Below are 57,519 nucleotides of genomic sequence, written 5' to 3'. Positions count from 1 at the left end.
GTCGGCTCTCCGTCCACACCGCTCTCGGCGGGCAGATCCGGCTCACGGAGAAGGACGAGCGGGGAGCCACCGCACTGTCGTCGGTCGCCGACCGGGAGCCGACGCAGGAGGAGGACCTGACGGCCGCCTGCCTCGCGGGTTCCTTCGGGGCGGTGCCGAGGATGTCGACCGCTCGGAGCCGCCCTCATGTGAGTTCCTGATCCATGAGGCCGCGTTGAGGATGAGGTTCGGCGACCGGAAGGTTCTGCGCAGGCAGATCGACTACCTGCTGGAGCAGTCCGAGCGACCCGACATCAGCACGCGCGTCGTACCGTTCAGCGCCGGGGGGTTCGCGAGCGCTCACGCCGGGAGGCGCTGGCCCTCGCGCTCGACGGGATCGACGTCGGGCCCCGGGTGATCCACGGGCACCGGATCGGCCGGCCGGTCACGGCGAGCCCGATGGGAGTGGCGGCATGACGAACGCACCCCGGATGGACGTCAGCCGCGTACCCAGCAAGCCCGTACGGCGGGACGAGAGCGGCGCGCTCGTCGTCGACCTCTGGCTGAGCAGGGACGCCGAGTTCGCGTCGGACCTCTCGCTCGGCCTCACCCCCGCCGAGGCCGAGGTCCTCCACGCCCAGCTCTGCTATGTGCTGGACGACGAGACGGCCCACGTGATCACGCCCCCGTCGAAACTCCCCGGAGCTGGACGAGCTGGGGCGGAGGGTCTGGATGGGCGACCTCGTCGTCTGACCGCTGTGTTCCGCATCCGGAATACGGCGATCACCGTTCGAGACCGGACACCGTTCGAGACCGGGCACCTTCCCCGGGTGATCGGCGGGGCGCGGCTTCGGATCGCCGCCCCGGGGAGCCGGTCCCGGGGAGGGACCGGCTCGCGACGAGGCCGTGGACGGGCGCACGACGCCACGTGGAGCTAGCTGAAGACGATCATCGAGCCCTGTGCCAGGCTCCGGGTCGCCGCCGCGTGCAGGCCCAGCCAGACGTGCCGTTCGCGGGCGAACGGGCTGGCGTCGAAGGGGGCGGGGGCCGCCGGCTCCTCCAGCTCCGTCGGCGCCCTCGGGGGAGTGGGCGGGAGCGGCGGATTGGCGGGGTCGATGCCGATCGACGGGGCGACGAACTCCAGTTCCCGCAGCAGGGCGTGGGAGGAGCCGAGGGGGCCGCCCCCCGCGAGGAGTTCGTCGTTCGCCAGCGGATGCGGGAAGTCGACCGGGACGTACGCGCCCGCGTGGTCGTAGTGCCAGACCAGGTGGGACTGCTGGGCGGTCGTGTCGAACATCTCCAGCAGCTGCTCGTAGTCGCCGCCCAGTTCGCCGACCGGTGTCACCGGCAGCTGGCACACCTGCAGGAGGTACGCGCGGCGCAGGAAGTGCAGCGCGTCGTAGTCGAAGCCGGCGACCGGCGCCACGTCGCCGGAGAGGCCCGGCATGTACGCGTACACCGGTACCGGCGGGAGTCCGGCCTCGCCGAGGGCCTTGTCGTACAGCGCGAGTTCCTCGGCGAAGGGGTTGTCGGGGGTGTGGCACAACACGTCGACGAGCGGGACCAGCCACAGGTCACAGGCCAACTGAGAGCTCCTCGTTCAGCACGGTGGTCAAGGCAGCGTAATGGGTGGGGGCGCGGTCGGTCGTCCCCCTCGTGCGGACCGGATCCCCGGCCGGCCGGGCACCCGACCGGCCCCGGTCCTCGGGGGTCCGGCCGGGCCCGGCCGCGCTCAGTCCTTCGACAGCAGCTCGATCAGTGCCAGCGAGTGGGTGTTGTACGCGGCGACGATCCCGCGCGCCGCCGGGGCGTCGCGGCGCGCCAGCGCGTCCACGAGTTCCGTGTGCCCGGCCCACAGATGGCCCCGCAGGTCCTCGACCCGGCGCAGGTGCTGGACCGCGCACACCCAGGACTGGACGCGCAGCCGGTGCAGGAAGTCGGCGAGGTAGGGATTGCCGAACAGGATGCTGAGCTCGCGCCAGAAGCGCAGGTCGTAGCCGATGAGGATGTTCAGGTCGCCCGCCGCGGCGGCCCGCTGCGCCTCCTCGCCGCGGCGGCGCACCCCGGCGAGTGCGGCGGCGGTGCGCGGGTCGTCGGGGCGGGTGGCGTACGCGGCACGGGCGCCCCGGGTGGTGGCGGCCTCCGCGTCCAGGAGCCCGTGGAAGATGCTCTCCGTGACCAGGCTGCGGGCCTCGATCATGCCCCGGTAGTCGTTCAGCGAGTACTCGCGGACGCGGAACCCGCGGTGCTGGTCCGCGTCCAGGAGGCCCTGCGCCGACAGGTCGACCAGGGCCTCGCGGACGGGGGTCGCGGAGACGCCGTACTGCTCGGCGATCTCCTTGACCGTGAACTCCTTGCCCGGCTGGAGGCGCCCGGCCAGCACTTCGTCGCGCAGCGCGTCCGCGATCTGCTGCCGCAGGGTGCTGCGGGTCACGGCGGCACTGCCGCTACCGGTGCCGGTGCCGGGCATGGTCAGGTTCCTTCCCCCATCGAATGATTACTCGCTCATGTCTACGAGCCAGTCACCTTACGCGTTCGATGCGGGGCCGACCGGATTGTGTGGTTCCCCGATCACGCCGTGTGTTCGTCGGCCACGGAGAGGGCTTCGTCGAGCGCGGCCAGACCCTCCTTGGCCTCCGCCTCCGTGATGGTGCACGGCGGCGCGACGTGGGTGCGGTTCATGTTGATGAAGGGCCACAGGCCGCGCGCCTTCGCCGCGGCGCCGAACGCCGCCATGGGGGCGTTCGCCTCGCCCACCGGGTTGTAGGGGACGAGGGGCTCACGGGTCCCCCGGTCCCGTACGAGCTCCAGGGCCCAGAAGACGCCGGTGCCGCGCACCTCGCCGACGCTCGGGTGGCGCTGCGCCAGCTCGCGCAGCCCGGGGCCGAGGACGGTCTCGCCGATCCGGGCGGCCTGCCCGACGATCCCCTCCTCCTCCATCACGTTCAGGGTCGCGACGGCGGCGGCGCAGGCGAGCGGGTGCCCGGAGTAGGTGAGCCCGCCGGGATACGGACGCCGGGCGAACGTCTCCGCGATCGCCCCGGAGATGGCGACGCCGCCGAGCGGCACGTACCCCGAGGTGACGCCCTTCGCGAAGGTCAGCAGGTCCGGTACGACACCGGAGTGGTCGGCGGCGAACCAGCGGCCCGTCCGCCCGAAGCCGACCATGACCTCGTCCAGGACGAGGACGATGCCGTACTGGTCGCAGAGCGCGCGCACGCCCTCCAGGTAGCCCGGCGGCGGGATCAGGACCCCCGCCGTGCCCGGGACGGTCTCCAGGATGATCGCGGCGATGGTGGCGGGGCCCTCGAACGCGATGGTGTCGGCCAGGTGCTGGAGCGCGCGCTCGCACTCCTGCTGCTCGGTCTCGGCGTGGAAGGGGGAGCGGTAGAGGAAGGGTGCCCAGAACCGCACGACCCCGGCGGTCCCGGTGTCGCTCGCCCAGCGGCGCGGCTCACCGGTGAGGTTGATCGCGGCGGCGGTGGCCCCGTGGTACGAGCGGTAGGCGCTCAGCACCTTCGGGCGGCCGGTGTGCAGCTTGGCCATCCGGGTGGCGTTCTCGACGGCCTCGGCCCCGCCGTTGGTGAAGAAGATCTTGTCCAGGTCGCCCGGCGTCCGCCGGGCGATCAGCCGTGCCGCCTCCGACCGCGCCTCGATCGCGAAGGCGGGGGCGAAGGTGGTCAGCTTCCCGGCCTGCTCCTGGATCGCGGCGACGACCTTCGGGTGCTGGTAGCCGATGTTCGCGAAGACGAGCCCGCTGGTGAAGTCCAGGTACCGCTTGCCTTCGTAGTCCCAGAAGTAGGACCCCTCCGCACCGGCGACGGCGAGCGGGTCGATGAGTTCCTGGGCTGACCAGGAGTGGAAGACGTGCGCGCGGTCCGCGGCCTTCACGGCGGCGCCGGCCTGGGGATTGGGCTGAGGGGTCATGTGGCCAGAGCGTATGGGCCCGGGGTGCGGGACGCCATCGGCCCTCTGCCCACGGTGCGGCGGGGAACGCGGCCGCTTGTCGCGCACGGGTTACGTGTAGGGGGCAACTGTCGGCATACCGGGAGGTCTTTCCGCATGTGGAGCCCGCACGGCCCGCGAGGCCCCGGGCGACCCCTATTCTCCTCCCGGCAGCGTGCTGTCGGGAGAACGGCCCGGCGCAGACGGCACGGGTGCTGGAGCGGTTGACCCAAGCGACGGAGCGGACCACGGGAGTGGCTCCGGAACAGGCCCCGGAGCCTGCTCCGGAACCGGCCCCGGAGCGTGCTCCGAAACCGGCCCCGAAACCGGTCACCGGGAGGGCACCGGCTGTTACGGAACCGTGGACACCGCTCCCGCCACCCCTCCGTTCCGCTGCACTATCCTCCGGCTGTCGCACATGTACGGGGGAGGGCGGCGTTTCGATGGAGAAGCTCGGACCCGGGGATCCGCACCGGATCGGCGCGTACCGGCTGCTGGCACGGCTGGGCGCGGGCGGGATGGGCCGGGTGTACCTGGCGCGGTCCGACCGCGGCAGGACGGTCGCGGTCAAGCTGGTCCGCCGGGAACTCGCCGAGCGGGAGGAGTTCCGCGCACGCTTCCGCCAGGAGGTGCGGGCGGCCCGGTGCGTGGGCGGGCACTGGACGGCGCCGGTGCTCGACGCGGACACGGAGGCGGCGGTCCCGTGGGTCGCCACGGGCTATGTGGCCGGACCCTCGCTCCAGGAGGTCGTCGGCCGCGACCACGGCGCGCTCCCGGAGCGTTCCGTACGGATCCTCGCGGCCGGCCTCGCGCACGCGCTGAAGGACATCCACGCGGCCGGACTGATCCACCGCGACCTCAAGCCGTCGAACGTCCTCGTCACGATCGACGGCCCACGCGTCATCGACTTCGGTGTCGCCCGCGCGCTGGAGACGGTCACCGACGGCGGTCTCACCCGCACCGGCGCGCTCGTCGGCTCTCCCGGCTTCATGGCCCCGGAGCAGGTGCGCGGCGACCGGGTCACCCCCGCGTGCGACGTCTTCTGCCTGGGCTCGGTCCTGTCGTACGCGGCCACGGGCAGCCTGCCGTTCGGTTCGGCCGACAGCGGGGCGCACGCCCTGATGTTCCGTATCGCCCAGGAGGAGCCGGACCTGACAGGGGTTCCGGAGGGCACCGCCGACCTGGTCCGCCAGTGCCTGCGCAAGGACCCGGCCGCCCGTCCGACGCCGGACGACATCCTGCGGCGCACGGGGGCGGAGGACACGGTCGCGGACGGCCGCAGCCGCGACCCCTGGCTGCCGGGCACGCTGGTGGCACAACTGGGCCGCCACGCGGTGCACCTGCTGAACACGGAGGCTCCGGAGGAGCGGGGCGGGGAGCGGCGGGTCCCGGGGGAGAGGGCTCCGCAAGCGGGGTCCCTGCAGCCGGGACCTCCGCAGGCGGGGCCTTCACGGACGGGGCCCTCCGAGGCGAGGCCCCCGGAAGAGGCGGACGGCACGGCCGACGGGCCGGAGGCGTCCCGCCCCCACCACTCCTACCCCTCCTTTCCCCCCGGGGCTCCGCCCCCGTCCCCGCTCTCGCCCCCGCCCCCGGACGGGACCGTCCACCCCGATCCGCGGGGGACCGGGGGCGCGGAAACCCCGGCCCCTCTCCCCCCGGCAGGAACCGCAGGGACCCCCTTCGGCAACCTCCCCACCATGACCACGGGCATGCCCGGCCCCCTCTCCCCGGCCGGCCCACCTCCCGCCCACCCGGCCTACGGACACCCCGGCCACCGGCAGCCCCCCGCCTGGCCCACACCCCCGTACGGCCCGGGCACGGGCCCGGGCACGGTCCCCGACCCCGAGCCGCCCCGCAGGGGCACCCGCTCCACCGCCCTGCTGGTCGCCGTCGCGCTGATCGTCGCCCTAGGGGCGGGCGCCTCCGTGTACGCCCTGGTGAAGGACGACGACACCCGCGCCGGCACCGGACCCACCGAGAACCCGGCGACGGGCGCGCCCGTCACCCCCGGCCCCTCCACCCGGGGCCCTTCGACCCGCCCGCCCGGCACACCGCAGGGGACGCCGGCGGAGGGCGCGGTCCCCGCCGAGTACCTCGGCACCTGGACGGCGACCATCGACAACGACACGGGCCGCAACACCCGCCGGCTCACCGTCCGGCAGGGCGGGGTGGGCGACACGGTGCTCTCCCTCACGGCGGACGGCCCCGCGGGCGGCGGCACGTACCACTGCGTGTTCCGGGCGGCCCTCGCCGAGGACCCGGGCACCGGCGACCCCCTCCGGATCGGTCCGTCCGAGGTCACCGCCGGCGAACCGGCCACGTCCTGCTCGCCGGGCGCGGCGACGGAGCTGACCGTCCTGCCGGACGGCCGCCTGCGCCGCGTGAACACCGCCAGCGGCGAGGAGTTGACGTACACGAAGCAATGACGGCCACGAAGCGGTGACGGCCACGAAGCGGTAACCGTACGACCGCCCCTGAACAGCTGCTGAACTTCAGCCGTCGGCACCGCGATCCCACCCGTCCCGCTCGTACAGTGACCGCACCGTCGGACTCCGGGAGTGGTGGGGGCACCCAGTGGAGTGGCTCAGCGCAGAGAACGTGGTGGCCGTGGGCACGGCGGCCGTCGGCATCGTGGCCTCGGGGGTCATGGTCTGGTACGAGCGCCGGGTGCCGCGGCGCAAGCGCATCGGCTATCGCGTACAGATGGACAACCCGATAGGCGACGACGTCAGGCTCGGCCGTGCCAGCGTCCGGCTCGGGCTGTTCGACGAGGCGCCCGGCATGGCCGACGCGACGCTCGTCCTCCTGCGCATCGAGAACGACGGCTCGCAGAGCATCGCCGACATGGACTACACGGGACGCGAACCACACGGCCTGACGGCGGTGTTCACGGACCGCACGATCCGCGGGGTGTCGGTCACGCAGCCGGCCGAGACCGACCACCTGATGGACCACTTCACCCCGTCGAACGGGCTCGGCTACGAGCACAGCACTCTGCGCATCCCGCGCGTCCCGCTCAACCGCGGCGAGCACTTCAAGCTGCTCGTGCTGCTGTCGGGCGGCGACGTGGGCAGCGGCATACGGCTCATCGGCGGCATCCGCGACGGCGAGGTGCATCCCAACCGCAGCGCCACGCCGGACGAGAAACCGCCGCTGTTCAGCCGGGCCTCACGGCTGATCACCGGACTGCTCACCCTCTGCGTCCTCGCGCTCGCCGTCATCGTGGTGGCCCGCGACGACACCCCGCCGCCGATCGGCTGCGAGCAGGGCGGGCTGACGGTGACGGGCTCGACGGCGTTCGGGCCGGTGATGCGGGAACTGGCCGACAAGTACGAGGACGACTGCGAGGGCGCGTCGATCGACGTGGACCCGCACGGTTCCACCGCCGGGGTCCAGGAACTCGCGGCGCTGGGCGCGGAGTCGAAGGACGGGTCCCCGGCGGTGATCGCCCTCTCCGACGGCCCCAGGCCGAGCGGCCTGCGGGAGCTGCGCGAGACCCGGGTCGCCGTCTCGGTCTTCGTGCTCGTCGCCCACGAGGACCTCCCGGTGGGGGACCTCTCCACGAAGGACGTACGCCGCCTCTACAGCGACCAGGTCAGCAACTGGAAGCAGCTCGGCGGCCCCGACCTGCCCGTCCGTCTGATCAGCCGCGACGCCAACTCCGGTACGCGCAAGGTGTTCCAGCGCCGGGTCCTGGGCCGCAACGAGGGCGCCAACTACTCCTCCGACTGCCGGGACAAGGACTACCCCGCGGCCCCGGTCGTCCGCTGCGAGCTCTTCTCCACCGACCAGGTGCTCAGCACGGTCGCGCGCGTCCCCGGCTCCATCGGCTACAGCGAACTCAACCTCGCCACCGGCTACGAGGGGGTGCACCGCGTCACCCTCGACGGCCACGACCCGTCGGTCGAGGAGATCGAGCGCGGGGAGAGCGTGTACCCGTACCGGGAGATCGAGTACGCGTACACGTACGGCTCGCCGCCCGCCGACTCGCTGGTCTCCAGCTTCCTCACGTACCTCAGCCGGGGCAGCGGCCAGGACGTGGTCCGCACCCACGGCCACCTGCCGTGCGCGACCCCGGTGGGCCAGCGGCTCTGCGGGGCGGGCTGACGCCGCCCCGTCCGCTCCCTTGTCTGCGATTGACGCGTACACAACCATCAATCCATGCGACCCATGAGCCCGGACAGAAGCCCGGACAGAAGGACCGTGCTGGCCGCGACGGCGGCCGTCGGAGCCGCCTCGGTGGGTGCGGCCACGACCACGGCCACGACCGCGACCGCCGCCGGGGCGGACGCCGGGGCGGCCGGACCGGGCACGCGCCCGCCGGCCACCGCCCAGCCCCCCTCCCGCGAACTGCGCGCCCTCCTGGGGGAGATCGACCCCGCCCGCATCGAGGCCACCGTCCGCAAGCTCGTCTCCTTCGGGACCCGGCACACCCTCTCCACCCAGGACGACCCCGCCCGCGGCATCGGCGCGGCCCGTGACTGGATCCTCGCGCAGCTGCGCGCGTACGCCGCCGCGTCCGGGGGCCGGATGACGGCCGAACTCCAGTCGTACGTCCAGGAGCCCGCGCCCCGCGTCCCCACCGCCACCCGCATCACGAACGTGCTGGCGACCCTGCGCGGCTCGGTCACCCCGGAGCGGGTGTACGTCGTCTCCGGGCACTACGACTCCCGCGTCACCGACGTCATGGACGCCACCTCGGACTCGCCGGGCGCGGACGACGACGCGTCGGGCGTGGCCGTGGCGATGGAGCTGGCCCGGGTCATGGCGACCCGCCGCCCCGCCTCGACGATCGTCTTCGCGGCGGTGGCGGGGGAGGAGCAGGGCCTGTACGGGGCCGCGCACATGGCGTCGCGCTTCAAGGCGGCCGGTACGGACGTGCAGGGCATGTTCACCAACGACATCGTCGGCGCCTCGCGGGCGGACGACGGAACGAAGGACCCGTACACGATCCGTCTCTTCGCGGAGGGCGTGCCGACGTCGGAGACCCCGGAGCAGGCGGCCACCCGCCGCTCGGTGGGCGGCGAGAACGACTCCCCGTCGCGCCAGCTGGCCCGTTTCGTACGGGACACGGCGGACAACCCCGCGACGGGTATGCGCGTACGGGTGGTCTACCGCCGTGACCGCTACCGGCGGGGCGGTGACCACATCCCCTTCCTCGAACAGGGGTACGCGGCGGCCCGCTTCACCGAACCCGCCGAGGACTTCGCCCACCAGCACCAGGACGTGCGGGTCGAGGACGGCAAGCAGTACGGGGACCTGCCGGAGTTCTGCGACTTCCCCTTCATCGCCCGGGTCGCGCGGGTCAACGCGGCCGCGCTCTGGACCCTGGCCCAGGCACCGGCCGCACCGCGCGGCGCGAGGATCCTCACGGCGGCGCTGACGAACGCCACCGAGCTGGTGTGGACGCGGGGGACCGAGCCGGATCTCGCCGGGTACGAGGTGGTGTGGCGCGAGACCACCGCCCCCGAGTGGACGCACGTGATCCCGGTGGGCGACGTGACGTCCCACGAGGTGGACCTGTCCAAGGACAACGTCTTCTTCGGCGTCCGGGCGGTGAACGGGGCGGGCCTGCGGAGCCCGGTGTCGTTCCCCGCCCCGCAGACGTGAACGGTCTCCCGCCCCGCAGACGTGAACGGTCCCCCGCCCCGGACGGGCCGCATCCCCGCCCTGCCGGGCCCAGCCGACCTGCCGGGGTCCGGGCGGCCGCTGCCGCCTACCGGGGTTCGGGCGGTCGCTGCCGCGGCATGTTCGGCCGTGCCCCCGGCGGAAGCGGTGGCCGGGGCGGGACCGCCTCCCCCCGCGCGCCTCCGCCCGCACCCGCCTGGAAGACGACCGGCACGACCCCCGCCCGGAACTCCACCATCCAGTCCACGGTCTCCACCCGTACCAGCTCCGTCACGTCCTCGGAGAACCTCCGCAGCACCCCGAGACACCGCTCGGCGGCCTCCCCCGCCGTCCCCTCGGTGGGGCCGAGCACCTCCCGCACGCACTCGGCCGCCCAGTCGAACTGGAGTACCTGCAACCGGCGCTGCACGGCCTGGGCCGTCGCCACGTCCCTCATCCACCCGGAGGTCACCCCGAAGAAGCGGTCCCCCGCCACGCAGGCGACCGCGCCGAGCAGGGCCAGGTACCCCCAGGCGGTGCCCCCGCCGAGCACCCCGGCGAGGTCCAGCAGGGGCAGCGCGACCCCCGCAAGGGCCCCGACGACGGCCCCCGCCCGCAGCACCCGCGCGGCCCGCCGCTTCCACGCCCGGTCGGTGAGGTACCAGGACGCCGTGGCGAGCGCCCCCGCCTCCACCCACCGGTACAGCTCGTGGAGCCGCTCGGCCGGCTCGCCCCAGTCGCCCAGCGGGAAGGCCCGCCCTATCAGGTCGCCGGGCTCAGCCCCCCGGGGCGCGAGACCTGCCGGTCCGTTCTCACCCGACCCCTCGGGCTGCATGTCCGGCTTGCTCACCCGGCACTCCCTAATCGTGACGTTGCGTGACGGTAGCGCGGCATGCGGAGTCGGTGCGCCGCGTCTTTCCTACCCCCCGGCGGACGGCTGCGGCCGCCGTTTCCGGGCACTTCCGCCCGGACGTGGGTGTTGATCAGGTATAGGCCAACCCGCCCTCTCACCCGAAAGAGTGCTGAAGCGACGGCCCGGTAGACCACGTAGGCTCATCCCAAGGCGGAAAACCCGCCGGAGAGCCGTACAGGTCCGTGCCCGCACACAACGGGCACGACAGGCACGGCAGTCCCGTAGTCCCGCAGTCCCGCAGTCGTCCCGCAGTCGTACGGAACCAGGAGCTGATCGTGATTCCCGGTGGTGGCCAGCCCAACATGCAGCAGCTGCTCCAGCAGGCCCAGAAGATGCAGCAGGACCTCGCGAACGCCCAGGAGGAGCTGGCACGGACCGAGGTCGACGGTCAGGCGGGCGGCGGCCTGGTGAAGGCGACGGTGACGGGCTCCGGTGAACTGCGCGGCCTGGTCATCGACCCCAAGGCCGTCGACCCGGAGGACACCGAGACCCTGGCCGACCTGATCGTCGCGGCGGTCCAGGCGGCCAACGAGAACGCCCAGGCGCTCCAGCAGCAGAAGCTCGGCCCGCTGGCGCAGGGGCTGGGCGGCGGCAGCGGCATCCCCGGCCTGCCGTTCTAAGTCAACCCGGCGGTCCCTTCTAAGAAGACCGGCCGCCAACTACCGTACGTACGAAGAGAGCAAGCGCGACTACGGTACGTACCGATCGAGTGATCGAGCGGTCTGGTGATCGGGTGCCCGGGCGACCGGACACCCGGCCGGGTCGAAGCACGAACAGGTCGAAGCACGAACAGGAACAGGAAGGCAATCCGTGTACGAAGGCGTGGTCCAGGACCTCATCGACGAACTGGGGCGGCTGCCCGGCGTCGGTCCCAAGAGCGCGCAGCGGATCGCCTTCCACATCCTGCAGGCGGAGCCCACGGACGTCCGCCGGCTCGCGCAGTGCCTCATGGAGGTCAAGGCGAAGGTCCGTTTCTGCGCCACCTGCGGGAACGTGGCGCAGGAGGAGCTCTGCAACATCTGCCGCGACCCGCGCCGCGACCTCTCGGTCATCTGCGTGGTCGAGGAGCCCAAGGACGTGGTCGCCGTCGAGCGGACCCGGGAGTTCCGGGGCAAGTACCACGTACTCGGCGGCGCGATCAGCCCGATCGAGGGCGTGGGCCCCGACGATCTGCGGATCAGGGAGCTGCTGGCGCGGCTCGCCGACGGCGCGGTCACGGAGCTGATCCTGGCCACGGACCCGAACCTGGAGGGCGAGGCCACGGCCACCTACCTCGCCCGCATGATCAAGCCCATGGGGCTGCGGGTCACCCGCCTCGCCAGCGGGCTGCCGGTGGGCGGCGACCTGGAGTACGCCGACGAGGTCACCCTGGGGCGCGCCTTCGAGGGAAGGCGGCTGCTGGATGTCTGAGCGACCGTTTTCCGAACGGGTGTCCCCCGAACGGGTGCTCTCCGGACGACCGTTCCCCGGGCGGCCGGCCGATGTACGGAACGAAGTTCTTGACGAACTTCTCGACGGACTGTCCGGCGGAGTCTTTCCGACGGAGTTCTTGAGGAAGGCCGGCTTCTAGATGTCTGATGCCACGCTGCACGCGACCGCTCCGGATCCCGACGACTTCGCGGTCCAGATCGCGGACCAGATCGAGAGCTTCCTCGTCGCCGTGACCGAGGTCGCGAGAGGCGACGAGCCGGACTCGGCCGTCCCCTTCCTGCTCCTGGAGGTCTCCCAGCTCCTGCTGGCCGGCGGCCGCCTGGGCGCGCACGAGGACATCCTTCCCGACGAGCGCTACGAGCCCGACCTGGGCCCCGAGCCGGACGTCGACGAACTGCGCGAGCGGCTCGCCGAGATGCTCGACCCGGTCGACGTCTACTCCGAGGTCTTCGACCCGTACGAGCCCCGCAGGGCCCCGGTCCCGGCCCGTATCTCGGACGACCTGGCCGACGTCATGGCGGATCTGCGCCACGGCATGGCCCACTACCGCGCGGGCCGCACCACCGAGGCCATGTGGTGGTGGCAGTTCTCGTACTTCTCCAACTGGGGTTCCACGGCCTCGGCCACCCTCCGCGCCCTGCAGTCCCTGGTGGCCCACGTCCGGCTGAACCAGCCCCTCCAGGAACTGGACGGCCTGGACACCGACCAGGACCTCAGCGAGGACGCCCTCGCGGAGGAGGCGGGCCGCGTCATGGTCGAGGAGATCGCGGGCCCGCTGGGCCTGCGCCAGGTCAAGTAGCGCCCGGCGGCCGGTCTCCACCAGGCGGTGAACCGGTGCTCACCGGGCGGTGAACCGGTCCTCGCCGGGCAACGGATCGGCCATCACCGGACTGCAAACCGGTCCTCGCCGGACGGCAAATCTGTGACCAGGCGCACTTTGCGCGTGGGACGGGTCCGGGGTGGGCAGATGCGGGTGCGGTCCGGAAGTGATCGGGACCCGGCCCGGATGATCGGCTGGTGAGCGAGAAGTCTCACGATGCGGTATCACCCGGGTGGGAACCGGCTGCTCGTTAGACTGGGCCGACCGCGGTCGCGCGGTACGAGACGGACTGATCGAGGAGCGCACGTGGGCCTTGTCGTGCAGAAGTACGGAGGTTCCTCCGTAGCCGATGCCGAGGGCATCAAGCGTGTCGCCAAGCGAATCGTCGACGCCAAGAAGAACGGCCACCAGGTCGTCGTCGTGGTGTCGGCGATGGGTGACACGACGGACGAGCTGATCGATCTCGCCGAGCAGGTATCCCCGATCCCTGCCGGACGCGAGTTCGACATGCTGCTGACCGCGGGAGAGCGGATCTCCATGGCCCTGCTGGCGATGGCGATCAAGAACCTGGGCCACGAGGCCCAGAGCTTCACCGGCAGCCAGGCAGGCGTGATCACCGACTCCGTCCACAACAAAGCGCGCATCATCGATGTCACGCCGGGCCGCATCAGGACGGCGCTCGACGAGGGCAACATCGCGATCGTCGCCGGGTTCCAGGGCGTCAGCCAGGACAAGAAGGACATCACCACCCTGGGGCGCGGCGGTTCCGACACCACGGCCGTCGCCCTCGCCGCGGCCCTGGAGGCCGAGGTCTGCGAGATCTACACGGACGTCGACGGTGTGTTCACCGCCGACCCGCGGGTGGTGAAGAAGGCCCGGAAGATCGACTGGATCTCCTCCGAGGACATGCTGGAGCTCGCCGCCTCGGGCTCCAAGGTGCTGCTGCACCGCTGCGTCGAGTACGCACGCCGTTACGACATCCCGATCCACGTCCGCTCGTCCTTCTCGGGACTGCCGGGCACCTGGGTCAGCAACGAGAATCCGCAAGGGGACGCGCAGGTGGAGCACGCCATCATCTCCGGAGTCGCGCACGACGTCTCCGAAGCCAAGATCACGGTCGTCGGGGTCCCGGACAAGCCGGGCGAGGCCGCGGTGATCTTCCGCGCCATCGCGGACGCCGAGATCAACATCGACATGATCGTGCAGAACGTGTCCGCGGCCGCCACGGGTCTGACCGACATCTCCTTCACCCTTCCCAAGGCCGAGGGCCACAAGGCCATCGAGGCCCTGGAGAAGGCGAAGGGCGCGATCGGCTTCGACTCGCTGCGCTACGACGACCAGATCGGCAAGATCTCCCTGGTCGGCGCGGGGATGAAGACCAACCCGGGCGTCACCGCCTCGTTCTTCCAGGCGCTGTCCGACGCGGGCGTCAACATCGAGCTGATCTCGACATCCGAGATCCGCATCTCGGTGGTGACCCGCCAGGACGACGTCAACGAGGCCGTGCGCGCCGTGCACACCGCCTTCGGACTGGACTCCGACAGCGACGAGGCCGTCGTCTACGGAGGCACCGGACGATGAGCGTCCCCCCGTACGGAGGCGTACGCCGATGACCGGGCGGCCGGCGCTCGCGGTCGTGGGCGCGACCGGAGCCGTCGGCACGGTCATGCTCCAGATCCTGTCCCAGCACGCGGACATCTGGGGCGAGATCCGCCTCGTCGCCTCTCCGCGCTCGGCCGGCCGCAAGCTGGCCGTGCGCGGTGAGCAGGTCGAGGTGGTCGCCCTGACGGAGGATGCCTTCGACGGGATCGACGTCGCCATGTTCGACGTGCCCGACGAGGTGGCCGAGCGCTGGGCGCCGGTGGCCGCCGCCAAGGGTGCCGTCGTGGTCGACAACTCGGGTGCGTTCCGGATGGACCCCGAGGTGCCGCTCGTGGTGCCGGAGGTGAACCCGCACACCGCCCGGGTCCGGCCGCGCGGCATCATCGCCAACCCCAACTGCACGACGCTCTCCATGATCGTGGCCCTGGGCGCGCTGCACGCCGAGTTCGGTCTGCGCGAGCTGGTGGTCTCCTCCTACCAGGCGGTGAGCGGGGCGGGGCAGCGCGGAGTCGACACGCTGCGGCAGCAGTTGAAGCTCGTCGCCGGTACGGAACTGGGGACGGCCCCCGGCGACGTACGGCGGGCCGTGGGGGACAACACCGGGCCGTTCCCGGAGCCGGTGGCGCTGAACGTGGTGCCGTGGGCCGGGACCGTGCGCGAGGACGGCTGGTCCTCGGAGGAGATGAAGGTGCGGGACGAGTCCCGCAAGATCCTCGGTCTGCCGTCCCTCCCCGTCGCGGTCACCTGTGTACGGGTGCCGGTCGTCACCACGCACTCGCTGACCGTCCACGCCCGCTTCCAGGGGGAGGTGACGGTGGACCGGGCGCGGGAGATCCTCGCCACGGCCCCCGGGGTGGTGCTCTTCGACAATCCGGCGGCGGGGGAGTTCCCGACACCGGCCGACGTCGTCGGTACGGACCCGACCTGGGTGGGGCGGGTGCGGCGGGCGCTCGACGACCCGACGGCGCTCGAACTCTTCGTGTGCGGCGACAACCTGCGCAAGGGCGCCGCGCTCAACACGGCGCAGATCGCCGAACTGGTCGCTGCGGAACTGTGACCTGCCCGGGTGCCGGGGGCACCGCGGGCACGGGACGCGTCGGTGGCATGGGTGACGTCGGGCGATTCGCGACATGTCGGCCCGCTCAGGCAGGTTCGGGCGGGAAATCCTCTGGTCCTAAGCTGAATTATTTATAGGATCTGTACGACTTTCGTGGTTCGGTCGTGGGCGGGGCTGTGGTCCGTACCACTTTGACGCGAGCCTCTGGCGTTCGGCGACTTTCCTCCCCGTTCTCCGCAACCACGCGGAGGGCGGGGAGCGTCTTTGCGGTCGCCCTTCAGGGGTGACCGGACGCCACGTTCATATGGGGCATAGGGGATGAGCTTTTACGTATGAGGACATTTGGCGCACTGTCTGGCATGCAGTCCGACGTAAAAGCGATGTCCGTCGCGTACAACCCCGACGGGGGGATGCGTGTCCAACTGGCGTGGCTGAGGTACTCGAATTCACCGTTCCGGCGCGCGGCACGACCCTGCGTCCGCCCCGCCGACCCCGCACGTCCGGCACGTCCGGCGGCGGCATGCCGGTGATCGCCCCCATGCCCGCAGCGCGGTCGACCCGCATCCCGAACCAGCGCGAGGGGGTCGAAGAGGCCCTGGCGGCCGGCACCACGGTCGACCATCTCACCGAGACCTACCGCGCCCACTACAGGTCGCTCCTCGGCCTCGCGGCGCTCCTCCTCGACGACACCGCGTCCTGCGAGGACGTCGTCCAGGAGGCGTTCATCCGGGTGCACTCGGCGCGCAAGCGCGTGCGCGACCCGGAGAAGACGCTCGCCTACCTGCGCCAGACCGTCGTCAACCTCTCGCGCTCGGCGCTGCGCCGGCGCATCCTGGGCCTGAAGCTCCTCTCCAAGCCGATGCCCGACATGGCGAGCGCGGAGGAGGGCGCGTACGACCAGCTGGAGCGCGACGCCCTGATCAAGGCGATGAAAGGTCTCCAGAGACGCCAGCGCGAGGTCCTGGTCCTGCGGTACTTCGCGGACATGACCGAGGCGCAGGTCGCCGAGACCCTCGGTATATCGCTGGGATCGGTGAAGGCGTACGGCTCGCGTGGCATCGCGGCGCTGCGCGTCGCCATGGAGGCGCCGGCATGAGCGGGAACGACGAGCGAGCACGCCACGACGAGCACGGTCGCCACGGCGACGACGAGCATGAGCAGCACGCTGGGAACGGAACTGTGAACCACGGCCCCTCGGAGAACACGGGCCCGGAAGAGTCGGGCCACCCGAACCAATCGGACCACTCAGATCACTCGGGCCACTCAGATCACTCGGGCAAGGAAGCGAACGCGGCGGACCGCCCGTCGGACTCCTCGGACTCCTCGTCGGCCGGTCCCCCGGCCGACCCGCCGGGTCCCGGTCCGGAGAAGGACGGGACACCGGCGGAGCCCGCGGGCGGCGCCACACGTGTCATGCCCGTCACCCCCGACGCACCGGACCGGGCTTCCGGCAGCACACCGGGCGACTCGGACGACTCGGACGGCGCGGGCGACGGACCCGGCGTGAAGGGACTCGGGCTCGGAGCGGACGGGTTCGGCTCCGACGAACTGGCCCTGCGGCGACTCCTGCACCAGGCCGTGGAGGAGATCGAGCCGACCGACGGCACACTGGACCACCTGCGGCGCGCGGTACCGGCCAGGCGGGCCCGCAAGCGGCAGGCCCTCGTCGGCATGGCGGCCGCCGCGCTCTTCATCGGCACGGCCGTCCCGGCCCTCGTGCACGTCTCGAACGCTTCGGGCCCCGACGCCGACCCGAGCATGGCGGGGCACGCCTCCGAGACCCAGGGCGGCTCGAACGAGGGCAAGGAAGCCTCCGCGGGGAAGGGCTCCGAGAAGTCCCCGAGCGCGCCCGAGAAAACCGACAAGGAAAAGAAGAAGGACAAGAAGGAGAAGGAGAAGGAGGCCAGCGGCGGCAGTACCGTCGACGCCCCGCCCCCGGTCTCCAGCGCGGGCGTGCCGCCCTGTACGCCGACGCAGCTCACCGCCGCGAGCGGCGGCGCCGCACCCGACGCCACCGGTGCGGTCTACGGCAGCTTCACGGTCACCAACGTCTCCGCCGCCGGCTGTACGGTCGTGGGCGGCGGCTCGGTGTCCCCGGCCGCGCTGGGCGCCGCGGACCCGTCCCGGATCGGTACGGTCCTCCACACGGCGGGCGACGCGGCGAGCGGACTGCCCGACCCGTCCGCCTACGCCCCCTCCCTGGTGCTGCCGCCGAACGGTTCGTACTACGTGAAGTTCGCCTGGGTGCCGTCGGCGACCTGCCCGACCGGCGGCGGCACCGGCGGCGGGGAACCGTCCCCCGACCCGACCCCCACGGACACCCCGGCCGGTGACAGCGGCGGCACGTCCTCGGAGGGCACCACCGGCGTGGAGACGCAGCTCATGAGGAATGACGGGACCCTCGACGGAAGCGTCAGCGTGTCCTACGTGGCCGAGGGCGGCGCCCCGTCGGCCTCGACGACCGTGTCCAACGCGTGCGCCGGAACGGTCTACCGGACCGGGATGCTGTCCACCCCCTGATCCCCGACCGGCACGGCGACGGCAGTCACGGGCCCGGGCGACCACCCGGGCCCACCGCCCGACCGGTGAACTTCCCGGTACCGATGCCCGGCACCGATGCCCGGTGCCGGTGTCAGGCCGTGGGAGGGGACGACACCCTCGGGGCCCCCGCGCTCTCCGTGCTCCCCGCACTCCCCGCACTCCCCGTGCTCTCCGTGTGCTCCGCGTCCGCCGGGGTCTCCCCCGTGAGCCCCAGCTCCGCGTCCTGCGCGAACTCCACCTCGCGTCGCAGCAGCCGGAACCACATGAAGACCACGAAGCCGGCGAAGACGAACCACTCACCGGTGTAGCCGAGGTTCTGGAACGCCTTCAGGTCCAGGCCCGTGTCCGAAGGGGCCGTGGCGGGCACGGCCTTCATTCCCGAGTCGGCCTCGGCGAGGGTGATCCAGGCGTCGTACATCCGGTACGGCACGAGGTTCACCAGCGCCGCCGAACTGATCGCACCGGTCTGTCCGGCGGGGAGCCCCCCGGCCGCGGGCACCCCGTTCGACCCGGGTGTCTCCGACGCCTGGAGCGCGCCGGTCACGGTGACCTCGCCGGCCGGAGCCGCCGGGGCCTTCGCGGTGTCGGCGTCACCGGGGAGCCAGCCCCGGACCACCGGCAGCGCCCTGCCGTCGTCGGTGCGCAGCATGGTCAGGACGTAGAAGCCGCTCCTGTCGTCCAGCTCCCGGTCCGGTACGAGTAGCTGCCGCCCGTACCGGCCGGTCACCGTGGCCTGCTTGCCCGACGTCTCCTTGTCCACCGGCAGCAGCTCGGTGAGCGGACGGGCCGCCTGCGTCCTGGCCTCCTCGGCCTGCTCACCGGCGCTGCGATGGTCCTGGACGCGGTCCTCGAACCGTCCCAACTGCCATGACCCCATGAACACGCAGAAGGGGATGGCCAACAGCACGAAGACGTTGATCCCCCACCAGCGGGGCGTCAGCAGGAACCGGTACACAACCCCAAAGGTACGGGGCCCTCGCGGGGAGCGCGGCCGAGGGGTGCCCGGGCCTGCCCCGCCACCGCAGCCCTGGCCCTCGCCTTGGCCCCCGTCCTCACCCTCACCCTCGTCACCGCCCCAGGTGCCGCTCCGCGAACTCCAGCTCCAGTGCGACCTGCTTGATCCGCTCGTCCACGACCAGCGAACCGTGTCCCGCGTCGTAGCGGTACACCTCGTGTTCCGCGCCCCGCGCGGCGAGCCGGGCCACGTAGTTCTCGACCTGGCGGATCGGGCATCGCGGGTCGTTGACCCCGGCGGAGATGTAGACCGGTGCCTTCACCGCGTCGACGTACGTCAGCGGGGACGAGGCCTCGAAGCGCTCCGGAACCTCCTCCGGAGTGCCGCCGAGCAGCGTGCGGTCCATCGCCTTGAGAGCCTCCATCTCGTCGTGGTAGGCCGTCACGTAGTCCGCGACCGGCACCGCGGCGATACCCAGTGCCCACGCGTCGGGCTGCGTACCCAGGCCGAGGAGGGTGAGGTAGCCGCCCCATGAGCCACCGGTCAGGACCAGCCGGTCCGGGTCGGCGGACCCGGACGAGACCGCCCACTCCCGGACGGCCGCGATGTCCTCCAGCTCGATCAGACCGACCCGGTGCTTGAGGGCGTCCGTCCACTCCCGCCCGTACCCGGTGGAGCCCCGGTAGTTGACCCGGATCACCATGTACCCGTGGTCGACCCAGGCCGCCGGGCCCGCCGCGAACGAGTCGCTGTCGTGCCAGGTCGGGCCGCCGTGGATGTCGAAGACGGTCGGGAGGGGACCCGACGCCCCGGCCGGCCGCTGCACGAGGGCGTGGATGCGGCCGCCCGGACCCGTCACCCACACGTCCTCGACGGGCACCGACCGCGGTGCCTCCATACCGGGCGGGTCCAGGACGACCTCGCCGGACGTCGAGCGCACCACCGGCGCCTCGGCGGACGACGACCACAGGTACTCCACGCTGCCGTCGGGGCGGGCAGTCGCCCCCGAGACCGTGCCCTTCGGTGTCCGAACCCGCTCCAGCCGGCGGGACTCCAGGTCGTAGCGCCACAGCTCGCTGCGCGCCTCGAAGCTGTTGACGACGAGCAGGGCGGAGCCGTCCGGGTACCACTCGGCGCTCAGGTCGCCGTCCAGCCGTGCGGCCAGCTCCAGGTCCGTCTCCTCGCCGGACGCCACGTCCCACACCATCGGCTCCCAGCGCCCGCGCCGCTGGTGCCCGACGAGCAGCCGCGTGTCCCCGGCGACCGGCGCGAACCCGAGCACCTCCAGGCCCAGCTCGGCCGTACCGCCCTTGGTGTCGTCCAGGTCGGCCACCGTCGAGCCGTCCATCCGCAGTACCCGCAGCGCGGAGTGCATGGCGTCCCCGTGCTCGGTGTGCTCGACGGCGATCAGCGAGCCGTCGTGCGAGAGGTCGCCGACGCCGGCGGACTCCCGGTGCCGGTAGATCTCGACGGGGTCCTCACCGGTCCGGCTGACGTGGATCGTCGATCCGTCCTCGTCGGTGGACCGGCCGACGACCGCCGTCCGCCCGTCCCGGCCGAGCGCCAGTCCGGCGGGGTAGGAGGGGTCGAGCCCGGGAGCGGCGGGCTCGTCGGGAACGGCCCCGGCCGCAGCCCCGTCCCCGTCCCCGGCTCCAGTCCCGTCCCCGGTTCCGGCGAAGGGCTGCCGCCGCCAGATCCCGAACTCGTCGCCGTCCTTGTCGTCGAACCACCAGATCCACTCGCCGTCGGGCGACAGCACGCCGTCCGTCGTCCCGTTGGGCCGGTCGGTGGCCTGGCGCTGGGTGTTCGTCTCACGGTCCCACGCGTACAACTCGTACGTCCCCGTCGCGTTCGACACGAACAGGGAACGGTGCGGGGCGTCCTCCGCCCAGTCGGGCAGGGACACCCGTGGTGCCCGGAAGCGCTTCTCCCAGTCGGGCATGGTCCCCTCGTGCGGGACCGATCCGTTGCTCTCAGTCATGACCCCATACTGCACGCACCCGGCGACATCGCGCCGACGGGGTCCTCAGCCTGTGGAAAACTCCTTGGACGCAGACTGCCGCAGCAGCGGAAGAATCAGGATCCATGCAGGTCAGGGCGGATTGTCAGGGGTTCGTACGCCGAGGGCCCCTTCCCAGTAGCTCGGCGAGGCCACGTCGGGTGGCGGCGATGACGACGCGGTCCCCGGCCCCGAGCACATAGGTGGGCGGCAGGTCCCAGACCAGCCCCGACGGGCGGCCCGGGACCGGGGCGTCGCGGCCCGGACCCGGCGGGGACGGAGACACGGGACGGTCCGGCGCGGGACGGTTCACCCCGGCCCCCGCCCCCGTCCCGGCCGGGGCTGCCGTGTCGAGGGCCAGTACCCGCCACGACCCGGCGCGGAACGCCTCGGCGACGGTACGGCCCTCCAGCTGCGGATGGCTCGCGACCTCCAGGACCGCGAAGAGGAGCACCCGCCTCTCCACGGGGATCGCCCCCAGGATCTGGCGGCCCACCATCGCTCCGGCGAAGGCGGGCGCGGCCAGGTGCGAGACGCTGCGGCTGCGGGTGAGCGCGTCCGGATGGGTGGCGCGCAGGGTGCGGTAGACGGCCGTGGCGAAGACGTCGTCGTACAGGCGCAGGACGACGCGCAGATCCGGGCGTACCGACCGTGCGTACAGGGCGGCTTCGAGGTTGGTGGTGTCGGCGCTGGTCAGGGCCAGCAGGGCGTGTGCCCGGTGGATCTTGGCGGCTTCCAGTACGCCTTCCTGGGTGACGTCGCCGAGGACGACGGGCACGCGCAGCCGGCGGGCCAGCGCGAGCCCGCGCGCCTCGGGGTCGGCCTCGACGCACACCACGGGGATGCCGAGTTCACGAAGGCGCGCGAGGACCCGCGTACCGATCTTGCCGAGGCCGAGGAGGACGACGTGACCGGAGAGCCCCCGCGGCGGTTTCCGCAGCGCCGACCCGCTGCGGAACGTACCGAGACCCTCCAGGACGGCGGCGAGCAGGACGGGAAGCAGCAGCAACCCGACCAGACCGGAGAGCAGTTGGAGGATCTGGCGGCCGAGAGGGGCGTCGAGCGCCGGTTCGTTGATGGCGAAGAGATCGAGGAGGGTCAGGTAGACGGCGTGCAGCGGATGGGCGCCCGTAATCGTCACCGACGCGACCGCGAGCGCGATCACACAGGCCACCAGACCGGCGAACGACCAGCGCAGCCGCCGGGAGAAGAGCCTGCCGAAGGGCACCGCGAAGGGTATGCCGGCGGGCAGCACACCGCGGCCCGCGGGAAGCGGCGGACCGGAGTACGACACGGTCTCCAGGACGACGGTGCCGCGACCGGTCGCTGCTGCCACGGACTCCTCGTCGGGCAGCAGCCGGGGCCCGTGCTCGCCGCTGTCCTCCGAACCGTCCGCGCCCGCCGGGTCGCTGGCCGTGGCGGAGAGCAGCGCCAGCGTGCACAGTCCGGGGTCGGCGACCTCACCGGGCCCCGGCGGCCGCCGTTCCACGGCCCGCAGCATCAGCCCGTCGGTCTGCACGACCTTGCTGGTCCCGGCCACCGCGGTGGCGGCCAGCGCCGGCGCGGCGGTGTCCGCGTCGGAGAGCACGGTGGTGGAGGCGTCGAGGAGACCGGCCGCGGACGGATCCGCGGATTCCCCGACACCCGCCATGGCCAGGGCGGACGCCTGGTCCAGCAGGGCCTCGATGTGCTGTCCGAGACGACGGTTGTAGAGCCGTACGACCAGCCGCAGACGCGGGTTGAGCCGGCGCGCCATGAGGGCGGCACGGATGTTCGTCTCGTCGTCGTCGTGGACGAGCGCCAGCGCGGCGGCGTGCTCGACCCCGGCGTCGGCGAGTACGGCCTCGGTGAGCACCGCGGCCTCCAGCACCCGTGCCGGGCCCGGCTCCTCGGAGAGGCCGACACGACGACCGGACGTAGCGCCGCCGCTGCTACCGCTGCCACCGTTGTCGTCGGCGTCACTGTCTCTGTTGTTTCTACTGTCTCTGCTGCCGCCGTTGTTGCCGGTGAGGCCGTTGTTGCCGGTGAGGCCGGTGAGGCCGTTGTCGCCGGTGAGGCCGTTGCCGGCGGCCCGGCCCATGACGGCCGACACACGGTCGAGCAGCGTCGAGGCACGGGCCCGTCCGACGACCGGAGGCCGCGCGGTCCGCTCGGCGGACGGTACGACCAGTGTCACCCGCTCCCCGTAGACACCGCGCAACTCGGCCGCCAGCCGGTGCGCCAAGGCGTCGTCCCCGCACACCACCATGTGCGCACCACGAACGTCAGGTCCGCTCTGATCCGGAAGGCTTCCCACAACAGCACAGAGTGCCTCACCCGGACGGGTGGTTGCACAGCGGTGTGCGGTAGGGGAGTTGACGCGGATCCGTACGCCTCTACCCGGATCCGTACGCGCCGACCCGGATGAGAAGCTGGGCCGCAACGGGCGTACTGAAGGTGGAGGGCGATCCACCGACGAAGCCCTCCCCTACCGGAGGTACCTCTCCCGTGACCACGACCGACCCGGTTCCGCCCCCGGTCGACAACCGCGAACAGGCGGCGCCGGGCAAGCCGAAGGGCTGGCAGTTCGACTCGTCCCTCGTCCTCACCATGGTGCTGCTCGCGGGGGTGGCGCTCCAGGGACCCGTCCGCGGGGCGCTGTCGGCTCCCGTGGTGCAGAGCTGGATGACCGTGTTCGTCGCGGTGATGGTGCAGGCGCTGCCCTTCCTCGTGCTCGGAGTCCTGCTGTCGGCGGTCATCGCGGTGTTCGTCCCGCCGTCGTTCTTCGCCCGCGCGCTGCCGGAACGGCCGGTCCTCGCGGTACCGGTCGCCGGGATGGCGGGGGCGGTGCTGCCGGGGTGCGAGTGCGCGTCCGTGCCGGTGGCCGGGGCGCTGGTGCGCCGGGGTGTCACACCCGCGGCGGCGCTGGCGTTCCTGCTGTCGGCGCCGGCGATCAACCCGATCGTGCTGACCGCGACCGCCGTCGCGTTCCCCGGCGAGCCGCGGATGGTCCTGGCCCGTTTCGTGGCGAGCCTGCTGGTGGCCTGCGCGATGGGCTGGCTCTGGCACCGGCTCGGCCGTAGCGACTGGCTGCGCCCGCCGGCCCGCCCTGTGTCGGACGGCCTCGGCAGGGGAGCGGCGTTCTGGGGATCGGTACGGCACGACGTGATGCACGCGGGCGGGTTCCTGGTGGTCGGCGCGATGGCCGCGGCCACCCTCAAGGCGGTGGTCCCGGCGGACTGGCTCGGCCTGGCCGCCGGTCACCCGGTGGTGGCGGTCCTGGCCCTGGCGGTGCTGGCCGTACTCCTGTCCATCTGCTCCGAGGCGGACGCCTTCGTGGCCGCGTCCCTGACCCAGTTCTCACTCACGGCCCGGCTGACCTTCCTGGTGGTGGGCCCGATGATCGACCTGAAACTGTTCGCGATGCAGACGGCCACGTTCGGCCGCGAGTTCGCCCTGCGCTTCGCACCGGCCACGTTCACACTGGCCGTCCTGGTGTCGTCCCTGGTCGGGGCGGTGCTCCTGTGAACCGCCAGGCACAGGCGGCCGTGCTGTTCCTCACCGGCGGGGCGATCCTGCACACGGGCCTCACCGACCTCCACCTGCGGTACGTCAAGGCGGGGCTGAGGCCGTTGCTGCTGGCGGCGGGGCTGGTCCTGATCGCGACGGCGCTGGCGACGATCCGGTACGAACGCCGGGCCGCACGCACCCACCCCCACAAAGCCCTTCCCTCCGCCTCCGTCCCCGCCCCCGCCCCCTCTCCCGTCCCCACCCATGTCCACCGGGAGCCCTGGATCGCCTGGCTCCTCGTCCTCCCCCTCCTGGCCCTCGTCCTCGTCTCCCCGCCCGCCCTCGGCAGCTACAGCGCGATGCGCACGGGCACGGCCCTGCAGAAGCAGCCGTGGGGCTTCGCGGACCTGCCCGCCGGCGACACGGTCCGGCTGAGCCTGGTCGACTACGCGGGCCGGGCGGCGTACGACGGGGGCCGCTCGCTGGCCGGCCGCCGTATCAGGACCGCGGGCTTCGTGGCGGTGGACCGCGACGGCGCCCCGTACCTGGTCCGGATGGCACTCAGCTGCTGCGCGGCGGACGGCCAACCGGTGAAGGTAGGCATGACGGGCCGGACGCCTCCGGTCCTGCGCCCGGACGCCTGGCTGGAGGTCACCGGCACGTACACGCCGAAGCGGATCGAGGATCCGGTGAACGGCGGCGTCATCCCGTTCCTCGACATCACGGAGGCGAAGCCGGTCGAGGCCCCCCGGGACCCGTACGACGAGAGCTGGAACGGCTGAGCCGGAGCGGACGGGGACCAACCTGTCGATCCTCTGTCGATCCGGGGGATGCGTGGGGAAAGAGGGCCGGGGTTCGGTCAGGATGAAGGAACGGCGGTCGAGGCCGCTCAATCCTTTCGCTCCTCTCAAGGAGGCCCGGAACGATGAACCGCAACCACGTCCACCCCTCCAGGCGCGCACTCCTGGGCGGTGCCGCCCTCACCGCGTTCACGGCGGCGACCGGCACGGGCACGGCGAACGCGGCACCCACGACCTCCCCGGCCACGTGGCCGACGGAGTTCCCGCTGCCCGACGGCTTCCTCCCCGAGGGCATAGCCATCGGCAGGAAGCCGTACGCGTACATGGGCTCGCGCGCCAACGGCGCCCTGTACCGCACGGACCTGCGCACGGGGAAGGGCGGGATCCTCTTCGCGGGCGGCACCGGCCTGGTCGCGGTGGGTCTGAAACTCGACCACGACGGCCTGCTGTACGTGGCGGGCAACACGGGAGTGGCCCGTACCCACGACTCCCGCACGGGCGAGATCGTCACGACGTACCGGCTCACGGAAGCGACCGGCCACTTCATCAACGACGTGACGCTCCTGGGCGACCGGGCCTGGTTCACGGACTCACGGGCCGCGGCGCTGTACGCGGTCCCGCGCGGCCGGTCCGGAGCCGTACGGACGCTGCCCCTCACCGGAGACTGGGTCCAGCTCCCGGACGTCAACAACGCCAACGGCATCGTGGGCACCCCTGACGGCCGTGCCCTGATCGTCGTGAAGAGCACCCCGGGCGAGCTGTACAAGGTGGACGTCCGAACGGGCCACGCCACGAGGATCACCCTGGTCGGCGCGACGGACGTGGTCAACGGCGACGGCCTCTACCGCACGGGCCGCACCCTGTACGTGGTCCAGAACCGCCTGAACCGCATCAGCGTGTTCCACCTGGACGCCAGGTCCACGACGGCGACCCTGACCGGCACGATCACGGACCCCCGCTTCGACGTCCCCACCACGGCAGCCCGCTACGCGAACCGCCTGTACCTGGTGAACGCCCGCTTCACGAGCCCCCAGACCCCGGAGACGACGTTCACGGGGGTGGCGGTCCCACTCTGACCCGCCCTCCACGGGAACCGCCACAAGCACCGACGGCACTCCACACCGGGCGCGCTTCCGTCCGTGCCGTCACCACGGGCGGGGCACGACGCGGCACGGCCGGCCTGGAACACCTGGCCGGCCCCACCGACCCGCGCATCCGGCCCGCTCACCGGCCCGCGCGTCCGGCCCGTCGCTTCAGGCCGGCAACCAGCCATTGACCCACCACGTCGGACACGACCAGGCATGTGCCGAAAGAGACGCATCCGCCCAGGAATGCCCGGGAAGCAGACGCCAGAACACAGCACCCACGCCGTAGCCGAACACCAGGACAGCCACCAGCGCCCACAACCGCCGCCGCGCCCGCCACCCAACCGCCCCGGCCGTCCGAGCGAGGCGCTGGATCTGGAGCAGGCGAAAGCCGTGCTCATCGCCGCGCGACCGTCACGGCTGTACGCCTACCTCGTGCTCCCGCTCCTCAGCGGCGTACGCACGGAAGAGGCGCGCCCCCTCACCTGGGACCACGTCTTCCTGGAGGCGACGGACGGCATCCCGCCCCACGTCGCGGTATGGCGCTCGGTGCGCAAGCACGGTGAGACGAGGACCAGGAGGAGCCGCCGGACCACCGCTCTGCCCAAGCAGGTGGTCGACGTCCTCGAAGAGCACAGACGATGGCAGAAGCGGGAGCGAGCGTCGAAAGGGATGGAGTGGAGCCCGGCCGGCCGTGTCTTCACCACCCGGAGCGGTGAGCCGCTCGACGCGGCCAACGTTCGGCGAGACTTCAAGGCCATCGCGAAGAAAGCCGGACTGAAGCCCGAGTGGACCCCGCGGGAACTCCGGCACAGCTTCGTGTCCCTGCTCTCGGACCACGGCATCCCCTGGAGCGGATCGCGCTCCTGGTCGGCCACAGCAGCCAGGCGACCACAGAGGCGGTCTACCGCAAGCAGCTCCGGCCCGTGATCACACAGGGCGCCGAAGCGATGGACGACATCTTCGCCGAAGAGCAGGAGGGGGAGGACGCGGAGACCGACGAAGAGGGCGGCACGGTGGCCTGACCAAATGCGTTTGGCCCCCCCGTTTGGCCCCTCGAGCACGACAGAGGCCCAATCGCTATCAAGCGATTGGGCCTCTGACCTGTGTCGGGGTGGCGGGATTTGAACCCACGACCTCTTCGTCCCGAACGAAGCGCGCTGCCAAGCTGCGCTACACCCCGATGTCGCTGGTGGCGGGCCACTCTCGTGGTGTGCCGTGGCGACGTCGTTTACTTTAGCCCACTGGTGGCCGGAGACGAAATCCGGTTTTCGGGGGGCCGGTGGCGGCGCGACCCGGGCCTGAGGTGGTCCAGGGCGACGAGGAGGACGGCCAGGCCGTAGCAGGCGACGCCGAGGATGGCGACGTTGCCCAGGACCTCGACGAAGCCGTGCCGGGTCACGTCGAGGAAGGGGTACGGGTAGCGGGCAGGGGTGCCCGGGGGCAGGAGCACGCCCCGGATCACCGTGGTGGCCAGGTACGCGACCGGAAGGATCGTCCACGTCGCCGCGCTGTGCAGGCGCAGTGCTCCCGGGCGGGTCAGCAGGAGCCAGTCCAGCGCCACCGCGGCCGGCACCGCCGTGTGCAGCAGGTGGTCCGCCACCGCGTGCCAGACCGTGGGCGTTCCGCCGCCCGACAGGGAGAACGGGATCGTGTCGTCCGCCAGGATCAGGTGGTGGGCCAGGCCCGCCCCGACCGCGTACAGCACCGTGCCGGCGGTGACCGACGGCCGCAGCGGATGGCGTGCCGTCCAGGCCCGCCGGGCCGTGACGGCGAACACCGCGGTTGTCAGGATGCCGCTCAGAACGGTGAAGTGGCTCAGGGCGCGTACCGGGCTGCCCGACAGCAGGCCGAGCACCACGCCCGTGGCGGCCGCGAGCGCGACGAGGAGGCGGAAGAGGGCGACCACGGGGCGGCGTACGCGGGGGAGCACGGCGTACGCCGGCACCACGGGGACGGCCGCGGCGGCGGCCTTGGCGGCTATGCCGGGGACCCTGGGTATGTCCGGGATCTCCGCAGGTATGGGGGCGGTCATGCCCTCACGCTAGGCGTATCGGACAAAAGGGGCTAAGTGGATTCCGCCGGACGGGTGTCGCCGAGGGCCCCGCCCCGCTCCTCTCCCTCACCGCGCGCCACCGGCCGCCACCGGCTCCTGTCGCCCTCACCGGCTCCTGCCAGCCGCGTGGCTCCTGCCGGCTCCCACCGGCTTCCGTCGGCGCCCACCGGCTCCCCGGCCGGAAGCCCGGCCCGGCCGCTACGCGGAGGTCCGTGTCGTCAGCGTCAGCAGTGTCGCCTCCGGCGGGCACGCGAACCGTACCGGCGTGTACCTGCTCGTCCCGCAGCCCGCCGACACGTGCATGTAGGACGTCCGGCCGGACTCCGCCTCCGTGTACGTGGACAGGCCCTTCACCCGCTCCGTGTCGAGGTCGCAGTTGGTGACCAGGGCGCCGTAGAAGGGGATGCACAGCTGTCCGCCGTGCGTGTGGCCCGCCAGGATCAGCGGGTAGCCGTCCGCGGCGAAGGCGTCCAGCGCGCGCAGGTACGGGGCATGCACGACGCCGAGCGAGAGATCGGCGGCGGCGGACGGGCCGCCGGCCACGCGCGCGTACCGGTCACGCTTGATGTGCGGGTCGTCGAGGCCGGTCAGCTCGATCTCGAAGCCGTCGATCTTCAGTGAGTTCCGGGTGTTGGTCAGGTTCAGCCAGCCCGCCGCGTCGAACCCGTCGCGCAGTTCCTCCCACGGGTTGTGGACCACGTTCGTGGCGGGCGCGTTGCCGTTCAGCCCGTGCCGGCCCTGCACCTTCTCGTACAGGTAGCGGGCGGGGTTGCGCAGGGTGGGCCCGTAGTAGTCGTTCGAGCCGAAGACGTACGCCCCGGGGAACTCCATCAGGGGGCCGAGGGCGTCCATGACCTCCGGCACGCCCTCCGGATCGGAGAGGTTGTCCCCGGTGTTGATGACGAAGTCGGGGCGCAGGCCGGCCAGCGAACGCAGCCAGCGCTGCTTCTTGCGCTGACCGCAGACCATGTGGATGTCGGAGACCTGGAGCACCCGCAGCGGCCGTACACCCGGCGGCAGCACCGGGACCGTCACCCGCCGCAGACGGAAGGAGCGGGCTTCGAACCCCGCCGAGTAGATCAGACCGGCGGCGCCTGCCGCCGCAATTCCCAGGGGTACTCCGTATCGCGCGCGCATACGCCCATCGTGTCAGACCCCCGTCGCCCCGGACCCCGTGGGAGGCCCCCGGCCGACGGGAGCCCAATCCACGGGCGGTCGTGGCACCACACCTGCGACAATCACCCCATGACCACGCTCAAGTCGAAGCTGCAGGCAGACCTCAACGCCGCGATCAAGGAGCGCGACGAGCTCCGCTCCTCGACGCTCCGGCTGACCCTCGCCGCCGTCCAGAAGGAGGAGGTCGCGGGTACGCAGAAGCGCGAACTCTCCGACGACGAGGTGCAGAAGGTGATCGCCAAGGAGGCGAAGAAGCGCCGCGAGGCGGCCGAGGCGTTCGCGCAGGGCGGCCGTGCCGAGTCGGCCGAGCGCGAGAAGGCGGAGGGCGAGGTCCTCGCCGGGTACCTGCCGAAGCAGCTCTCCGACGACGAGCTCCAGCAGATCGTCGCGCAGGCGGTCGAGGAGGCGAGGGCGGCCGGGGCGGAAGGGCCCCGGGCCATGGGCCAGGTCATGAAGATCGTGAACCCGAAGGTGGCCGGCCAGGCCGACGGCGGACGCGTCGCCGCGGCGGTCAAGAAACTGCTCGCGGGCTGAGTACCGCGGTCCTGTCTGCCCGGGGAGACCTGGGCCTACCGGACCCACCCGGACCCACCGGACCCACCGGACCCACCCGGGGAGACCCGGGGAGACCCGGACCCACCGGACCCACCCGGGGAGACCCGGGGAGACCCGGACCCACCGGACCTGCCCGGAGAGACCCGGGCAGGTCCGGTCGGGGCCACGACCGGCCCGGTCACCACCAGGCAGGTCGTGACCGGTCAGGTCCACGGCCGGCCGCAGCGTACGCCGATGGGGGCGCCCCCATGCAGCATGGGGGCGCCCCCATCGGCGTATCCGTGGAGTTCAGGGGGTCGGTTTACGGCCAGCCCTCCCAGCCGCCTCCCCCGTTCCCTCCGCCGTTGTTCCCCTCGTTCCCGCCGATCGTCCACTCGTCCGGGACCGAGAACGTCGGCGTCGGGAACTGGGGCTGACCGGGACCGCCGTTGTTCCCGCCCCCATTGTCATTTCCCCGGTTGTCCCCGTTTCCGCCGTTGCCGTCGTTTCCGCCGTTGCCGTTGCCGTTGCCGTTGCCGTTGCCGTCACCGGGACCAGGACCAGGACCGGGGCGGTTGCCGTCGTCCCCGTTGCCGTCGTCCCCGAGGCCCTCGTCCCCCTCGTCGCCGTCGGGGATGTTGACGAGGTTGAAGCCCGGGGACTCCTTGCCCAGCAGGGCGCCGGTCATGGCGTCCTTCCAGATCGGCCCCGGCACCGCGCCGCCGAAGACCTTCTCGTGCCACTCCCCGCCGATCGTGATGTCGACCATCCTGACCTTCTGGGTGGCGCTGCCGACCCAGACCGCGCCGGACAGGTTCGGCGTGTAGCCGACGAACCAGGCGTTCTTGCGGAAGTCCGTAGTACCGGTCTTGCCGGCGTTGGGGCGGTCGGTGAGACCCGCCTGCTGGCCCGTACCGGAGTCGACCACACCACTGAGCAGCGTGTTGATGGTGTCCGCGGTGGTCTCCGACATCGCGCGTGAGCACGACGACTTCGGCACCTGCAGGGACTTCTTCTCACCGCCGAGCTGCTGGCTGATCGACGCGATCGCGATCGGCGTGCAGTACGTGCCCCGGTTGGCGAAGGCCGCGTACGCGCTCGCCATGGTCAGCGGCGAGATGCCGGTGGAGCCGAGGGTGAGTCCCGAGGGCACCTGGGGCAGCTTGGTGCCGTTGCCCTGCACGACGCCCAGCTTGTCGGTGAGCTTCGCGACCGGGCACATGCCGGTGTCTTCGAGCATCTGCACGAAGTACGTGTTGACCGACATCTCCATGGCCTTCTTGAGCGGGTACGGGCCGACCTCCGACTCGTCCTCGTTCTCGACCTTGGCGTTCTCGCTGTTGCGCCAGACCTTCCCGTCGCACGCCCGGACCCGGTCGGGGTACGGCATGTCGTACGGGGCCGAGTAGACCTGCGTGGGCGGCTTGCCCTCCTCCAGGGCGGCCGCGGCCAGGAACGGCTTGAACGTCGAACCGGTCGGGAACCCGAAGTTCGACCCGCCCATCGCGTGGTCGACCGAGTAGTTGATCTCGGTCTCGTTCTTCCCGTAGCCGAACGGCTTCGACTGCCCCATCGCCAGGATCCTGCCGGAGCCGGGCTCGACGAGCGTCGACGCCGCCGCGACCTTGTCCGACTGGTTGACGTGGTCCCTGAGCGAGGCCTGGACCGACTTCTGGGCCTGCGGGTCGAGCGTCGTCCGGATCGTCAGACCGCCCTGGTCCCAGACCTTCGCCCGGTCCTTCTGCGTCTTGCCGAAGACCGGGTCGGTCAGGAAGACCTTGCGCACGTAGGAGCAGAAGAAGCTGGCGTCCTTGGCGGCCGTGATGCAGCCGTTCTTCGGCTTGCTGACCTTCAGGCCGAGCGGCTTCGCCTTCGCCGCGGCGGCCTCCGCCTGCGAGATGTCGTGCACCTCGGCCATCCGCTGCAGCACCACGTTGCGCCGCTTCACGGCCTCGGCCTCGTCGTTGACCGGGTCGTACCGGCTCGGCGACTGGACGATGCCGGCGAGCAGCGCGGCCTCCTGCACCTCCAGGTCCCTGGCGGACTTGGAGAAGTAGCGCTGGGACGCGGCCTCCACGCCGTAGGCCTGCTGCCCGAAGAACGTGATGTTCAGGTAGTTCTCGAGGATCTTCTTCTTGCCGAGCTCCTCCTCGACCTGGATCGCGTACTTCAGCTCGCGGATCTTGCGGCCGAGGGTCTGCTGGGTGGCCTGGGCGACCTTGGTCGCGTCGTCGCCGGCCTCCTCGACGAAGACGTTCTTGACGTACTGCTGCGTCAGCGTCGAGGCACCCTCCGAGACCTCGCCGCTCTGCGCGTTCTTGTTCAGGGCCCGCAGGACGCCCTTGAGGTCGACCGCGCCGTGCTCGTAGAAGCGCGCGTCCTCGATCGCGACGATCGCCTTCTGCATGTACGGCGAGATGTCCTTGAGGTCGACCACCGTGCGGTCACGCGAGTAGACCGTGGCGAGCTGGCCGCCCTGGTTGTCCAGGATCACGGTGCGCTGGCTCAGGGGCGGCCGCTTAAGGTTCGCCGGGATCTCGTCGAACCCCTCGACCGACCCCTTGGCGGCGAGGCCGAGCGCGCCGAACGCCGGTACGGCGATCCCGGCCATGACAGCCCCCGCGAGCACACTGACACCGAGGAACTTGGCGGCCTGCTGCGTGGGAGACAGACCACCGCCCGAACGCTTTTTTGGCATGAGGGCAGCCTACGTTCTCATTCGCCGGACACGCGTAAGGCATTGGCCTAAGCTGCTCTCAACTGTCACAGCAGTAGGGCTACGTATCAATACGTCCGGCGACCCCGAATCGTTTCGGACCTCGCTCGACTTTTTTGCCGAGCGCGTGTCCGAATACGCCTTGTGTGTCATCCGGCGTCCGTTGTGACGCAACTGAAACGCCCCGGTTTGCCGGGAAGGTCACGTATGTCGTCGGGTCACTCCGTTGGGTGATCTGTCGCGTACCCATAGTCCATTCGGGCCATTCAAGATTGGGCCCGAAGGGGCTGGTTGACTGTGCCCACCTTCCGTAACGTCCTCAACTGGCGGCGGTGAATATGCCGCTGCCGCCGTGGGGGAGCCTCGATTCGGGAGAGGACGGCGCCGGTATGGGCTGGGTAACCGACTGGAGTGCGCAGGCGGCCTGCCGCACTACCGATCCGGATGAACTGTTCGTGCAGGGAGCAGCGCAGAACAGGGCCAAGGCGGTGTGCACCGGATGTCCGGTGCGCACGGAGTGCCTGGCCGACGCGCTGGACAACCGTGTCGAGTTCGGCGTGTGGGGAGGAATGACGGAGCGGGAGCGCCGCGCACTGCTGCGTAGGCGGCCGACCGTCACCTCTTGGCGCAGGCTGCTCGAGACAGCGCGTACCGAGTACGAGCGGGGGGCGGGAATACTGCCCCTCGACGAGGAAGAGGTGTACGAGAACTACGCAGCGGTCGGCTGACCGGGCCTTCGCGCCGGGTTCAGTGCCGGGCCTTCGCGCCGGGCTTCGGCGCCAGGCTTTTGCGTCGGGCTTTCGCGCACGCGGCGGACTTGGGGGCAGGCCCGCGGGCGGGCCCGCAGCGGCTCCGTCTGCGCCGCGGCAACGACTCCGTCTGCGCCGGAGGTGCGTGCCAGGGGTGCGAGTGGCGTCCTCGGAGGTACGAGTGATGTCCACGTGACCCCTGTACGACGGCGTACGCGATAGGAGCGCGTACGCCGCCCATGCGCTGTGCGCCGCCCATGCGCTGTGCGCCGCCCATGCGCTGTGCGTCGATCCGCGTGGCGTACCTGACGTGTGCCCGCGTGGCGTGCGGCGCCGCACGCCGGCCACCACGGCCCCAGCGATCCCGTGAGGCTCAGGAATCCGCGAGGCTCAGGAACCTCCGGCCGCGAGCCGGTCCCCGATGTCCCGCAACCCGGTGAGGTCGTGCACGTCGCCGGGCAGCGCCGCCACTTCCGCCACCGCCACCTCGGGGTGGAGCGCGGCGAAGCGGTCGCGCGTGCGCTGCTCGCGGGAGAGCAGCCGCATGCGCTCGGCGTGCAGCCTCAGCAGACCTGCGGTGAGCTGTTCGACGGTGCGGTGGTCGGCGTGGTGGTCGTCCGGCCCGGCTCCGTCGGTACCGGTCCGGTCCGCGGCGGGGGAGCCTGCGTCGGATACGGGAGCCTCGGGGGCGTCGGTCTCGGTGGCGGGCGTTTCTGAAGCGGGTGAATCCGGATCGAACGGCTCCGGAGCGGGCGACTTCGGAGCAAACAGTTCTGAAGCGGGCGATTCTGAAGCAGAGGCTTCTGAACTGCCGTGCGGATCGGGAGAGTTACGAAGTCCAGCTTTCCCGTCCACCTGATCCACAATGCGGGCCTGTTCAAGATTTTCCGCGGCGGTGATCGCACGTTCGGCGGACAGCTGGGTGGCGCCGCTGCCGTGGACCCGGTTCAGTACGAGCCCGGCGAGCGGCATGTCCTCCGCGGCCAGCCGTTCCACGAAGTACGCCGCCTCGCGCAGCGCGTCCCGCTCCGGGACCGCGACGACCAGGAACGCCGTCCCCGGCGCCTGGAGCAGCTTGTACGTGGCGTCCGCGCGGGTGCGGAAACCGCCGAAGGTGGTGTCCATGGCAGCCACGAACGTCTGCACGTCCTTGAGGAGCTGGCCGCCCAGCAGCTTGCCGAGGGTGCCGGTCATCATCGACATCCCGACGTTCAGGAACTTCATCCCGGCCCGGCCGCCCAGCTTGGCCGGCGCGGTCAGCAGCCGGATCAGCTTGCCGTCCAGGAACGAGCCGAGCCGCTTGGGGGCGTCCAGGAAGTCCAGGGCCGAGCGCGAGGGCGGCGTGTCGACGACGATGAGGTCCCACTCGTCGCGGGCCCGCAGCTGCCCCAGCTTCTCCATCGCCATGTACTCCTGCGTGCCCGCGAAGCCCGCCGAGAGCGACTGGTAGAAGGGGTTGGCCAGGATCGCGGCCGCCCGCTCGCGGTCGGCGTGCGCCTCGACGATCTCGTCGAAGGTGCGCTTCATGTCGAGCATCATCGCGTGCAGCTCACCGCCCGCGGAGTCGTCGATGCCCTTCACCCGGCGCGGGGTGTTGTCGAGCGCGTCGATGCCCATCGACTGGGCGAGCCTGCGCGCCGGGTCGATCGTGAGGACGACCACCTTGCGGCCGCGTTCGGCGGCGCGCAGCCCCAGGGCCGCCGCGGTGGTGGTCTTGCCGACGCCGCCCGAACCGCAGCAGACCACGATGCGGGTCCCCGGGTCGTCGAGCAAGGTGTCGACACCCAGGAGGGAGTCCCGCGCGCGGGCGGGTCCGTCCGTGCGGACAGGGTCGTCTGCGTGGACAGGGCCGTCCACGTGAGCGGAGTCATCCGCGGGGGCAGAATCGTCCGCGGGGGCAGAATCGTTTGCGCGGGCCGGGTCCTGGCTCATGAGATCCCTTGCTGACGCAGTTCCGTGGCGAGTTCGTACAGGCCCGCGAGGTCCATTCCCTCGGCGAGCAGCGGGAGTTCGTGCAGCGGCAGGTCCAGGTCCTGCAGGACGGCCCGCTGCTCGCGCTCCAGCGCGTACCGCTCGGCGTACTCGTGCGCCTGCTCCAGCAGCGGCTCCACCAGGCGCTCGGCGACCCCGCCGCGGCGTGCGCCGCCGAGTCCGGCGGCCGACAGCGACCTGGCGACGGCCGTGCGCGGTGCCTCGCGTGTGAGCTCCAGGTCGGCCTCGTCGAGGATCGCGGGCCGCACCATGTTCACGATGGTCCGTCCCACCGGCAGCCGCGCGGCACGCAGCTCCGCGATGCCGTCGGCGGTCTCCTGGACGGGCATCTCCTCCAGGAGCGTCACCAGGTGCACGGCGGTCTCCGGGGACTTCAGCACCCGCATGACGGCCTGCGCCTGGTTGTGGATCGGGCCTATCCTGGCGAGCCCCGCCACCTCGTCGTTCACGTTCAGGAAGCGGGTGACCCGCCCGGTCGGCGGGGCGTCCATCACGACGAAGTCGTACGTGAACCGCCCGCGCTTGTCCTTGCGGCGTACGGCCTCGCACGCCTTGCCCGTCAGGAGCACGTCCCGCAGGCCGGGCGCGATGGTGGTCGCGAAGTCGATGGCGCCCAGTTTCTTCAGGGCGCGGCCGGCGCCGCCGAGCTTGTAGAACATCTGGAGGTAGTCCAGAAGGGCCAGCTCGGGGTCGATGGCGAGGGCGTACACCTCCCCGCCCCCGGGGGCGACGGCGATCTTCCGCTCCTCGTAGGGCAGCGCCTCCGTCCCGAAGAGCTGCGCGATGCCCTGTCTGCCCTCGACCTCGACCAGAAGGGTGCGCCTGCCCTCGGTCGCGAGGGCGAGCGCGAGTGCTGCGGCGACCGTGGTCTTTCCGGTACCGCCCTTGCCGCTGACGACCTGAAGCCTGCTCACGTCTTCGAGCCTAATTCCTCACCGGATGTCACGGTGGCCGTGGGTGGGGTTGCGGGCCCCGGCCCCGATCTCCCGGTCCCGGGCCCCGGGGCCCTCGGCCCTGCCTCGCATACGGGTGCCCAGGAGACGCCCCGCCCGGTCACCACCCCGGCCTCGGGCCCGGTCACCACCCCGGCCCCGGCCCCGGGCCCGGTCACCGGCTCAGCCGTCCGCCCGGTCATCGCTCCGGCCGTCCACCCGGTCACCGGTGCGGTCACCGGCCGGAGACGTACGGCGAACCCGTGCGCGGGCTGCGCGGGCTGCACGGGCTGCACGGGCTGTGAGGAGGGCGTGCGGTGCCAGCGGATACAGTCGCCCCCATGACCAAGTGGGAATACGCAACCGTGCCTCTGCTCGTCCACGCCACGAAGCAGATTCTGGACACCTGGGGCGAGGACGGCTGGGAGCTCGTCCAGGTCGTGCCCGGGCCGAACAACCCCGAGCAGCTCGTCGCCTACTTGAAGCGGGAGAAGGCCGCGTGAGCGCCGTCGAGGCGAAACTGGCCGAACTGGGACTGACCCTGCCGGACGTCGTGCCCCCGCTGGCCGCGTACCAGCCCGCGGTGCGTTCGGGCGTGTACGTGTACACGGCGGGCCAGCTCCCGATGGTGGACGGCAAGCTCCCGGTCACCGGCAAGGTGGGCGCGGAGGTGACGCCCGAGGAGGCCAAGGAACTGGCCCGCACCTGCGCGCTGAACGCCCTCGCGGCGGTCAAGTCGGTCGCGGGTGACCTCGACCGCGTCGCGCGCGTGGTGAAGGTCGTCGGGTTCGTCGCCTCGGCCGCCGACTTCACCGGCCAGCCCGCCGTCCTGAACGGCGCGAGCGAGCTGCTGGGCGAGGTCCTCGGCGACAAGGGCGTGCACGCGCGCAGCGCGGTCGGCGTGGCGGTCCTGCCGCTCGACGCACCCGTGGAGGTCGAGATCCAGGTGGAGCTGACGGAGGCGTAGGCGGGACCGCCCTGCTTCTGCGTGCTGTCTCGGACGCAGGCGGACATTCGGGTCCCGGCACGCGTTCGGGTGCCGTCCCGGGTTCTGGCGTGCGTTCGGGCGCCGGCGCGCACATACGGGCCCTCCCGGGGAGCGGTGGTTGCCTCTCGAACATCAGCGCACTCCGGGATAGCCTCCGGCCATGGCGAACGGTCAGTGGTACCCCCCGGAGTGGCCCGAGAGGATCCGCGCACTCGCGCAGGGCACGCTCACACCGGTCGTCCCCAGGAGGGCGGCCACCGTCATGCTGCTCAAGGACACCGACTCGGCCCCCGCCGTGCACATGCTGCGCAGGCGTGCCTCCATGGCCTTCGCCGGAGGCGCGTACGCGTACCCCGGCGGCGGTGTGGACCCGCGGGACGACGACCGGCACGTCCGCTGGGCGGGCCCCACGCGCGCGTGGTGGGCGTCCCGGCTCGGGGTCGACGAGACCGCCGCCCAGGCGATCGTCTGCGCGGCGGTCCGTGAGACGTACGAGGAGGCGGGTGTCCTGCTCGCGGGGCCGGCCCCGGACACCGTGGTCGGCGACACCAGCGGGGACGACTGGGAGGCCGACCGGGCCGCCCTGGTCGCCCGTGACCTCTCCTTCGCCGAGTTCCTCGACCGCAGAGGACTGGTCCTGCGCTCCGACCTGCTGGGTGCCTGGACGCGCTGGATAACCCCGGAGTTCGAGCCGCGCCGCTACGACACCTGGTTCTTCGTGGCCGCCCTCCCGGCGGGCCAGCGCACCCGCAACGCCTCCACGGAGGCCGACCGCACCGTCTGGATCCGCCCCGCGGACGCGCTGGACGGCTACGACAGGGGCGAGCTCCTGATGATGCCGCCCACCATCGCCACCCTGCGCCAGATCGGCGCGTACGGGACCGCCGCGAAGGCCCTCGCTGCCGCGTCCGCGCGGGACCTGACACCCGTCCTGGCCCGGGCCCGGCTGGTCGACGGTGAGCTGGTGCTCAGCTGGCCGGGCCACGACGAGTTCACCAAACACATCCCGACCGGTGGAGCCTCCGCATGACCGACGCCGCAGCCCTTCCCGGCCAGCCACGCGGCGGGGTGCTCTCCGGCCCCGCCACCCCGCGTGCCGTCAACGTCCTCGCCCCCAACGCGTCCGCGATGACCCTGGACGGCACCAACACCTGGATCGTGGCCGAGCCCGACTCCGCACTCGCGGTGGTGATCGATCCGGGACCCCTGGACGACGTACACCTGCGGAACGTCGTCGACACCGCCGAGAGGGCCGGCAAGCGGGTCGCCCTGACCCTTCTGACACACGGGCACCCGGACCACGCCGAGGGCGCCGCACGGTTCGCGGAGCTGACGGGCACGAAGGTGCGGGCGCTCGATCCGGCGCTGCGGCTGGGCGACGAGGGCCTGGCCGCCGGGAACGTCGTCACCACGGGCGGCCTGGAGCTGCGGGTCGTACCGACGCCCGGCCACACCGCCGACTCGCTCTGCTTCCACCTGCCCGCCGACGGCGCCGTGCTGACCGGCGACACCGTCCTGGGCCGCGGCACCACGGTGGTGGCCCATCCCGACGGGCGCCTGGGCGACTACCTGGACTCCCTGCGGCGGCTCAGGTCCCTGACGGTCGACGACGGCGTCCACACGGTCCTGCCGGGCCACGGACCGGTCCTGGAGGACGCCCAGGGAGTCGTCGAGTTCTACCTCGCCCACCGCGCCCACCGCCTCGCCCAGGTGGAGACGGCCGTCGAGGACGGTTACACGTCCCCGTCCCAGGTGGTCGCCCACGTATACGCGGACGTCGACCGCTCCCTGTGGCCGGCGGCGGAACTGTCGGTACGGGCCCAGCTGGACTACCTCCGGGAGCACGGGCTCATCGGACGGGAGTGAGAGGCACACGACTGGGGCGCACGTCACCGGGGCGCACGCCACTTGGGCGTACGTCACCGAGACGTACGACGCCGAGGGGCCCTGCCACAGCTGCGGCAGGGCCCCTCGGTGGGGTCGGTGGGGTCGGTGAAAGGCCGTGAGGTAGTACGGCCGACACGGCGGTGACCGTGACAGCTAGCGCGAGCGCTTCGCCAGGCGTTCCACGTCCAGCAGGATCACCGCGCGGGCCTCCAGCCGGAGCCAGCCGCGGCCCGCGAAGTCCGCGAGCGCCTTGTTGACCGTCTCGCGGGAGGCACCGACCAGCTGGGCCAGTTCCTCCTGGGTCAGGTCGTGCACGACGTGGATGCCCTCCTCGGACTGCACGCCGAAGCGGCGCGACAGGTCCAGGAGCGCGCGGGCCACCCGGCCCGGCACATCGGAGAAGACCAGGTCGGACATCTGGTCGTTGGTCTTGCGCAGTCGGCGGGCGACGGCACGCAGCAGGGCGGCGGCCACCTCGGGCCGCGCGTTCAGCCAGGGCTGGAGGTCGCCGTGGCCGAGGCCCAGCAGCTTCACCTCGGTCAGCGCGGAGGCCGTAGCCGTGCGCGGGCCCGGGTCGAACAGCGACAGCTCACCGATGAGCTCGCCGGGACCCAGCACCGCCAGCATGTTCTCGCGGCCGTCGGGGGATGTGCGGTGGAGCTTCACCTTGCCCTCGGTGACCACGTACAGCCGGTCTCCGGGGTCGCCTTCGTGAAAGAGCGCGTCGCCGCGTGCGAGGGTCACCTCACTCATGGAGGCGCGGAGCTCCGCGGCCTGCTCGTCATCGAGCGCCGCGAAGAGCGGGGCGCGCCGCAGAACGTCGTCCACGAGTTCTCTCCTTGTCGACCTGCTCAGGGGATCTTGTACCCGGTGTATCAGGGGACCGTGTTCCCCGTTTTGCCGGACGGTCCACACAGTGTGATCAGTCACAAGTCTGCCGCACGGGCGTGTCGGGCAGTGCGGCAGGGGGCCAATTGGGGGCCGATCTCCGGTGGCCCGGGCGGATGTCGGCGCCGGGCTCTAGGCTGGCCGGGTGTCCAAATCGCCGGTGAGAGCACAGGCCAAGGGGGCTGGGCGGGTGGGTGTACGTCGCGATTCCGCTGTGGGCGAACAGGACTCCGGTGGAGCGAAGAACACGACAAAAGCGGCAGGGCCGGGTCGGGTGAGGAGCGCGGCCGGAGCGGCCGGGGCCGCGGCGGGGGCCGCCGCCTCGGAGATGGCCGCGGCGGCGAAGAAGGCGGCGGTCGCCAAGAAGGCCGCCGCCGCGAAGCGGACTGCCAAGAAGGGCGCGCCCGGGACTACGGAGGGTGCGTCGGGGAAGGCGCCCGCGAAGAAGGCTGTGCCGACCGGGAGAGCCGGGGCACCCGGGAAGTCCGCGCCGTCCGGGGCGCAGGCCGGGAAGGCCGCGGTTGCCGCGGAACCTGCGACGACCGAGAAGTCCGCGCCTGCCGTGCAGGCCGTGTCCGCCAGGAGAGCAGTGCCTGCCAAGAAGTCCGCGTCCGCCGAGCAGACGGCGTCCGCCGAGCAGACGGCGTCCGCCGAGAAGTCCGCGTCCGCGAAGAAGTCCGCACCCGCGAAGAAGGCTGCGTCCGTAAAGAAGACCGCATCCGCCAGGAAAGGCGGAACCGACGGCAAGGCGGCTCCCGCCCGTGTCGTCCCCGCCGGGCCGTCCCGGAACGAGTCCCGTACCGCTCTCGTCCGGCGGGCGCGCCGCATCAATCGTGAACTCGCCGAGGTGTACCCGTACGCCCACCCGGAGCTGGACTTCGAGAACCCCTTCCAGCTCGTGGTCGCCACCGTCCTGTCGGCGCAGACGACCGACCTGAGGGTGAACCAGACGACACCGGCGCTCTTCGCGAAGTACCCCACGCCCGAGGACCTGGCGGCGGCGGACCCGGAGGAGGTCGAGGAGATCCTCCGGCCCACGGGCTTCTTCCGGGCCAAGACCAAGTCGGTCATGGGCCTCTCGAAGGCGCTGCGGGACGACTTCGGCGGCGAGGTCCCCGGTCGCCTCGAAGACCTCGTCAAGCTGCCCGGCGTCGGCCGCAAGACCGCCTTCGTGGTCCTCGGCAACGCCTTCGGCCGCCCCGGCATCACCGTGGACACCCACTTCCAGCGGCTCGTACGGCGCTGGCAGTGGACCACCGAGAAGGAGCCGGAGAAGATCGAGCCGGCCATCGGCGAGCTCTTCCCGAAGAGCGACTGGACGATGCTGTCGCACCATGTGATCTTCCACGGCCGCCGTATCTGCCACGCCCGCAAACCCGCCTGCGGCGCCTGCCCCATCGCTCCGCTCTGCCCGGCGTACGGAGAGGGCGAGACCGACCCGGAGAAGGCGAAGAAGCTCCTGAAGTACGAGAAGGGCGGCTTCCCCGGCCAGCGCCTCAACCCCCCGCAGGCATACCTGGACGCCGGCGGCATCCCCGCCCCGCCGCTCGGAGCGACCGCCCCCGATGCACCCGCCCCCGATGCACCCGCCCCCGGTTCACCCGCACAGGGCACGGTATGACGGAACGATCCTCGGCACCGGGGGCGTTGAGAGCAGCAGAACGGGGGTGGCGATGACGCGCGCGAGCCACACGCACGACAGGTACGAGACGCAAGGCGAGTACGACATACAGGATGAGTACGACATAAAGGACGGGTGCGCCGCAGACGGCAGGCGCGGCACGCCGCAGGACGGCCCGGTCCTGAGCACGGTCGGGCTGCCCGGCTGGCTGGACCCGGTGGTGCGCGCCGTCGAGACGGTCCGCCCCCGCCAGCTGAGCCGCTTCCTGCCGCCCGAGGACGGCACGGGACGCCAGTCGGCCGTGCTGGTCCTCTTCGGCGAGGGCGAGCGCGGCCCCGAGCTGCTGCTCATGGAGCGCGCCACCTCGCTCAGATCGCACGCGGGGCAGCCGTCGTTCCCGGGCGGCGCCCTCGACCCGGAGGACGGCGACCCGGCGGACGACGGACCGCTGCGGGCCGCGCTCCGCGAGGCCGAGGAGGAGACCGGACTCGACCCCCGCGGTGTCCAGCTCTTCGGCGTGCTCCCGAAGCTCTACATCCCGGTGAGCCACTTCGTGGTCACCCCGGTCCTCGGCTGGTGGCGCGAGCCGACCCCGGTCGGCGCGGTCGACCCGAACGAGACCGCGCGGGTCTTCACCGTTCCCGTGGCGGATCTCACGGATTCCGCCAACCGCGCGACCGCGGTCCACCCCATGGGTCACCGGGGTCCGGCATTCCTGGTCGAATCCGCCCTGGTGTGGGGCTTCACGGCCGGCATCATCGACCGCCTGCTCCACTACGCCGGCTGGGAGCGTCCCTGGGACCGCGACAGGCAGGTCCCGCTCGACTGGCGCGCATGACAGGGTGGCACCTGCGCCGTGTCTTCCCGGGAGGTCCCGTGCCCCCCTGCCGCCGTGCGGCGGGCCGCACCCCCGGCCAGGACGTGGCTACCGCAAAGTGACGAGGCGAGGCTCGAAGCAGTGAACGTGCTGGACATCCTGTTGGTGGTCGCCGCCGTGTGGTTCGCGATCGTGGGCTATCGCCAGGGGTTCGTCGTCGGCATCCTGTCGGTGACCGGGTTCCTGGGCGGCGGCCTCGTCGCCGTCTACCTCCTGCCCGTCGTCTGGGACGCGGTGACCGACGGCGCGAAGGTGAGTACGACCGCCGCCGTCGTCGCCGTGGTCGTGGTGATCGTCTGTGCCTCGATCGGCCAGGCCCTCACCACCCACCTCGGCAACAAACTGCGCCGGTACATCACCTGGTCGCCGGCGCGCGCCCTGGACGCCACGGGCGGCGCCCTCGTCAACGTCGTGGCGATGCTCCTGGTCGCCTGGCTGATCGGTTCGGCCCTCGCCGGTACGACACTGCCGACGCTCGGCAGGGAGGTCCGCGAGTCCAAGGTGCTGCACGGGGTGGCGGGCACGCTGCCCGACCAGGCCAACACCTGGTTCGACGACTTCTCGTCGGTCCTCGCCCAGAACGGCTTCCCGCAGGTCTTCAGCCCTTTCTCGGACGAGCAGATCAACGAGGTGGACCCGCCCGACCCGGCCCTCGCGTCCAGTCGGGTCGCGGTCCGGGCCCAGCGCTCGATCGTCAAGGTCACCGGTACCGCCCAGAGTTGCGGCAAGGTCCTCGAAGGCACCGGTTTCGTCTTCGGCCAGCGCCGCGTGATGACCAACGCCCACGTGGTGGGCGGCGTGGACGAGCCGTACGTACAGATAGGCGGCGAGGGCAGGCGGTACGCCGCGAAGGTCGTGCTCTACGACTGGGAGCGCGACATCGCCGTGCTCGACGTGCCGGAACTGCGGGCGCCCGTCCTGCGGTTCGCCTCCCGCGAGGCGGCCGCGGGGGACGGCGCGATCGTCGCGGGCTTCCCGGAGAACGGCTCGTACACGGTCAACGCGGCGCGCGTGCGCGGCCCCATCACCGCCAACGGTCCGGACATCTACCACCGGGGCACCGTGCGGCGGGGGGTGTACTCGCTCTTCGCGACGGTGCGTCAGGGCAACTCCGGCGGCCCGCTGCTCACCCCGGACGGCGAGGTGTACGGCGTGGTGTTCGCGAAGTCCCTCGACGACCCCGACACGGGGTACGCGCTCACCGTGGAGGAGGTCCGGGAGGACATCGTCGAGGGCCGCAGCGCCAACCAGCAGGTGGACAGCGACAGCTGCGCGCTCTAGCCCGAACCGACAGGACCTGAACCAGCAGGTCTTGGAGCGGGTGGAAGACCCCGGAGTGGAAGACCCCGGAGTGGAAAACCTCGGAGCGGAAGGGCCCGCGGAAGGACCCGGCGGACGGGCCCGGCAGGACGCCGGCCGCCAGGGTCACGCGGATGAAGGTTTCCCGGCGGCTCAGCCGCGGGGATGACGCAGGCGGGCCGAGACCCAGCGGGCCCGGCGCCTCAGAATACGCGGGATCCCCAGTCGAGGATCGGCGCCCTGCATCTGCGGGGCACCCCTCTGATGGGAGATCAGCCCGCCGATCGAGCGGCGGTTGCGTGCTACGTCACTGTAGTCGTGCGTCCAGCCCATACCCCGACGTCTGCCCCCGCCCCAAGGTCGATAACCGCCCTCACGCTCCTCAATTGGCGTATGCGGCGGGCAATTGGCGGCCGTGGAACAGGCGTTCCTGGGACGTGTGTGGCGCACGGTGCGACAGGCCCTGCGAGCACCCGTCGGACCTGCGGTGCGTGTCTCAGCGGTCCGGCTCGGGGTCCTTCAGCCAGTTCACCAGTTCGGTGGAGAACGCCGCCGGGTCCTCCTCGTGCGGGAAGTGCCCGAGCCCGTCGAACAGCCGCCAGCGATACGGCGCTTCGACGTACTCCCCGGAGCCCGCCGCGCTCCGCGTACGCATCACCGGGTCGAGCGAACCGTGCAGATGCAGCGTCGGCACCCGCACCGGCCGCTTCATGCGCCGGTTGAACTGGATGCCGTCGGGGCGGGCCATCGAACGCACCATCCACCGGTAGGGCTCGACCGCGCAGTGCGCGGTCGAGGGGATGAGCATCGCCCGCCGGTACGTCTCCACGACGTCGTCGTCCGGCAGCTGCGGCCCCGACCAGTCCCGGATGAGCCGGCCGACCAGGGCGCCCCCGTCGGCGATCAGCCGGCGCTCCGGGAGCCAGGGCCGCTGGAAGCCCCAGACGTACGAACCGGCGGCGGTCTGCTTCATGTCCGAGAGCATCGCCGAACGCCAGCGCCGGGGATGGGGCATCGAGGAGACGGCGAGCCGGCGCACCAGCTTGGGGCGCATCACGGCGGCCGTCCACGCCAGATAGCCGCCGAGGTCATGGCCGACGAGCGCGGCGTCGGGCTCCCCGAGGGACCGTACGACCCCGGTGATGTCGAGCGCCAGGTTCGCGGGGTCGTAGCCGCGCGGGGTGCGGTCGCTGCCGCCGACGCCCCGCAGATCCATCGCGACCGCGCGGAAGCCCGCCTCGGAGAGCGCCACCAGCTGATGCCGCCAGGCCCACCAGAACTGCGGGAAACCGTGCAACAGCAGGACCAGCGGCCCCTCACCCATCTCCGCGATGTGGAAGCGCGCGCCGTTCGCGGCGACGTCCCGGTGGATCACCTCTTTCGCACCGGGCACGTCGAGCCGTACGACAGAGGTGGGTTGAGCCGGTGGTGCCTGCCCCGCAGGGGTGGAGGAGCCCGTCATGAGGACGAGCGTGCCACAACCTCGATTCCGTCACCGACCCGGTCCGCGGAGGTCACCTGGCGGGGGTGCGGCTTCACGTTCTGCAGTACGGCTGCCGATTCCTTGACCGAGGCCGCGGTCTTCTGGGGGCCCTTCCCCTTCTTGGCCTTCTTCGCGAAGACCACGCCGAGCAGCGCGAGCGCCGCGGCGACCAGCACGTTCGCGGCGAAGGACAGCAGGAAGCAGACGGCCAGGTTCCAGTCGCTCCAGGTGCGGATGCCGTACGCCAGGGCGAAGCTCAGCATCGGCAGGGAGAAGATCAGTACCGCGCCGGCCGCGCTGAACGCGCCGCCGCCCACCGCTCCGCGCTTGACGTCATGCTTGAGCTGCGCCTTCGCCAGTGCGATCTCGTCATGCACCAGCGCGGACATCTCGGTCGTCGCCGAGGCGACCAGCTGGCCGATGCTGCGTTCGGCGCCGACCGGGCTGCCGTCGGGTGCGCTCATCGCGTTCTCCCTGTTGTCTTGTCGCCGTTGTCTTGTCGTCTGTGCTGTCGGTCTGTGCTGCCGGTCCGTGTTGTCGGTCGGTGCAGTGCGTTTGTGCTGCCCCGCCGGGCCGTACGTTTCGGACCGTGTGTGTCAGATCATGCCGGACCGTCGTGCTCCTCGCCTGCCCCGCCCGTCACTTCGGCAAGCCTTCGGTGTTCGGCGGCCTTGCGCTCGTAGATCTCGGCCATGCGCAGGTGGTAGCCGGGGTCGTCCTGCTCGTACACGTCGGGGACCCCGGAGTGGTCCTCGTCGCGCTCCTCGGTCTCCCACAGCCTGCGGTACCTGGTGTTGCGCACCTTCAGCAGCACGCCCGACAGGACGGTCGCGATCAGGGAGCCCGTCAGCACGGCGGCCTTGACCCCGTCGGTGAGCGACGGGTCGTCCGTGAAGGCGAGCTCGCCGATGAGCAGCGACACGGTGAAGCCGATGCCCGCGAGCGAGGCCACCGCGAAGACGTCCGGCCAGGCGAGGTCGTCGGAGAGCGACGCCCGTGTGAAGCGGACCGCCAGCCACGTACCGCCGAAGACCCCGACGGTCTTGCCGACGACGAGACCGAGCACCACCCCGAGCGTCTCCGGCTGGGTGAACACGTTGCCGAGCGCGCTGCCCGACACCCCGACCCCGGCGCTGAACAGGGCGAACAGCGGCACGGCGAGGCCGGCCGACAGGGGGCGTACGAGATGGGCGACGCGTTCGCCGGGCGAGTGCTCCTCGCCTTCGTCCCTGCGGGTGGTGCAGCGCAGCATCAGCCCCATCGCGACGCCCGCGACGGTGGCGTGGACACCGCTGTTGTACATCAGGCCCCATACGACCAGGGCGAGCGGCACGTACACGTACCAGCCGCGTACGCCCTTCCTGAGCAGCAGCCAGAAGACGGCGAGGGCGGCGGCGGCGCCGCCGAGCGCGGCGAAGTCCAGGCCGTCGGTGAAGAAGACCGCGATGATCAGGATGGCGAAGAGGTCGTCGACGACGGCGAGCGTGAGGAGGAAGGCGCGCAGGGCGCTCGGCAGCGAGGTGCCGAGGACGGCGAGGACGGCGAGCGCGAAGGCGATGTCGGTGGCGGTGGGTACGGCCCAGCCGGCGAGCGAGCCGCCGCCGGTGACGCCGACCAGGGTGTAGACCAGCGCGGGCACGGCCATCCCGCAGAGCGCGGCGACGACGGGGAGCACGGCGGCCCGCGGGTCCTTGAGGTCGCCGTCGACCAGTTCGCGCTTGAGTTCCACGCCGGCGACGAAGAAGAAGACCGCGAGGAGGCCGTCGGCGGCCCAGTGCTCGACGGAGAGGTCCAGGCCGAGTGCGGCGGGTCCGAAGTGGAAGTCCCGGACGGACTCGTAACTCTCCCGGACCGGGGTGTTCGCCCAGATCAGCGCGGCGACGGCGGCGACGAGCAGGAGGACGCCGCCGACCGTCTCGGTGCGCAGCGCGTCCGCGACGGAGGTGCGTTCGGGAAGCGAGAGCCGTCCGAGGGCCTTGCGGTCCTCGGCGGACCGACGGTCTTCGGCGGACCTGTCTTCGGTGGACTGGTGCTCGGTGGACTGGTGCTCGGTGGACCGGTCCTTGGCGGACCGGTCCTCGGCGGACCGGTGTTCCGGGCCGGGAGCGGGGGGCGGGGAAGGGGTGGGCGCGGACACGGGGCGGCCTCCGGTCGGTGGGCAGGACTGATCACATGCCGACCAGACTTCCCGGCGCACCTATGAAGATCCCCGAACTCGCCGAGAGTTCGGAGGTCGTTTGTCATTTGCCGCGGTCGACGTGGTGACGCGCCGACCGGCTGACGCTGCGCTGCTGACGCGCGCTCCCCAGCTTACCCACGACATGGCCGGCCGGGCTTCCCGCCCAGGGAGCGGACGCGGCAGGGGCACCCGGCGTGTTCGCTGCCGGGTGCCCCTGCGGGAACCGTTTCCCCGTGTGCCGCGCGTCGTGTGCCGCGCGTCGTGTGCTGCGCGCCGCGCGTCGGTCCTCAGTCCTCGCTGGGCGCCGCGGGGAGCTTCGTCTGGATGAGGTCCATCACCGTGGAGTCGGTGAGGGTGGTGACATCACCCAGCTGGCGGTTCTCCGCGACGTCGCGCAGCAGCCGACGCATGATCTTGCCGGAACGGGTCTTGGGCAGCTCGGCCACCGGCAGGATCCGCTTCGGCTTGGCGATCGGGCCGAGGGTCTTACCGACGTGGTCGCGCAGCTCGCCCACGAGGGTCTCGGTCTCCGACGCCGAACCGCGCAGGATCACGAAGGCCACGATCGACTGGCCGGTCGTCTCGTCGGCCGCGCCCACGACGGCCGCCTCGGCGACCGACGGGTGGGAGACGAGCGCCGACTCGACCTCGGTGGTCGAGATGTTGTGTCCGGAGACGAGCATCACGTCGTCCACCCGGCCCAGCAGCCAGATGTCGCCGTCGTCGTCCTTCTTGGCGCCGTCGCCCGCGAAGTACTTGCCCTCGAAACGCGACCAGTACGTGTCGACGAACCGCTGGTCGTCGCCCCAGATGGTGCGCAGCATCGACGGCCACGGCTCGGTCAGCACCAGGTAGCCGCCACCGCCGTCGGGGACCTCCCGCGCCTCGTCGTCGACGACCGTCGCCGAGATGCCCGGCAGCGCCCGCTGCGCGGACCCCGGCTTGGTGTCGGTCACGCCCGGCAGCGGCGAGATCATCATCGAGCCGGTCTCGGTCTGCCACCAGGTGTCCACGATCGGGGTGCGGTCGCCGCCGATGTGCTTGCGGTACCAGATCCACGCCTCGGGGTTGATCGGCTCACCGACGGAGCCGAGGACCCGCAGGCTCGACAGGTCGAACTTCGCGGGGATGTCGTCGCCCCACTTCATGAACGTACGGATGGCCGTCGGGGCGGTGTAGAGGATCGTCACGCCGTACTTCTGGACGATCTCCCAGAAGCGCCCCTGGTGCGGGGTGTCGGGCGTGCCCTCGTACATCACCTGGGTCGCGCCGTTCGCCAGCGGTCCGTACGTGATGTACGAGTGCCCGGTCACCCAGCCGATGTCGGCCGTGCACCAGTAGACGTCGGTCTCCGGCTTGAGGTCGAAGACGGAGTGGTGCGTGTACGCGGTCTGGGTGAGGTAGCCGCCGGAGGTGTGCAGGATGCCCTTCGGCTTGCCCGTCGTCCCCGAGGTGTAGAGGATGAACAGCGGCTGCTCGGCGTCGAACGCCTCGGGCGTGTGCTCGGCGGACTGCTTCTGCGTGATCTCGTGCCACCAGATGTCGCGGCCCTCGGTCCACGCGACCTCCTGGCCCGTGCGGCGCACCACGAGGACCTTGTCCACACCGTCGACCCGGGAGACCGCCTCGTCGACGGCCGGTTTGAGCGCGGCCGGCTTGCCGCGGCGGTAGCCGCCGTCCGCGGTGATGACCAGCTTGGCGTCGGCGTCCTGGATGCGCGTGGCGATGGCGTCCGCGGAGAAGCCGCCGAAGACCACGGAGTGCGCGGCGCCGATACGGGCGCAGGCCAGCATCGCGACGACGGCCTCGGGGATCATCGGCAGGTACACGGCGACCCGGTCGCCCTTCCCGACGCCCAGCTCGGTGAGGGCGTTGGCGGCCCGTGAGACCTCGTCCTTGAGGTCGGCGTAGGTGAGGGTGCGGCTGTCACCGGGCTCGCCCTCGAAGTGGATGGCGACGCGGTCGCCGTGGCCGGCCTCGACGTGCCGGTCCACGCAGTTGTACGCGACGTTGAGCTGCCCGTCCTTGAACCACTTCGCGAACGGCGGGTTCGACCAGTCCAGGGTCTCGGTCGGCTCGGTGGCCCAGGTCAGCCGACGGGCCTGCTCGGCCCAGAAGCCGAGCCTGTCAGCCTTGGCCTGCTCGTACGCCTCCGCGGTGACGTTGGCGTTCGCGGCCAGGTCTGCGGGCGGCGCGAACCTGCGTTCTTCCTTGAGCAGGTTGGCCAGGCTTTCGTTGCTCACGACATCTCCCTTTCCCAGGGTGTCCGTTGTGTCCCAGGCCACAGCTCATCAGACGCGGACCCCCGGTGACAAGGGTCGTCCGGGAATTGGTTTAGACCTGTGTTCGGGATCATGTGTGCGGGATCCTGTGTGCGTGTGGCCTGTCCGCGGGCACGGAAGGCCACACGTTGTCACGGACGGGGGAGAGCAGCGGTTCAGGCTCGCGGCCGGGGCGAGCGCGCGGAGAGGGCTCAGACGAGAACTCAGACGAGAACTCAGGTGGGGCTCAGGTGAGAGCTGATGGCTCAGGCGAGGGCTCAGGCGGGTGTCCCGTGCAGGTCCGTCGCCGCGACCCGGTCGAAGAGCTCGCCCTCCTCTCCGCCCTCGGGGGACGCTGTCTCCGTGAGGAGGTACGCCTGGGCCTCGCCCACGTGGAAGTACATCCCGTGCAGTTCGAGCGCGCCCTCCTCCAGCGCCCGCGTCACGGCGTCGTGCGCCCTTAGATGCTCCAGTTGCTGCACGACATTGGTGAGGCAGAGCTGCTCGACGGCGTCGGCGGGCGCGCGTCCGGCGATCCGCGTCCAGGGCTGGTCCTCGGCGGTCATCCGCTGCACGCTGGGCAGCCCGTGCCGCAGCCACCGCTGCAGGGGCGTCTGCGCACTGCCCGCCCCGGTGTTCATCAGCGCCTGCATGGCCCCGCAGCCGGAGTGCCCGCACACGGTGATGGACCGCACTTTCAGCACCTCGACCGCGTACTCGATCGCGGCCGCCACCGAGTCGTCGCGGCTCTCCTCCCCGGGGGGCGGCACCAGATTGCCGACGTTGCGCACGACGAAGAGGTCACCGGGACCGCTGGAGGTGATCATCGAGGTGACCAGCCGGGAGTCGGCACAGGTCAGGAAGAGCTGCGAGGGCCGCTGCCCCTCCCGCGCGAGCCGGGCCAGCTCGCCGCGCACCAGTGGGGCGGTGTTGCGCTGGAACGAACTGATGCCGCTGGCCAGCTGATGCCCGCTGCGGCCCCCACCGGGCGGTGGTGTCTCGGGGCTCTCGCAATGGTGGTTGCGCCAGGGGGTCCAGGGCCGGCAGTGGCAGGGTGAGGTGTGCCTCCGGCCGTCCTTGGTGTGCGGTTCCGCGAGCCGCGTCCCGGTGCGCCCGGTCAGCTCGACGGAACCGCCTCCGTTGACATGCGCGCTCTGCCAGTCGTACAGCGATTCGTACGCCGCGTGGTCCATGAAGGAGCCGTCCAGCTCCACGACCGCCTCGGCACCCGATGGCACCCGATGCAGCGCCCGGCTGAGGCGCGGCACCGCGAGGAACGTCAGCTGGCCGCGCACCTGCACCTGATGGACGCCGTCCGGCCCCACCTCGTGGGTGATCCGCGTACGCGTGAGGCGGTGCAGGGCGACGCCGACGGCCACGGCGATGCCGAGTGTGACGCCGTGCAGGACGCCGAGGACGACGACGCCGAGGGTGGTGACGGCGTACACCAGCACCTCGCGGTGGCGGGTGACCGTGCGGATGTGGTGCAGGGAGACCATTTTGATGCCGACGGCCATCACCAGGGCGGCCAGCGCCGCGAGGGGGATCAGCTCCAGGAACGGGACCATCAGCAACGCGGCCAGCACCACCCAGACGCCGTGCAGCATCGTGGAGTTGCGGCTGACGGCACCGGCCTGGACGTTCGCCGAGCTGCGTACGGCCACGCCCGCGACGGGGAGCCCGCCGAGCGACCCGGAGACGATGTTGGCGGCGCCCTGCCCGAGCAGCTCGCGGTCGAGGTCGGAGCGCCCCTGCTGAGCAGGCCGCCTGGCCGTGAGCTTGTCCACGGCGACGGCGCCCAGGAGCGACTGGACACTGCACACCAGCGTGGTGGTGAGCACGGCGGCGGCGATGCCGAGCACCGGGCCCTCGGGCAGTCCGGCCAGGGCGTGGCTGCGCCAGGACGGCAGGTCGACCTTGGGCAGGGTGAGTCCGGCGAGGGCCGCCGTCGCGGTGGCCGCGGCGACGGCGACGAGCGCGGCCGGGACGGTGCGCAGCATCCCTCCCAGACGGCCGGGCAGCCGCGGCCAGACGAGCAGGAGGGTCAGTGTGAGGGCGCTCATCGACAGCGCCGCCACCTGGGGGTGGGCCAGCTGGGCGGGCAGTTCCCGCACGTTGTCGACGACCGCGCTGCTCGGGGAGCCGCCCAGCACGATGTGCAGCTGGGCGACGGCGATGGTGATGCCGATGCCGGCCAGCATGCCGTGCACGATCGCGGGGCTGACGGCGAGGGCGGAACGCGCCACCCGCAGGCATCCCAGGCCGAGTTGGACCAGTCCGACGAGGACGGTGATGGCGCAGGTCGTACGCCATCCGTACTTCTGGATGAGGTCGGCGGTGACCACGGTGAGCCCCGCGGCGGGTCCGCTCACCTGGAGCGGTGCCCCGCCGAGCCGGCCGACCACGAGCCCGCCCGCGGCGGCGGCGACGAGCCCCGCCTGCAGCGGTGCTCCGGTGGCGAGGGCGATACCCAGGGACAGGGGCAGGGCGATCAGGAAGACGGCGATCGAGGCGGACAGGTCGGCGCGCGCGATCCGGGGAAGCCGCGGGGGTCGGCGGCCGGAGCGGTCGGACCCGGGTGGGCTGTGCGGATGCCCTTCGGCGGGCGGGTGCGAAGAGTCTTCGGTGCGGGTGGGGACGCAGGCAGGCATGGTTCCCGTCTCCTCCGGGGCTGCGCGGTCGCTTGGGGCGGCCGTGGGTCACGGCGTACAACGGCGGGATTTCTCAACGCTCGGTAAACGAATCGTAATGGAGGGTAAAGGACGTGTGCGGAAAAATGGAGCAAATAGGTCACTAGTTCACTCCGGAGAGTGATTAGTAATCTTGGTCGGCTTGTCACACCACTCCCTTCCCGGGCCTCTGCGATCTTGACTTCGCCGTCCGTTTTGTCCCGATCGAAGGAAGAAGGTGGGCGGAACATGGCCACCACGCGGAGAATCACGCGGGGAATCACGCAGGGCATCACCACGAGCGCCGCCCTCGCCGCTGTGTGCACCGCCTCGCTCGCCGGCTGCGGGATCGGCGGACGGGGCGGCCCCGAGGCGGGCGCGCGGACCGAGGGTGCGCGAGCCAAGGGCGCGCACGGCGCCAGGAAGGGCGCGGGTGCCGCGCCCGGTAGCCGGGTCCGGCTGATCGGCGACGGCTCCACCGCGTTCACCGGCGCTCAGCCCCGGCTGCGACGGGCCGAGCGGCTGAAGCCCGGCCGGCGACCGCCGCAGTTCGTGGTCTTCTCGTGGGACGGCGCGGGCGAGGACGGCCAGCGGCTGTTCTCCCACTTCCGCAAGGTGGCCAGGAAGAACCGGGCGACCATGACGTACTTCCTCAGCGGCGTCTACATGCTCCCGGAGGACAAGCGCGACCTGTACCGGCCGCCGCGGCACTCGCCCGGCCGCTCCGACATCGGCTTCAACGACGTGCGGGGCGTCAAGCGCACGGTCAAGCAGTTGCGCGGCGCCTGGCTGGAGGGCAACGAGATCGGCACGCACTTCAACGGCCACTTCTGCGGAGAGGGCGGGGTGGGCGAGTGGTCGGTCGGTGAGTGGAAGGACGAGATCGCCCAGGCGAAGTCCTTCGTCAAGTCCTGGAAGAGCAACACGGGCAGGACGAAGGGCGCCCCGCTGCCCTTCGACTACGACAGGGAACTCGTCGGCGCCCGTACGCCCTGTCTGGAAGGGCGGAAGAACTTCAGGCGGGCCGCGCGCGAACTCGGCTTCCGTTACGACACCAGCGGCGTCAACGACCAGGTCTGGCCCAAGAAGAAGAAAGGGCTGTGGGACCTGTCGATGCAGCTCGTCCCGGTCCCGGATCGCGGCTTCGAGACGCTGACCATGGACTACAACTTCATGATCAACCAGTCGGGCAGCACGTCGCAGGGCGACCCCGACCAGTACGAGTACTGGGGCGACCAGATGCGCGACGGCCTCCTCAAGGGCTTCTCCCGCGCCTACAAGGGCAACCGCGCGCCCCTGATCATCGGCAACCACTTCGAGTCCTGGAACGGCGGTACGTACATGCGCGCCGTCGAGGAGACGATCGAACGCGTCTGCACCAAGCGCGAGGTGCGCTGCGTGTCCTTCCGGCAGCTCGCCGACTGGCTCGATGCCCAGGACCCGAAGACCCTCGCCAAGCTGCGCAAGCTCAAGGTGGGCAAGTCCCCGAAGCGGGGCTGGGCGTCGTACCTGTCCGGCCGGCCCGCCCCGGCCCCGAGGGGGGTACCGGGCGCGCCGGCGGTCAGGCCGTAGCGCCTGGGCGGTGTCCGAGCGGCGTCCGGGCAGCGCCTGGACGGCGCCCGGGTGGTACCTGGTGATATCCCGCGGGGACGTACGGCGCCTGCGCGGTGCCCTTCGTGCGGCTCTGCACGGGCACCCGCGCAGGGCGTCCGCGCGGGCTGCACGGGTCGGTCGTGGCCGGTCGGCGACGCACGGGTTGACGGCACGGCGGGCGTGCGGGCACCCCGTCCGGCGGGCGGGCGGCGGTGCGCCGGCTCAGGCCGTCGCGGTCGCTGCCTCCCGCAGGACGAAGGCGGTGTCGACCTGCGCGGCCAGGTCGGCACCCGTCCGCTCGTTCCCCCACGACCGCGCGTTCTTCAGATGGAAGTGCACCATCTGCTGTGTGTAGCGCTCCCAGTCGCGCTGTTCGTAGGTCGCGTCGACGGCTGCCCGCAGGGCGCCCAGCGCACGGCGGTTCTCGTCCTCCAGCTCCTCGAACCGGGGCGTGCGGCCCTTTTCCATGGCGCGCACGAAGTCCGAGTGGCCGAACGTCAGCAGCAGGTCGTCGCCGACCTCGCTCCTGAGGAAGTCGATGTCGTCCTGGCCCTGCACCTTGTTGCCCACGACCTTCAGGGTGACGCCGAAGTCGCGCGCGTACTCCTTGTACTGGCGGTAGACGGAGACCCCCTTCCGGGTCGGCTCGGCGACGAGGAACGTCATGTCGAAACGGGTGAACATGCCGGACGCGAAGGAGTCCGAGCCCGCCGTCATGTCGACGACGACGTACTCGTCGCGCGTGTCGACGAGGTGGTTCAGGCAGAGCTCCACCGCACCGGTCTTGGAGTGGTAGCAGGCCACTCCCAGGTCCGCTTCGGTGAACGGGCCGGTGACCATCAGGCGGACGGTGCCGCCGTCGAGCTCCACCGGCCGCGCACACGCCTCGTACACCGGGTTGTCCTCGCGCACCCGCAGGAGACGCGAGCCCTCGCCGGGCGGAGTGGTCTTGATCATCGTCTCGGCCGAGGCGATGCGGGGGTTGGAGCCGCGGAGGTGGTCCTTGATGAGGCCCAGGTGCTCGCCCATGGCGGGCAGTCGCCGGGCCTGCGCGTCGGTGAGGCCGAGCGCGGTCCCGAGGTGCTGGTTGATGTCGGCGTCCACCGCGACGACGGGTGAGCCGGTGGTCGCGAGGTGACGGACGAAGAGCGAGGACAGGGTGGTCTTGCCACTGCCGCCCTTCCCGACGAAAGCAGTTTTCATGTTCATAAAGAGTAGTCGTGTGCCGGAGTCCGAGGGCTGTCCCACGTGAGGAAGACCACTCGTTCGTGGGGTGCGGCCCGGGGATGCGTAGGGTCGTACTCATGAGTACGACAGGTGCGAACGCCGACCCGCTCGCGGCGCTGGGCTCGCTGCCCGGCGTGGCGGAATCCGTCGAGTCCGTGCGCAAGGCCGTGGACCGGGTCTACGGGCACCGCGTCATGCGGCGCCGCAGCAACGAGATCACCGGTGAGGCCGCGCTGCGGGGCTCCCGCGGCTCCGCGGCGCTGTCCGGTGCGGACTGGGCCCTCGAAGAGGTGCGCCGCAGGACCGACTTCAGCGGCGACGACGAGGCCAGGGTGGTGGGCGCCGCCCTCAGGCTGACCGCCGAGACGGGCGAACTCCTCTCCATCTGGCGGCAGTCGCCCCTGCGGGTGCTGGCGCGCCTGCACCTGGTGGCCGCCGCCGACAACGGGGACGCGGTCGGACGTCCGCGCGGGGACGGGGAACTCGTCACGGAGACCCCGGCGGCGGACGCGGCGGGACCACCGCTGATCGGCCTCCCGCTGCCCGGCGCGGCCGAGGTCGCGGGACGCCTCGACGGCCTGGCGCGGCTGGTCGTCGCCGGAAGCTCGGCGCCCGCCCTGGTGACCGCCGCCGTGGTGCACGGTGAGCTCCTCGCGCTGCGCCCGTTCGGCTCCCACAACGGGCTGGTCGCGCGCGCGGCCGAACGGATCGTCCTCGTCGGCAGCGGCCTGGACCCCAAGTCGGTCTGCCCGCCCGAGGTCGGCCACGCGGAACTCGGCCGCGCGGCCTACGCCGCCGCTCTGGACGGTTATGCCTCCGGGACCCCGGAGGGGATGGCGGCCTGGATCGCGCACTGCGGCAGGGCGGTCGAACTCGGCGCCAGGGAGTCGACGGCCGTGTGCGAGGCGCTGCAGCGGGGCGCCGCGTAGGTCCCCGGACGCCGCACGGTTCCGTCCCGAACAGGGTTGCGGCGGTACGGATGTCCGTACCGCCGCTGGCATGACCACCGGGTTACCAAGCGTCCTCGGAATATTGCCCATCAGGTCGGGAACTGTTGCCCGTCGCCTGGTGCGGCTGGCCCGTAATCGACGGGTCGACGTCGCGTGGGTGCCCGGTGTTCATGCTCGGTCCGTGGGGCCTCTGTTGCGTGAGTTAGGTGTTCCTTTCGGATGTCCTGGGTCTCGCGGGCCGTCCATTCCTTTGTACTCCAGGACCGGAGCAAGCGGAAGCCCTTGCTGCACTCCTTTACTTTTACCCCAAAAGGAGTGAATCGGTCGCTCGGCCCGGAAGGGCGCGCACCGAGGCGCCGGAGGGCGGGGCGGCGGACGCGGTGCCCCGCCCTCCGACGTCGGCACGACGCCGACGCCGGTGTCGTGTCGGCGTCAGGGACCAACGCCGGCGTCGGCCGCTCAGCTCACCATTGCGCGGCGCCGGCTGGCGTACCAGACGAGCCCCGCCGTCGCCGCCGCCGCTCCTATCGCCGCCGCCGCGACGACGGCGGGCCGGGGTGGTGCGGACAGCCGCTGCTTCAGCCGCACCGGGTGATGGAAGTCGAGGACGGGCCAGCCGCGCGCGATCGCCTCGCGGCGCAGCGTGCGGCCCGGGTTCACCGCGTGCGGGTGGCCAACCGCGGCGAGCATCGGGATGTCGGTCGCCGAGTCGCTGTACGCGTAGCAGCGCGCGAGGTCGTACCCCTCGGACGCGGCCAGCTCCTTGATCGCCTCGGCCTTCGTGGGGCCGTACGCGTAGTACTCCACCTCCCCGGTGAAGCATCCGTCCTCGCCCACGGCCATGCGGGTCGCCACCACCCGGTCCGCGCCCAGGAGCTCACCGATGGGCTCCACGACCTCGGTCCCGGACGTGGAGACGATCACGACGTCCCGTCCGGCGATGTGGTGCTCCTCGATGAGGGAGGCCGCCTCGTCGTAGATGATCGGGTCGATCAGGTCGTGCAGGGTCTCGGCGACGATCTCCTTCACCTGCCGGACGTTCCAGCCGCGGCACAGCGCGGACAGGTACTCGCGCATCCGTTCCATCTGGTCGTGGTCGGCACCGCCCGCGAGGAAGACGAACTGGGCATATGCGGTACGCAACACCGCCCGGCGGTTGATCAGGCCGCCTTGGTAGAACGACTTGCTGAAGGTGAGCGCGCTCGACTTCGCAATGACC

Annotated in this window: 49 protein-coding genes, 1 tRNA gene and 1 pseudogene (1 of these 51 only partly in view); 28 read left to right on the top strand and 23 right to left on the bottom strand. The window is 71.7% G+C overall.

The genetic code is table 11. The features are described 5' to 3' along the window. The 3 genes in view from KM933_RS27125 to KM933_RS27115 are tightly spaced (at most 55 nt apart) and all read left to right on the top strand, a layout consistent with a single transcriptional unit that may run on beyond the window. Window positions 1-200, top strand: the 3' portion of a protein-coding gene (locus KM933_RS27125) for a hypothetical protein (protein ID WP_221356829.1). Its footprint begins 127 nt before the window's first position; only the last 200 of its 327 coding nucleotides appear in the window; the start codon falls outside the window, past its left edge; its stop codon occupies window positions 198-200. A 20-nt stretch (window positions 201-220) separates the two neighbouring features. Continuing rightward, window positions 221-397 carry a Scr1 family TA system antitoxin-like transcriptional regulator gene (locus KM933_RS27120; protein WP_260334211.1) on the top strand — a complete coding sequence of 59 codons (177 nt, stop codon included), beginning with the start codon at window positions 221-223 and terminating at the stop codon, window positions 395-397. Window positions 398-452: 55 nt separating this feature from the next. Beyond that, entirely contained in the window at window positions 453-917 is a 465-nt protein-coding gene (locus KM933_RS27115; protein WP_221356780.1) for a hypothetical protein, read from the top strand. Here the strand turns inward: KM933_RS27115 and KM933_RS27110 are convergent. The 3 genes from KM933_RS27110 to KM933_RS27100 form a co-directional block, all read right to left on the bottom strand. Continuing rightward, window positions 914-1,564: a hypothetical protein gene (locus tag KM933_RS27110; RefSeq protein WP_221356778.1), complete on the bottom strand. Its 651-nt coding sequence runs from the start codon at window positions 1,562-1,564 to the stop codon at window positions 914-916. The genes KM933_RS27115 and KM933_RS27110 overlap by 4 nt on opposite strands. Window positions 1,565-1,711: 147 nt before the next feature. Next, on the bottom strand, window positions 1,712-2,449 hold the full coding sequence (locus KM933_RS27105) for a GntR family transcriptional regulator (protein WP_221356776.1): 738 nt from the start codon (window positions 2,447-2,449) through the stop codon (window positions 1,712-1,714). A gap of 101 nt (window positions 2,450-2,550) precedes the next feature. Continuing rightward, the gene (locus KM933_RS27100; RefSeq protein WP_221356774.1) at window positions 2,551-3,906 is read right to left on the bottom strand and encodes an aspartate aminotransferase family protein; all 1,356 of its coding nucleotides are present in this window, start codon (window positions 3,904-3,906) and stop codon (window positions 2,551-2,553) included. A gap of 461 nt (window positions 3,907-4,367) precedes the next feature. On the opposite strand from KM933_RS27100, the gene KM933_RS27095 reads away from it, so the two are divergent. The 3 genes from KM933_RS27095 to KM933_RS27085 all read left to right on the top strand — a co-directional run bounded on the left by KM933_RS27095 (window position 4,368) and on the right by KM933_RS27085 (window position 9,534). Next, window positions 4,368-6,350, top strand: a complete 1,983-nt coding sequence (locus KM933_RS27095) for a serine/threonine-protein kinase (protein WP_221356772.1) — start codon at window positions 4,368-4,370, stop codon at window positions 6,348-6,350. 148 nt (window positions 6,351-6,498) lie between these two features. Then, entirely contained in the window at window positions 6,499-8,031 is a 1,533-nt protein-coding gene (locus tag KM933_RS27090) for a substrate-binding domain-containing protein (protein ID WP_221356760.1), read from the top strand. Between the two features lie 63 nt (window positions 8,032-8,094). After that, window positions 8,095-9,534: a M20/M25/M40 family metallo-hydrolase gene (locus KM933_RS27085; protein ID WP_221356759.1), complete on the top strand. Its 1,440-nt coding sequence runs from the start codon at window positions 8,095-8,097 to the stop codon at window positions 9,532-9,534. 106 nt (window positions 9,535-9,640) lie between these two features. Here the strand turns inward: KM933_RS27085 and KM933_RS27080 are convergent, their stop codons facing one another. After that, window positions 9,641-10,381 (bottom strand): SLATT domain-containing protein, encoded by a 741-nt coding sequence (locus KM933_RS27080; protein ID WP_308013562.1) that lies wholly within the window; start codon window positions 10,379-10,381, stop codon window positions 9,641-9,643. 338 nt (window positions 10,382-10,719) lie between these two features. On the opposite strand from KM933_RS27080, the gene KM933_RS27075 reads away from it, so the two are divergent. The 6 genes from KM933_RS27075 to KM933_RS27050 all read left to right on the top strand — a co-directional run bounded on the left by KM933_RS27075 (window position 10,720) and on the right by KM933_RS27050 (window position 16,450). After that, window positions 10,720-11,064: a YbaB/EbfC family nucleoid-associated protein gene (locus KM933_RS27075; RefSeq protein WP_107018119.1), complete on the top strand. Its 345-nt coding sequence runs from the start codon at window positions 10,720-10,722 to the stop codon at window positions 11,062-11,064. 190 nt (window positions 11,065-11,254) lie between these two features. Further along, window positions 11,255-11,854 carry a recombination mediator RecR gene (gene recR, locus KM933_RS27070; RefSeq protein WP_189773119.1) on the top strand — a complete coding sequence of 200 codons (600 nt, stop codon included), beginning with the start codon at window positions 11,255-11,257 and terminating at the stop codon, window positions 11,852-11,854. A 160-nt stretch (window positions 11,855-12,014) separates the two neighbouring features. Further along, a complete protein-coding gene (locus KM933_RS27065) occupies window positions 12,015-12,674 on the top strand; it encodes a DUF5063 domain-containing protein (protein WP_221356757.1) in 660 nt (219 codons plus the stop codon). 327 nt (window positions 12,675-13,001) lie between these two features. After that, entirely contained in the window at window positions 13,002-14,276 is a 1,275-nt protein-coding gene (locus KM933_RS27060) for an aspartate kinase (RefSeq protein ID WP_173894436.1), read from the top strand. A 28-nt stretch (window positions 14,277-14,304) separates the two neighbouring features. Next, window positions 14,305-15,354 (top strand): aspartate-semialdehyde dehydrogenase, encoded by a 1,050-nt coding sequence (locus tag KM933_RS27055; protein ID WP_221356755.1) that lies wholly within the window; start codon window positions 14,305-14,307, stop codon window positions 15,352-15,354. 427 nt (window positions 15,355-15,781) lie between these two features. Continuing rightward, window positions 15,782-16,450 carry a SigE family RNA polymerase sigma factor gene (locus KM933_RS27050; RefSeq protein WP_221356753.1) on the top strand — a complete coding sequence of 223 codons (669 nt, stop codon included), beginning with the start codon at window positions 15,782-15,784 and terminating at the stop codon, window positions 16,448-16,450. A gap of 172 nt (window positions 16,451-16,622) precedes the next feature. Here the strand turns inward: KM933_RS27050 and KM933_RS39700 are convergent, their stop codons facing one another. Continuing rightward, window positions 16,623-16,769 carry a hypothetical protein gene (locus KM933_RS39700; RefSeq protein WP_260334210.1) on the bottom strand — a complete coding sequence of 49 codons (147 nt, stop codon included), beginning with the start codon at window positions 16,767-16,769 and terminating at the stop codon, window positions 16,623-16,625. On the opposite strand from KM933_RS39700, the gene KM933_RS27045 reads away from it, so the two are divergent. After that, window positions 16,768-17,874 carry a hypothetical protein gene (locus tag KM933_RS27045; RefSeq protein ID WP_260334209.1) on the top strand — a complete coding sequence of 369 codons (1,107 nt, stop codon included), beginning with the start codon at window positions 16,768-16,770 and terminating at the stop codon, window positions 17,872-17,874. The two genes, KM933_RS39700 and KM933_RS27045, sit on opposite strands and share 2 nt — an antisense overlap. A 112-nt stretch (window positions 17,875-17,986) precedes the next feature. On the opposite strand, the gene KM933_RS27040 is transcribed toward KM933_RS27045, so the two are convergent. The 3 genes from KM933_RS27040 to KM933_RS27030 form a co-directional block, all read right to left on the bottom strand. Beyond that, a complete protein-coding gene (locus KM933_RS27040; RefSeq protein WP_221356749.1) occupies window positions 17,987-18,850 on the bottom strand; it encodes an SURF1 family protein in 864 nt (287 codons plus the stop codon). Between the two features lie 112 nt (window positions 18,851-18,962). After that, a complete protein-coding gene (locus KM933_RS27035; RefSeq protein WP_221356747.1) occupies window positions 18,963-20,831 on the bottom strand; it encodes a S9 family peptidase in 1,869 nt (622 codons plus the stop codon). Window positions 20,832-20,955: 124 nt separating this feature from the next. Continuing rightward, window positions 20,956-23,097 (bottom strand): potassium channel family protein, encoded by a 2,142-nt coding sequence (locus KM933_RS27030; protein WP_221356745.1) that lies wholly within the window; start codon window positions 23,095-23,097, stop codon window positions 20,956-20,958. A gap of 239 nt (window positions 23,098-23,336) precedes the next feature. Here KM933_RS27030 and KM933_RS27025 point away from each other — a divergent pair, with 239 nt between their 5' ends. The 4 genes and pseudogenes from KM933_RS27025 to KM933_RS27010 form a co-directional block, all read left to right on the top strand. After that, window positions 23,337-24,356, top strand: coding sequence for a permease (locus tag KM933_RS27025; protein ID WP_308013561.1), 1,020 nt, complete (start codon window positions 23,337-23,339; stop codon window positions 24,354-24,356). Next, entirely contained in the window at window positions 24,353-25,120 is a 768-nt protein-coding gene (locus KM933_RS27020; protein ID WP_221356741.1) for a TIGR03943 family putative permease subunit, read from the top strand. Before KM933_RS27025 ends, KM933_RS27020 begins: the two co-directional genes overlap by 4 nt. 143 nt (window positions 25,121-25,263) lie before the next feature. Further along, window positions 25,264-26,214 (top strand): SMP-30/gluconolactonase/LRE family protein, encoded by a 951-nt coding sequence (locus KM933_RS27015; protein WP_221356739.1) that lies wholly within the window; start codon window positions 25,264-25,266, stop codon window positions 26,212-26,214. 345 nt (window positions 26,215-26,559) lie between these two features. Continuing rightward, window positions 26,560-27,248: pseudogene (locus tag KM933_RS27010) on the top strand (site-specific integrase); the annotation flags it as partial. An 84-nt stretch (window positions 27,249-27,332) separates the two neighbouring features. Here the strand turns inward: KM933_RS27010 and KM933_RS27005 are convergent. The 3 genes from KM933_RS27005 to KM933_RS26995 all read right to left on the bottom strand — a co-directional run bounded on the left by KM933_RS27005 (window position 27,333) and on the right by KM933_RS26995 (window position 29,416). Next, window positions 27,333-27,406 (bottom strand) — tRNA-Pro (locus KM933_RS27005). A 48-nt stretch (window positions 27,407-27,454) separates the two neighbouring features. Then, the gene (locus KM933_RS27000; protein ID WP_221356737.1) at window positions 27,455-28,258 is read right to left on the bottom strand and encodes a Pr6Pr family membrane protein; all 804 of its coding nucleotides are present in this window, start codon (window positions 28,256-28,258) and stop codon (window positions 27,455-27,457) included. Window positions 28,259-28,477: 219 nt separating this feature from the next. Then, a complete protein-coding gene (locus tag KM933_RS26995) occupies window positions 28,478-29,416 on the bottom strand; it encodes a metallophosphoesterase (protein ID WP_221356735.1) in 939 nt (312 codons plus the stop codon). A 108-nt stretch (window positions 29,417-29,524) separates the two neighbouring features. Here KM933_RS26995 and KM933_RS26990 point away from each other — a divergent pair, with 108 nt between their 5' ends. Next, on the top strand, window positions 29,525-29,989 hold the full coding sequence (locus KM933_RS26990; protein WP_221356734.1) for a GatB/YqeY domain-containing protein: 465 nt from the start codon (window positions 29,525-29,527) through the stop codon (window positions 29,987-29,989). Window positions 29,990-30,311: 322 nt separating this feature from the next. Here KM933_RS26990 and KM933_RS26985 read toward each other — a convergent pair whose 3' ends face one another. Beyond that, a complete protein-coding gene (locus KM933_RS26985) occupies window positions 30,312-32,687 on the bottom strand; it encodes a transglycosylase domain-containing protein (protein WP_221356732.1) in 2,376 nt (791 codons plus the stop codon). A 407-nt stretch (window positions 32,688-33,094) separates the two neighbouring features. On the opposite strand from KM933_RS26985, the gene wblA reads away from it, so the two are divergent. Beyond that, a complete protein-coding gene (gene wblA / locus KM933_RS26980; RefSeq protein ID WP_055515737.1) occupies window positions 33,095-33,433 on the top strand; it encodes a transcriptional regulator WblA in 339 nt (112 codons plus the stop codon). Between the two features lie 411 nt (window positions 33,434-33,844). On the opposite strand, the gene bagB is transcribed toward wblA, so the two are convergent. Together bagB and bagA are read right to left on the bottom strand one after the other, a co-directional pair. After that, window positions 33,845-35,386 carry an ATPase BagB gene (bagB, locus tag KM933_RS26975; protein WP_221356729.1) on the bottom strand — a complete coding sequence of 514 codons (1,542 nt, stop codon included), beginning with the start codon at window positions 35,384-35,386 and terminating at the stop codon, window positions 33,845-33,847. Then, window positions 35,383-36,360 (bottom strand): ATPase BagA, encoded by a 978-nt coding sequence (gene bagA / locus KM933_RS26970; protein WP_221356726.1) that lies wholly within the window; start codon window positions 36,358-36,360, stop codon window positions 35,383-35,385. Before bagA ends, bagB begins: the two co-directional genes overlap by 4 nt. A gap of 359 nt (window positions 36,361-36,719) precedes the next feature. On the opposite strand from bagA, the gene sp36 reads away from it, so the two are divergent. The 4 genes from sp36 (at window position 36,720) to KM933_RS26950 (ending at window position 39,232) form a co-directional block, all read left to right on the top strand. Continuing rightward, window positions 36,720-36,881 (top strand): Sp36 family protein, encoded by a 162-nt coding sequence (gene sp36, locus KM933_RS26965; RefSeq protein ID WP_014178397.1) that lies wholly within the window; start codon window positions 36,720-36,722, stop codon window positions 36,879-36,881. Beyond that, window positions 36,878-37,345 (top strand): RidA family protein, encoded by a 468-nt coding sequence (locus KM933_RS26960; RefSeq protein WP_221356724.1) that lies wholly within the window; start codon window positions 36,878-36,880, stop codon window positions 37,343-37,345. Before sp36 ends, KM933_RS26960 begins: the two co-directional genes overlap by 4 nt. A gap of 181 nt (window positions 37,346-37,526) precedes the next feature. Further along, window positions 37,527-38,396: an NUDIX hydrolase gene (locus tag KM933_RS26955; protein WP_221356713.1), complete on the top strand. Its 870-nt coding sequence runs from the start codon at window positions 37,527-37,529 to the stop codon at window positions 38,394-38,396. After that, a complete protein-coding gene (locus KM933_RS26950; protein ID WP_221356711.1) occupies window positions 38,393-39,232 on the top strand; it encodes an MBL fold metallo-hydrolase in 840 nt (279 codons plus the stop codon). The genes KM933_RS26955 and KM933_RS26950 overlap by 4 nt, the downstream gene beginning before the upstream one ends. Before the next feature lie 174 nt (window positions 39,233-39,406). Here the strand turns inward: KM933_RS26950 and KM933_RS26945 are convergent, their stop codons facing one another. Continuing rightward, on the bottom strand, window positions 39,407-40,081 hold the full coding sequence (locus tag KM933_RS26945; RefSeq protein ID WP_016642758.1) for a Crp/Fnr family transcriptional regulator: 675 nt from the start codon (window positions 40,079-40,081) through the stop codon (window positions 39,407-39,409). Between the two features lie 334 nt (window positions 40,082-40,415). On the opposite strand from KM933_RS26945, the gene nth reads away from it, so the two are divergent. The 3 genes from nth (at window position 40,416) to KM933_RS26930 (ending at window position 43,920) form a co-directional block, all read left to right on the top strand. Next, complete coding sequence (gene nth, locus KM933_RS26940; protein ID WP_308013560.1) at window positions 40,416-41,762, top strand: endonuclease III; 1,347 nt, start codon at window positions 40,416-40,418, stop codon at window positions 41,760-41,762. 52 nt (window positions 41,763-41,814) lie between these two features. After that, a complete protein-coding gene (locus KM933_RS26935; protein WP_260334207.1) occupies window positions 41,815-42,600 on the top strand; it encodes an NUDIX hydrolase in 786 nt (261 codons plus the stop codon). A 120-nt stretch (window positions 42,601-42,720) separates the two neighbouring features. Further along, window positions 42,721-43,920, top strand: a complete 1,200-nt coding sequence (locus KM933_RS26930) for a MarP family serine protease (RefSeq protein ID WP_221356709.1) — start codon at window positions 42,721-42,723, stop codon at window positions 43,918-43,920. A gap of 171 nt (window positions 43,921-44,091) precedes the next feature. Here KM933_RS26930 and KM933_RS39695 read toward each other — a convergent pair whose 3' ends face one another. From KM933_RS39695 to KM933_RS26905, 6 genes are all read right to left on the bottom strand, one after another. Beyond that, window positions 44,092-44,271: a hypothetical protein gene (locus tag KM933_RS39695; protein WP_260334206.1), complete on the bottom strand. Its 180-nt coding sequence runs from the start codon at window positions 44,269-44,271 to the stop codon at window positions 44,092-44,094. Window positions 44,272-44,434: 163 nt separating this feature from the next. Further along, window positions 44,435-45,400, bottom strand: coding sequence for an alpha/beta fold hydrolase (locus KM933_RS26925; RefSeq protein ID WP_221356707.1), 966 nt, complete (start codon window positions 45,398-45,400; stop codon window positions 44,435-44,437). Beyond that, on the bottom strand, window positions 45,397-45,885 hold the full coding sequence (locus tag KM933_RS26920) for a phage holin family protein (protein ID WP_221356705.1): 489 nt from the start codon (window positions 45,883-45,885) through the stop codon (window positions 45,397-45,399). Before KM933_RS26920 ends, KM933_RS26925 begins: the two co-directional genes overlap by 4 nt. Window positions 45,886-46,022: 137 nt before the next feature. Continuing rightward, window positions 46,023-47,558, bottom strand: coding sequence for a Na+/H+ antiporter NhaA (gene nhaA / locus KM933_RS26915; RefSeq protein WP_221356703.1), 1,536 nt, complete (start codon window positions 47,556-47,558; stop codon window positions 46,023-46,025). A gap of 329 nt (window positions 47,559-47,887) precedes the next feature. Beyond that, on the bottom strand, window positions 47,888-49,885 hold the full coding sequence (gene acs, locus KM933_RS26910) for an acetate--CoA ligase (protein ID WP_221356701.1): 1,998 nt from the start codon (window positions 49,883-49,885) through the stop codon (window positions 47,888-47,890). 254 nt (window positions 49,886-50,139) lie between these two features. After that, window positions 50,140-52,512, bottom strand: a complete 2,373-nt coding sequence (locus KM933_RS26905) for a SulP family inorganic anion transporter (protein WP_221356691.1) — start codon at window positions 52,510-52,512, stop codon at window positions 50,140-50,142. Between the two features lie 267 nt (window positions 52,513-52,779). On the opposite strand from KM933_RS26905, the gene KM933_RS26900 reads away from it, so the two are divergent. After that, window positions 52,780-54,102 (top strand): polysaccharide deacetylase family protein, encoded by a 1,323-nt coding sequence (locus KM933_RS26900; protein ID WP_221356689.1) that lies wholly within the window; start codon window positions 52,780-52,782, stop codon window positions 54,100-54,102. Window positions 54,103-54,345: 243 nt separating this feature from the next. On the opposite strand, the gene KM933_RS26895 is transcribed toward KM933_RS26900, so the two are convergent. Beyond that, window positions 54,346-55,326 (bottom strand): ATP-binding protein, encoded by a 981-nt coding sequence (locus KM933_RS26895; RefSeq protein WP_221356687.1) that lies wholly within the window; start codon window positions 55,324-55,326, stop codon window positions 54,346-54,348. 101 nt (window positions 55,327-55,427) lie between these two features. Here KM933_RS26895 and KM933_RS26890 point away from each other — a divergent pair, with 101 nt between their 5' ends. Next, window positions 55,428-56,279, top strand: a complete 852-nt coding sequence (locus KM933_RS26890) for a Fic family protein (RefSeq protein WP_221356685.1) — start codon at window positions 55,428-55,430, stop codon at window positions 56,277-56,279. Between the two features lie 480 nt (window positions 56,280-56,759). On the opposite strand, the gene KM933_RS26885 is transcribed toward KM933_RS26890, so the two are convergent. Next, a partial coding sequence (locus tag KM933_RS26885; RefSeq protein ID WP_221356683.1) for an HAD family hydrolase occupies window positions 56,760-57,519 on the bottom strand: 760 nt, incomplete at its 5' end.

Source organism: Streptomyces beigongshangae (assembly GCF_019710745.1).
In the GTDB taxonomy this organism is placed as follows: Bacteria; Actinomycetota; Actinomycetes; order Streptomycetales; family Streptomycetaceae; genus Streptomyces; species Streptomyces beigongshangae.
Note: the sequence above shows the minus strand (reverse complement) of the source record. Positions and strands in the feature narration are given on the sequence as shown.

Excerpts from the sequence above, each read along its gene's own strand:
- KM933_RS27120 (WP_260334211.1), top strand. The coding sequence starts at position 221 with ATGAGGTTCGGCGACCGGAAGGTTCTGCGCAGGCAGATCGACTACCTG.
- KM933_RS27115 (WP_221356780.1), top strand. The coding sequence starts at position 453 with ATGACGAACGCACCCCGGATGGACGTCAGCCGCGTACCCAGCAAGCCC.
- KM933_RS27105 (WP_221356776.1), bottom strand. The coding sequence starts at position 2,449 with ATGCCCGGCACCGGCACCGGTAGCGGCAGTGCCGCCGTGACCCGCAGC.
- KM933_RS27100 (WP_221356774.1), bottom strand. The coding sequence starts at position 3,906 with ATGACCCCTCAGCCCAATCCCCAGGCCGGCGCCGCCGTGAAGGCCGCG.
- KM933_RS27095 (WP_221356772.1), top strand. The coding sequence starts at position 4,368 with ATGGAGAAGCTCGGACCCGGGGATCCGCACCGGATCGGCGCGTACCGG.
- KM933_RS27085 (WP_221356759.1), top strand. The coding sequence starts at position 8,095 with ATGAGCCCGGACAGAAGCCCGGACAGAAGGACCGTGCTGGCCGCGACG.
- KM933_RS27065 (WP_221356757.1), top strand. The coding sequence starts at position 12,015 with ATGTCTGATGCCACGCTGCACGCGACCGCTCCGGATCCCGACGACTTC.
- KM933_RS27055 (WP_221356755.1), top strand. The coding sequence starts at position 14,305 with ATGACCGGGCGGCCGGCGCTCGCGGTCGTGGGCGCGACCGGAGCCGTC.
- KM933_RS27045 (WP_260334209.1), top strand. The coding sequence starts at position 16,768 with ATGCCCGTCACCCCCGACGCACCGGACCGGGCTTCCGGCAGCACACCG.
- KM933_RS39700 (WP_260334210.1), bottom strand. The coding sequence starts at position 16,769 with ATGACACGTGTGGCGCCGCCCGCGGGCTCCGCCGGTGTCCCGTCCTTC.
- KM933_RS27035 (WP_221356747.1), bottom strand. The coding sequence starts at position 20,831 with ATGACTGAGAGCAACGGATCGGTCCCGCACGAGGGGACCATGCCCGAC.
- KM933_RS27030 (WP_221356745.1), bottom strand. The coding sequence starts at position 23,097 with ATGGTGGTGTGCGGGGACGACGCCTTGGCGCACCGGCTGGCGGCCGAG.
- KM933_RS27015 (WP_221356739.1), top strand. The coding sequence starts at position 25,264 with ATGAACCGCAACCACGTCCACCCCTCCAGGCGCGCACTCCTGGGCGGT.
- KM933_RS27000 (WP_221356737.1), bottom strand. The coding sequence starts at position 28,258 with ATGACCGCCCCCATACCTGCGGAGATCCCGGACATACCCAGGGTCCCC.
- KM933_RS26995 (WP_221356735.1), bottom strand. The coding sequence starts at position 29,416 with ATGCGCGCGCGATACGGAGTACCCCTGGGAATTGCGGCGGCAGGCGCC.
- KM933_RS26990 (WP_221356734.1), top strand. The coding sequence starts at position 29,525 with ATGACCACGCTCAAGTCGAAGCTGCAGGCAGACCTCAACGCCGCGATC.
- KM933_RS26985 (WP_221356732.1), bottom strand. The coding sequence starts at position 32,687 with ATGCCAAAAAAGCGTTCGGGCGGTGGTCTGTCTCCCACGCAGCAGGCC.
- wblA (WP_055515737.1), top strand. The coding sequence starts at position 33,095 with ATGGGCTGGGTAACCGACTGGAGTGCGCAGGCGGCCTGCCGCACTACC.
- bagB (WP_221356729.1), bottom strand. The coding sequence starts at position 35,386 with ATGAGCCAGGACCCGGCCCGCGCAAACGATTCTGCCCCCGCGGACGAT.
- sp36 (WP_014178397.1), top strand. The coding sequence starts at position 36,720 with ATGACCAAGTGGGAATACGCAACCGTGCCTCTGCTCGTCCACGCCACG.
- KM933_RS26955 (WP_221356713.1), top strand. The coding sequence starts at position 37,527 with ATGGCGAACGGTCAGTGGTACCCCCCGGAGTGGCCCGAGAGGATCCGC.
- KM933_RS26950 (WP_221356711.1), top strand. The coding sequence starts at position 38,393 with ATGACCGACGCCGCAGCCCTTCCCGGCCAGCCACGCGGCGGGGTGCTC.
- KM933_RS26935 (WP_260334207.1), top strand. The coding sequence starts at position 41,815 with ATGACGCGCGCGAGCCACACGCACGACAGGTACGAGACGCAAGGCGAG.
- KM933_RS39695 (WP_260334206.1), bottom strand. The coding sequence starts at position 44,271 with ATGGGCTGGACGCACGACTACAGTGACGTAGCACGCAACCGCCGCTCG.
- KM933_RS26925 (WP_221356707.1), bottom strand. The coding sequence starts at position 45,400 with ATGACGGGCTCCTCCACCCCTGCGGGGCAGGCACCACCGGCTCAACCC.
- KM933_RS26920 (WP_221356705.1), bottom strand. The coding sequence starts at position 45,885 with ATGAGCGCACCCGACGGCAGCCCGGTCGGCGCCGAACGCAGCATCGGC.
- KM933_RS26905 (WP_221356691.1), bottom strand. The coding sequence starts at position 52,512 with ATGCCTGCCTGCGTCCCCACCCGCACCGAAGACTCTTCGCACCCGCCC.
- KM933_RS26900 (WP_221356689.1), top strand. The coding sequence starts at position 52,780 with ATGGCCACCACGCGGAGAATCACGCGGGGAATCACGCAGGGCATCACC.
- KM933_RS26895 (WP_221356687.1), bottom strand. The coding sequence starts at position 55,326 with ATGAAAACTGCTTTCGTCGGGAAGGGCGGCAGTGGCAAGACCACCCTG.
- KM933_RS26890 (WP_221356685.1), top strand. The coding sequence starts at position 55,428 with ATGAGTACGACAGGTGCGAACGCCGACCCGCTCGCGGCGCTGGGCTCG.